Below are 54639 nucleotides of genomic sequence, written 5' to 3'. Positions count from 1 at the left end.
GAGGAGGGGGTCCCAGACGGGGCTAAAGGGTGGGGCGTAGGCCAGGTCCAAGGCCAGCAGATCCTCCACCGTGCCCCCTTGGTGCAGGAGGGCGGCCAGGGCGTCGATGCGTAAGGCCCCGTGTCCATGGGCCACCACTGCCCCGCCAAGGAGCCTTCCCGAGCCTTCCTCGTGGACGAGTTCCACCCAAAGGGGCTGGCTTCCCGGGTAGTAGTGGGCCCCGTCCCGGCTTTGGATGAAGACCTTCTTGGCCTGGAAGCCCTCCCTAAGGGCGGCCTCTTGGGAAAGCCCCGTGGTGGCCACCGCCAGGCCAAAGGCCTTGAAGATGGCGGTGCCTACCACCCCCCCGAAGCGGGCCTCCCTGCCGGCGATGACCGCCCCGGCGGTGCGCCCGTGCTTGTTGGCCACGTCCCCCAGGGGAAGCCAGTAGGGGCGCTTGAGAACCTGGTGGAAGCTTTCCGCCACATCCCCGGCGGCGTACACCCCTTCCAGGTTGGTGCGCATCCTCTCGTCGGTGGCGATGGCCCCCGTGGGGCCCAAGGCCACCCCCATGGCCTGGGCAAGAAGGGTGTTGGGCCTGACCCCCGTGGCCACCAACACCAGGTCGGCGGCCACCACCCCTTCCGAGGTTTCCACCGCCTCCACCCGGCCCTGGCCCCTCAAGGCCTCCACCTTCACCCCGGTCCATACCTCCACCCCGTGCCGCTCCAACTCCTCCTTAAGGAGGTTCCCCACCTCCTGGTCCCAGTGGGGAAGGGGCCGGTCCTTGGCCTCCAAAAGGGTGACCTCGAGGCCCCGTTTACGGAAGGCTTCGGCCACCTCGAGGCCGATGTACCCCGCCCCCAGGATGGCGGCCCTTTGGGCCCCTTCCAGGGCCTTGAGGAGCCTTTCCCCATCCTCCATGCTCCTCAGGGTGTAGACCCCTTCCTGCTCCGTTCCGGGGATGGGGGGAAGGGTGGGCTTGGCCCCGGTGGCCAGGACCAGGTAATCGTACCGGTCGTGGAAGGTGCGGCCCTGCTGGTGGTCAAAGACGGTGAGGGTTCTGAGCTCGGAATCCACGTCCACCACCTCGTGGCGGGTGTGGATCGCGATCCCTTGTTTCCGGAACTCCTCCGGGGTTCTGGCCACCAGCTTTTCCAAACGGGGGATCTCCCCAGAGAGCACGTAAGGCAGGCCGCAGGCCCCGTAGGAAACCCATCCCGACTTCTCGTAGACCACCACCTCGAGGTCTGGGTTTTCCCGCTTGGCCTTGGCGGCGGCGGAGGCCCCGCCCGCCACCCCACCGATCACCACCATCCGCTTGCCCATAGGGGGTATTGTGCCACAGGTGGGATGGGCGGGATGTCCCGGAGGGTGGTTACCGGGGAGGGCCGGGTACCTCTTGCCGTACCAGCCGCCCTCCCCGGAGGTGCAGGATGCGTTCCGCTCGGGCGGCCAGCTCCAGGTCGTGGGTGACCAGGATGAGGGTGCGCTCCCGCCCCGCCTGAAAGAGCAGGGCCGAAACCTGCTCCCTCGAGGCGGCGTCCAGGTTGCCGGTGGGCTCGTCGGCAAAGAGGATGGGGGGGTCTAGGGCCAGGGCCCGGGCCAGGGCCACCCGCTGCTGCTCCCCCCCGGAAAGGCGGCTTGGCAGGTGGTGGGCCCTTTCCAGAAGCCCCACCCTTTCTAGGAGCTCCAGGGCCCTTTCCTTGCGGGCTTTGGGGGGAAGGCCTGCGAGGAGGAGGGGGAAGGCCACGTTCTCCCAGGCGGTGAGGGTGGGGATGAGGTTCCACTGCTGGAAGACGAAGCCCATGTGCTTAAGCCGTACCTCGGCCCTTTGATCCTCGGAAAGGCGGTTTAGGGCCAGCTCCCCCAGGTACACCCCGCCTTCCGTGGGCAGGTCAAAGCCCGCAAGGAGGTTTAGCAAGGTGGTTTTGCCGCTCCCCGAGGGCCCCACCACCGCGGTGCTCCCCTGGGGAAAGGCGAAGGTAAACCCCTCCAGGGCCACCACCTCCTTATCCCCTTGCCGGTAGCGCTTACCGAGATTTTCCGCTCGCAGGAGGCTCGTCATGTCGTCTCCCATCTCCCGGCTTCTCCAGAAGGGCCTGCGGGAAGCGGGTCCACCCCCGGCCAGGCCGAGGCGGCATCAAACCCTCCCCAAGGCTTCCACCACGGGTATGCGGCTGGCGTGGTAGGCGGGAAGGAGCCCCGCGGAAAGCCCAAGCCCCAGGGCCACCAGGAGGGCGAAGAGGGAAAGCCTAAAGGTGACGGCGGAAAGGGCCAGGCCCACCTGATCCAGGGTATAGAGGTTGATGGCATGGGAAACCACGCTTCCCAAGGCCAGGCCCAGGGCTCCACCCAAGGAGGCCAGAAGAAGGGCTTCCAGCACCACCAGCCGGAAGATGAAGCCCCGCTTGGCCCCCAGGGCCCGCATGACCCCGAACTCCCGGGTGCGCTCGTACACGGACATCATCACCGTGTTGGCCACCAGAAGCCCTCCCACCACCAGGGCCACCAGGCTGATGCCGAAGCGCACCAGGTCGCTGATGCGCAAGGCCCTTTCCGCAAAACGCATCACATCCCCCGTGGTCTGGGCCTTGAGGCCTGGGAGGCGGGCCTCGAGGGCCCGGGCCACCTCCTCCGCCTTCTGCCCAGGGTTTAGCGCCACGAGGAGCGCGGTGTAGTTCCCCGTGCCCAGGACCTCCTGAAGGGGTTGTAGGGGCACGAAGATGAGGTTATCGGCAAGCCCCCCGCTTTCCTCGAGGATGCCCTCCACCCGTAGCTCCACCCGGGGGGAAAGCCGAAGGGGGTTTCCCAAGGCAAGCTGGCTTCGCTTGGCCACCTTGGCCCCCACGATGGCTCCCTTGGCCGAGGGAAGAAGCCGGCCTTCCCTAGCCCTCACCCCGGGGTAGAGGAGGTCCGGGGCCACCCCTTCGGGCAGGCCTTGGAAGAAGAAGCTGGTTTGGGGGTCAAACCCTCCCCGGGCCAGGAAGAGGGTGGGGATGATGCCCCTTACCCCCAGCTCCTTTCCCGCCTCCAGGGCCCGCCGGTACTCCTCGGGGGTGATCTCGGGGTAGCCGGAAAACCCTAGGTCCTCCACCCCCTCGGGCACCAGCTGGATGGCGGGGCCCACCCGGGATAGCTCCTGGGCCAGGGAGCGCCTCAAGCCCTCCCCGAAGGAGAGGAAGAGGACCATGCTGGTGGTGGCGATGAGCACGCCCAAGAGGGTGAGGAGGCTGCGCACGGGACGGGCCAGGAGGTTGCGAAGGACCAGGCGAAAAAGCTCCATGGGTCCAAGCTTACCCCCGGGGTAGGGGATGGGAGTGTGGAGGCGCCTACGGAAGGGATAGCCGGCGTCCTAAAGGAGCCTTTCCACAAAGCGGGTCTCCATCTCCTCCAGGAACTGGCTGGGGTCCACCCTCTGGCGTTCGGGGTGCCCGTAGTAGGCCTTTTCCGCCTCCTGAAAGTTCTCGTGGCCCACGAACCACAAAAACTCCCGCTCCCCGATCCAGTAGGCCCCCAACACCTGAAAGCCCGTAGCCTGGCGCAAGGGGACGATGACCTCCAAAAACACCTTTTGAAAGGCCTCCCTGGTGCCTTCCTTAAGCCGGTAACGGCGCATCTGGACCGTCACGATCTTAGCTTACAGCCTATAATCAAAGGCATGCGCACGGCGGAGATCCGGGAAAAGTACCTCTCCTTTTTCGAGGGAAAGGGGCACCTGCGCCTCCCCTCCTTCAGCCTCATCCCTGAGAACGACCCCTCCTTGCTCTTCACCTCCGCGGGCATGGCCCCCCTAAAGCCCTACTTCCTGGGGGCCAAGCCCATCTTCGGGGGCAAGGAGTGGCGACGGATCACCACTTGTCAGAAGTGCCTCAGGGTGGGGGACATCGAAAACGTGGGGCGCACGGGCCGGCACAACACCTTCTTTGAGATGCTGGGCAACTTCTCCTTCGGGGACTACTTCAAGAAGGAGGCCATCCTCTGGGCCTGGGAGTTCCTCACCGACCCCAAGTGGTTGGGACTGGATCCCGATCGGCTTTGGGTCACGGTCTACGAGGACGACGACGAGGCCTACGCCATCTGGCGGGACCTGGTGGGGGTCCCCGAGGAGAGGATCGGCCGCTTTGGGGAGGACGAGAACTACTGGCCGGGAGGGGCCATCACCCACGGGCCCAATGGGCCTTCTGGCCCCTGCTCGGAGATCTTCTACGACCGGGGCCCGGCCTTCGGCACCCCCGACGAAACCGGCCCCAACACGGGAAGCGGCGACCGCTTCGTGGAGATCTGGAACCTGGTCTTCACCCAATACGACCGCCAGGGCCCCATCCCCGGCCCCGGAATCCTCAAGCCCCTGCCCCAGAAGAACATCGACACCGGCATGGGCCTGTACCGGGTGGCGGCCATCCTGCAGGATGTGGAGGACTTCTACCGCACGGACACCTTCTACCCCATCATCGAGCGGGTGGCCCTGTGGAGCGGAAAGCCCTACGAGGGGAAGGCCTCGGTGAGCCACCGGGTGATCGCCGACCACGTCCGGGCGGTGGTGGCGGCCTTGGCCGATGGGGTGACCTTCTCCAACACCGGCCGGGGCTACGTGATCCGCAGGTTGCTTCGCCGGGCCCTTCGCCACGGTTACCTTTTGGGCCTAAAGGAACCCTTCCTCCACCGCCTGGCCCCGGTGGTGGCGGAGCTTCTTGGGGACTTCTACCCGGAGATGCGGGAGAACCTTCCCGCGGTGGAGAAGCAGGTCCGCCTCGAGGAGGAGCGCTTCCTGGAAACCCTGGAAGGGGGCTTGAGGCGGCTGGACACCCTGCTTTCGGGCCTTAAGCCCGGGGAGGTGCTTTCGGGAGCGGAGGCCTTCCGCCTCTACGACACATACGGTTTCCCCCTGGACCTCACGGTGGAGATCGCTGCGGAAAGGGGTTTCGGCGTGGACACCGAGGGCTTCAAAAGGGCCATGGAGGAGCAGCAGGAGCGTTCCCGGGCGGCCATGGCCTTTGAGCGGGAGATCTTCAAGAAAAGCGCCCAGGTGTTGGAGGAGCTCTATGCGGAACGGGGGGCCACGGAGTTTTTGGGCTACGGGACCCTCGAGGCGGAGGGCACCGTCTTGGCCCTTCTGGCCGGGGATCAAAGCCTAGAGGAGGTAGGTCCCGGCACCGAGGTCCAGGTGGTCTTGGACCGGACCCCCTTCTATGCGGAAGGGGGTGGCCAGATCGGGGACTTTGGCCACCTGGAGTGGCCCTCGGGCCGGGCCAGGGTGGAGACCACCCTCAAGACGGAGAAGGGGATCTTCCTGCACCGGGCCAGGGTGGAGGAGGGTACCTTGCGGGTGGGGGAGCGGGTGCGGGCGGTGGTGGACCCCGCCCGTCGGGACACGGAGCGCCACCACACCGCCACCCACCTCCTCCACGCTGCCCTTAGGGCGGTCCTGGGCCCCCATGTGCGCCAGGCAGGGAGCCTGGTGGCCCCGGATCGCCTGCGCTTTGACTTCACCCACCCCGAGCCCCTCACCCAGGAGGAGCTTGAGCGCATCGAGCTATTGGTGAACCGCTGGATCCTGGCGGACTTCCCCGTCAGCTGGCGTTACCTGCCCTTGGAGGAGGCCAAGCGGGAGGGGGCCATGGCCCTTTTCGGGGAGAAGTACGGGGAGGTGGTGCGGGTGGTGCGGGTGGAGGGAAGCCCCCTGCCCGGGGTGGAGTCCAAGGAGCTTTGCGGGGGCACCCACGTGCGGCGCACGGGGGAGATCGGGGCCTTCCTCATCCAGAGGGAGGAGGCGGTCTCCGCCGGGGTGAGGCGCCTGGAGGCGGTGGCCGGGGAGTGGGCGGTGCGCTTCGCCCGCGGGGCCTTGAACCGCATGAGGGCTTTGGCCGAGAGGCTTTCCGTGGGTGAGGCTAACCTGGAGGAGCGGCTGGAAAGGCTCCTGCAGGAGCTTAAGGCCAAGGAGAAGGAGGTGGAAAGCCTTAAGGCGCGCCTGGTGCAGGCGGAGCTTAGGAAGGAGATCGCCCTCCCGGAGAAGGGAGGCCTGCGCTACGGGGTGCTGGAGCTTTCCGGGGTGGATGTGGCCGCCTTGCGCCAGGCGGCGGACGACCTGGTGGCCAAGGGGGCGGATGTGGCCCTGGTCCTGAGCGGGGGGCAGGCGGTGCTGAAGCTTTCCCCTAGGGCCCAGGAAAGGGGCCTCGAGGCGGGGACCCTCTTCCGGGCCCTCACCGAACGGGCAGGGGGCCGGGGGGGTGGCAAGGGGTCCTTGGCCCAGGGGGCGGGCCTCTCGCCGGAGAGGGTGCGGGAGGTCCTTCCTGAGCTTCTTTCCTAAGGCGTCTGGCAGGGGGCACCCTTCCCCGGTACAATGAGCCCATGGCCATGTCCCTGAGCCTGGTGGCGGTGGCCCTATCCTGGGCCCTTTTCGGCCTCACGTTTAGGCGGTATCAAGGGCGCCCTTCCCTGCATAACGCCCTCTACTCCCTGGGCCTTTTCCTCTTTGCCCTGGCGGTTTCCGCCGAGCTTTTGGCCAAGCTCCTGGGTGCCTGGAACCCCTTCCTCTACCGGCTTTGGTACCTCGCCGGGGCCATGCACGGGGTGACCTTCTTGGGCTTGGGAAGCCTGGCCCTTCTGAACCCCAAGTTAGCCCGGGGGCTTCTTTGGGTGCTTTTACCCTTCATCCTCTACGGGCTTTTCCTGGTGGCCTCGGCACCTTTGGACTTTTCCCGGCTCCCCTTCCCCCATGCTCCTTTGGGCCAGGCCTTCCCCGAGCCCAGCCTCACCTCGCCCAGGCTTTGGACCATTCCCTTTAACCTCCTGGGCACGGTGCTAATGGCAGGGGTGGCCCTCTACACCACCCTCCTCTTTTGGCGGAGGAATCCCCTAAGGGCCCAAGGCACGGGCCTCATCTTCCTGGCGGCCATGGTGTTGGCCTCCACCAGCACCTTGAACCGCTTTGGGGTGGTGGGCCTCGAGGAGGCGGGAAGGGCTTTTGGCGTGGCCCTCCTTTACCTGGGGGTGGTTTTGGCGGATCGCAGCGTGCAGTATGCGTCTCGGCGCGCTTGACGTGGGGCAGGCCAGGATCGGCCTGGCGGTGGGGGAGGAGGGAAGCCCCTTTGCCTTCGGCCGGGGCTATCTGGTCCGGAAAAGCCTGGAGGAGGACGTGGCCGCCCTCCTGGACTTCGTGCGCCGGGAGGGATTGGGGAAGCTGGTGGTGGGCCTTCCCCTGCGCACCGATCTCAAGGAAAGTGCCCAGGCCAAGCGGGTCCTTCCCCTGGTGGAGGCCTTGAGGGCTAAGGGCGTGGAGGTGGAGCTATATGACGAGCGCTACACCACCCAGGCGGCATCCAGGTGCCTGAAACACGCCCCCAAGCGGGTTCGCCGGGAGAAGGGCCGGTTGGACGAGATGAGCGCGGTGGTCCTTTTGGAGGGCTATCTTGCGGGAAGGCTCTAGGCGCTGGCTGTGGCGGGGGGTGGTGGTCCTTTTCGTCACCTTCGCCCTTCTCCTCTTCTACGCCCTCTGGCTTTTGGGTCCCACGGGGAAGGAGGCCACGGTGCGCATTCCCCGCGGGGCCAAGGGACAGGAGGTGGCCAGGATCCTGGAGGAGGCAGGGCTTTTGCGCTCCGGGTATCTCTTTTCCGCTTACCTCCGCTTCTCCGGCCGGGCCAAGAGGCTGGTCCCCGGCGTCTACCGCCTCAAGGGGGAAGGGGCCTTCCGCTTGGCCCGGGCCCTCACGGGAGGGGAGAAGCCCCTCACGGTCACCCTCACCTTCCCGGAGGGGGAAAGGGCGGTGGACTATGCCAAAAGGCTCTCCCGGGCAGGCCTGGATGGGGAGGGTTTTCTAAGGATTGTCCAGGAACCCGGCGCCTTGCGCCCCCCCTACGTGGAGGGCAGGACCCTGGAGGGCTACCTCTTCCCCGCCACCTACACCTTTGACCTCCTGGTCACCCCCGAGGAGGTGGTGCGGGCCCTTCTCCGCCGCTTTGAGGCCGAGCTCACCCCCCTGGTGAGGCGCCTTTTGGCGGAGAGGGGGCTTTCCGTGCACGCTTGGGTTACCCTGGCCTCCATCGTCCAGGCGGAGGCGGGGAGGCCTGAGGAGATGCCCAAGATCGCCGGGGTTTTCCTGAACCGGCTGGAAAAGGGCATGCCCCTGCAGGCGGACCCCACCGTGGCCTATGCCCTGGGGAAAAGGCTTCCCGAGCTTTCCCGGAAGGCGGGGGATTTCGCCCACGACTCCCCCTACAACACCTACCGCTATGCGGGGCTTCCCCCGGGGCCCATAGGCAACCCGGGGCGGGAGGCCCTCCTTGCCGTGCTCAATCCCGTGCGAACCGACCCCAAGGGGCGCCCTTACCTTTACTTTTTCCATGCCAAGGGGGAGCTTTTCCTCAACACCACCTTTGAGGCCCACCTGGAGGACCTCCGCCTACACCGTTATTCCTCCCCGTGACGCAAAAGCCTTAGCTGGGCGTAGGCGAAAAGAAGGGTGAGGAGGAGGATGACCACGGTGACCGCGGCGGCGTACCCCAGCCGGAAGTTTTCAAACCCCGACTCGTAAAGGTAGTAGCCCAGGACCCGGGTGGCCCCGTAGGGCCCCCCGCGGGTGAGGAGGAAGACCGCCGAGTAGGACTGCAAGGAGAGGATGGTGCCCACCACCACCAAAAAGGCCACCGCGGGGCGCATGAGGGGCAGGACCACGTGGCGGAAGGCCTCCAAGGGCCCGGCCCCGTCCACGTAGGCAGCTTCCAGAAGGGACTTGGGGATGGCCTTAAGCCGGGCCGAGGCCACCAGGACGCCATACCCCAGGTGTCGCCACAGGGTGAAGAGGACCACCATGGCCAAGGCCCAAAACCCCTCCCGGTCCCAAGGGGGGATGGGCAGGAACTGGGCCAGGGCCCCGTACTCGGGGGTGAAGAGGGTGTACCAGCTTAGGGTGGCCCCGCCCAGGGTAACCAGCCCGGGCAGGAAAAGAAGGCTTTTGGCAAAGCGCTCGTAAGGGGCCCCCTCCAAGGCCACCGCCAGGGCGATGGAAAGGCCCACGAAAAGGGGCAGGGCCAGGAGCATGAACTTAAGGGTCACCCAGAGGCTTCCCCAGAAGGCGGGGTCTTGGAAAAGATCCCGGTAGTTTTTGAGCCCCACCGGCTTGGGCTCGGAAAGCCCCGACCAGTCCCAGGTGGAAAAGCGGATCACATCCAAAAAGGGGTAGAGGATGAAGACCCCCAGGGTGAGGAGGGAAGGAAGGGAGAAGAGGACAAGGGGAAGGCGCCGCACGGGTTACCAAAGATAAAGGAGGCTTAGCAGGAAGGGATACCGGTCAGAGGTGGAAACCTCCAGGGCCAGGGGTTCCAGATAGAGCCTAAACCCCGCCCCCCAGGCCAGGTGAAAGCCCCCTTGGTAGCCCAGGCTCCCATGGGCGGAGAGGGCACCCCCCGGCACCTCGAGGCTCACCACCGGCCCCAGGTGTACCCCAAAGGGGTAGCGGAGGTCCAGGCCCAGGCCCACCGAGGTGTAGAGGTCCGCCAGGACCAAGCCGGGGAAGAGGTTGGCCTTAAAAAGGGCGAAGGCCTCGGGGTTTTGCGCGAGGAGGACCTGGAGGTCCAGCCCCGTGTCGATCCCCAAGGGGCTAAAGGGCAAAAGGGCGCTTCCTTGCAGGTAGACGCCCTTGTCCGGGGCGTACCCCAGGCCCAGGGTGTTTTCCGGGTAGGCGGGGGCCTGGGCCAGGGAGAGGCCGAGGGCCAAGAGGAGAAGGGCGGTAATACGCTTCATATCTCCCCTATCTTAACAGGCGGGCGCTCCCTTTCTGGGCTTCGCCCTCTAGAAGCCGTACAATTCCTTCATGACATCGATGGTCTTCTCCCTCGAGGCCCGCCCCGGCCTAGCCCCCCTAAAGGACCAGCCCCTCCTCATCCTGGTGGGCCTCACCGGGGTGGGGAAGAGCACCCTGGTGGAGGCCCTGGGCTTTCCCCGGCTTCCTGACCGGAGGGAGCTGGTGGACCTCTACGTCCTCCCCCGTTACGGCGTAACCCCGCCCATCCCCCGGGAGGAGCGCTTCCGCCTGACCCGCCGTTTCCGGGAGGAGTTCCCGGGAGGGGTGGCGGAGGTCCTGGCCCGGGGGTTTGTGGAGCCCCTTGTCCCCCTGCTTTTTGACGGACTTCGGGGGGAGGCGGAGGTGGCCTATGCCTTGGAGCACCTTCCCAAGGCCCTCTTCGTGGTGCTCCACGCCCGGGAGGCCACCCGGCTTAAGCGCCTCCTTTCCCGCCAAGACGCCTTTGACCGGGTGAGGCTAAGCCCCGAGGAGATGGCGGAGCTAAGGGCGTGGGCGGAAGGGGTGCTTTCCCCGGAGGAGCTGGAGGAGGCCCTGGCCTTGGCTCCATGGGAGGAGGTCTTGGCCAAGCTCAAGATCGTGGCCGAGGAGAAGCGGAACTACGATCCCTTAGGCCCCTTGCGCCTCCTTCAGGGCCACCCCCGGGCCCTCATCCTGGACACGGAAAGGCTATCCCTTGAGGAGGAGGTGGGGGCGGTTAGGGGCTTCCTCAAGCGTCTTGGCCTCTAAAATGGCCTCATGGCGACCATCCGCGACCTTAGGCTGATTCCCTTCCGCATCCCCTTAAGGGCGCCTTTGCGCTGGGGCAAGGCCTCGGAGATGGTGGCCCTGGAGCATGCCCTTTTGCGGGTGGAGTTGAGTGACGGTTCCCTGGGCCAAGCGGAGGTGGCCATCCGCCCCACCATCTATGGGGAAACCTTGGGAAGCGTGCAGGGGGGGCTTGCCTACTTGAGGCCCCGGCTCTTGGGCCTCGAGGCGGACGACCAGGAGGCCATCCGTGCAGCCTTGGAGGCCTTTCCCTGCAACCTGGGCCTCAAGGGGGCCCTAGACCTGGCCCTTTGGGAGGCCTGGGCCAGGAGCGAGGGGGAGGAGCTTTACCAGGTCCTAAGGCCGGCCAAGCACCGGGTGCGGGTCTCCTACATCCTGGGCATGGCCTCGGAGGAGGAGATGCTCTCCGATGCCCGCATGGCCTACGAGGCGGGGGTGCGGGTCTTCAAGGTGAAGGTGGGCCGGGACCTGGAGGGGGATGGGCGGAAGATCGCCCGCCTCAAGGAGGCCTTCCCCGACGCCGACCTTTACGCCGACGCCAACGAAACCCTTTCTCCCCAGGAGGCGGAGCGCTACCTTCTCGCCTGGAAGGAGATGGGCCTCCTCTACGTGGAAGAACCTTTGCCCATAGAGGAGGTGGAGGCCAGGAGGAAGCTGAGGGAGAAGGGAATCCTTCCCCTCATCGCCGATGACTCCGCCATGACCCCTAAGGACCTCCGCCGGGAGCTTCTTCTGGACACCTTTGACATCCTGAACCTGAAGCCCGCCCGCACCGGGGTCACCTGGACCCTGGAGATGCTGGCCTTGGCCCGGGAAAAGGGCAAAAGGGCCATGGTGGGAAGCCAGGCGCAAAGCTCCTTTGGGGCCTACCAGTCGGCGCTTCTGGCCTTCCAGCAGGGGGTTACCGAGCCCAACGAGCTGGCCTTCCACCTGAAGGCGGAAGGGGGGTTCCTGGACTTCCCCGCCTTCCGCCAGGGGTGGCTTTACTGGGAGGACCTGGTGGAGGCCCGGTTTGAGGAGGAGGCCTTTCGGCGGTATGCCCTAGAGTAAACGGGCGGTCTGGGGCGGACCCAGACCGCTTAGCTGGCCGGGATTATTGGGCTTGCACGGAGGTGTAGTAGCGGTAAGAGTTCCCAGCGCCGTCAAAGGCCACGATGTCGATGTCGTAGCGGCCGGGGCTGGAGGGGGTGAAGCTGAAGTTGAAGCTGACCCATTGTGCAGGGAGGCTTGGCGTGATGGTGACCGGTATTTCCGCGGAGTTCACATACACCTTGAGGTCCGTAACCATGGTTTCGCCATCGCTAGCAGAGCCAGAGAAGGTGACAGGTTGCCCGACGGGCACAGTGGCTCCATAGGAGGGAGAAGGAGGGGCAAGTGAAATCCTAGGTGGATTAAAATCCAACCCAACGCCCACGCCGCTACCGGACACCACTATCCGGATAGGTGGGCTGTAGCGGACCAGGGTGGTGGGTTGGTGGTTGCTGCCGAGGCCCGAGACCGTGGCTTTGACGTAGAGGGTCGTGTCCTGCTGTACTTGGCCTGCTTTGATGCGTACCCCAGTTTTGCTTTGGGCCTCAATGGTGGCGTCGGTGCTGGGCGCAAAGTCGGAGCAGTCAGGTTGTGTGCAGGTGCCAACCTGGTAGTTGACGGTGTAGTCGTCTAAGGGGAAAGAACCATCGGAAGACCCCACAGACTGGCCGGGTTCTATCACCCATAGCCGCAGGTTCAGCTCTTCCCCAGGCGAGATTATGCCGTTGTCGTTATAGGATAGCCAGGCCTCTCCCAGGATGGCCTTGGGCTTAAGGAGAAGGCTGGTGTTTCCCGAAATGGTGTGGGTTTCACGGCCCCAAGCGACTTCGTTTTGGCGCCCGTAGTTCCAAACGGAAACCTCAAAGTCGTAGTCGCCGTTCTGCAGGATAAAAATCGCTGTGGGGTTTTGCCTGGTAAGAGTGGCGGAATCTACCAGCGCCCCTTGGCTGTCATAGACCTTCACATCGGCTTCTTCGGCACTCCAGGGCACTCCTTGGGGTGTCAATCCATTTCCCGTCGCTTGCCGCTGCGGGAAAGCCACCGAAACCGAAACTGTGGACTTGCCCGTGTCCCCGCCCGTGGTTTGGGTGCTACACGCACCCAAGACAAGCGCCAGGGCGCCGGCGACCATAAGTGCCAGACTTTTCCGCATAGGCCATACACCTCCTTGGGCTATCACCCAGCAGCCATACTACAGACCTCCTTGGCTTGGCAAGATTTATCTGCACCAGTAGGGGGGGTGCTGGGGCATAGAGTGCTATGGTTGGGCAATTTTCCGGATAATGGAAGTGTGCTATGGCAGAGACAGATCTAGGAAAGTTTCAATAAGTTTCTGAGCCCCAGCTTGCACAAGAACCTCCCCCTCGTGCCCCGTGAGCAGGGCGTAGGTGGGTATCCCCGCTCCCACGGCGCTCTTCACCCCAGAAGGGGAGTCCTCAAAGGCCAGGGCCTCATGGGGAAGGAGGCCAAGGCGCTTCAGGGCCACCCGGTAGGGCAAGGGGTCGGGTTTCCCCCGGCCCACCTCCTCCGCCAGGACGAGCAGGGGTGGGTTTAACCCCAGGGCCCCCAGCACGTGCCAGGCGTTTTCCTTGGGGGCATTGGTCACCACCCCCCAGGTGAGGCCCCTGGCTTGGGCTTCCTCCAAAAGCTCAAGGAAACCCGGCATGGGCCTTAGGTCCTGGGCCAGTTCCCGAAAGCGGGCCTCCTTGGCCCTTATGAGGCTTTGGGCTTCCTCCCCCTCCAGCCCCAACAGGTCCTTGACGATATCCGGGTTGAGCCGGCCAGAGATGCGCTTGTGGTAGAAGGCCTGGTCCACCTGGATGCCAAAGGGTGCTAAGGCCTCCCGCCAGGCCAGAAGGTGCAGGGGGTCGGTGTCCGCCAAGGTGCCATCAAGGTCGAAGAGCAAGGCTTTAAGCATGGGCCGTCCTCCGCTCAAGACCGGAGATTAGCAGGAAAAGGGTTGAGGCCAGGAGGAGAAGCCCATAAGGAATACCTTCTGTGGGCAAGAGGGCGAACAGGGCGGGGATCAGGGTGCTTCCCGTGGCCCCCGCATAGAGCAGGCCCCCCAGGGCCCGGTGGCCGAAGCGGGCCTGCACCAGGGCAAACAGGGTGGAGAAGAGGGGGCCCAGGAGGAAGCCCACCAGGGGGAAGAGGAGGGCGGTGGGAGGGAGGAGGTTGAGGATAAGGAGGATGAGGACCCCAAGGAGTAGGCCCTTTAGGGCCACCAGGGGACTCCCTGCCACCCGCCTGGCCAGGAAAAGTCGGCCCAGGGCCAAAAAGAGCCAGTACAGGGAAAGGAGCACCCCTCCCAGGGCGGTGGGATGGCCCAGGTGCTCCAAATAGACCCGGTTCCAGGCGGCTAAGGCTCCTTCCAGGCCCGTGTAGACCGCCACGGTCAGGAGGAAGGGCCAAAGCCCCCGTCCTCCCTCCTGGGGCACCTGGGTTACCCGAGGGGCCCCCCAGAGGAGAAGGGCCCCCATCCAGGCCAGGAGGCCCGCCAGAAACAGCACGGCGCCATAGGGCAAAAGGGTGAGGGCAAAGGGGGTGAAGACCGCTCCCAGGCCGAAGGCCACGTTCACCCGGTTCAGGAGCTCCACGCGTTTCCTGGGGTAAAGCTCTCCCACCAGGCTGTTGCCGTGGACGTTCATCACCCCTTCCCCAAGCCCCAGGAGGAAGGCCAGGGCCACCACCGAGGGGAAGGAGGGGGCCAGGGCCACCCCCAAGAGGGCCAGGCCCACAAGCCCCATGGCGGCGGGGAAGAGGGGGTGGCGTTTCTCCCCCTGGGCCAGGCGCACCCCCAGGAGAAGGCCCAGGAGGAGGGCGGTGAAGAACCAGGAAACCTCTTCTCCCACCCCGTAACGCCCCCGCCAGAGGGGCAGGGCTGCCCCGGGCAGGGCCACGATCACGCCCACCAGGAAAAGCGCCAGGAAGGAGCCCCAGAAGAGGCGCACGTTCGCCATTCTCCCCCTATCTGACCCTTTGGTCAATAATGGGAAGCATGGAGGAGGCCTTGGAAAAGGCTTTGGCGGGCGAGGGGTACTTTGCCTTTCCTGGCCTTTTGCTGGTGCGGGGGCCCGACGCCCTTTCCTTTCTCCAGGGCCAGTGCACCCGGGACCTGAGGCGGCTTTCCGGGCCCATGGGGGCCCTCTTCCTCAACCACCGGGGGCAGATAGAGGAGGCGGCCACGGTGTTTCCTCACCCCGAGGGCTTTCTTCTGGCTCCCTGGGGTAGCTTGGAGGGGCTAAGGGCAAGGCTTAAGCGTTACCTCGTCTTTGACCGGGTGGAGCTTCTGGAGCTTCCCCTTTACCGGCGCCTCCATGCCCATGGGCGGGAGGAGGTGGCGGAAAGCGGGGAGGGAGCCCATCCCGCTGGGGTTTACCCCCTTTATGCCCTGCTTAAAGGCCTCCCGCTCCTTTCCGACATCCGCGGGGAGCTTCCCCAGAGCGTGGGGCTTCTCCCCCTGGTGGACCCCGGCAAGGGGTGTTATCTGGGCCAGGAGATCATGGCCCGCCTCGAGGGTAAGGAGGTGCACCATCGCCTGGTGGGCCTAAGGGGGCTTTCCCCCTCCCAAGAAGCCCCCTTTGCCCTCCTGCTGGAGGGGCGCAAGGTGGGGGAGGCCAAGCGGGTGATGGAGACGCCCTTTGGGGTTTTGGGCCTTGCGGTGGTGCGCAAGGAGGTGCCCCTGGGGGAGGCGGTGGAGGGGGGCGGGGGGCGCTTCCTTGTGGAGCCTTTGCCCTTTGAGGAGGCGGCATGGAGCGGGCGGAGATCATCGGGGTAGGCACGGAGCTCATCTACGGGGAGACCCTGGACACCAACACGGCGGAGATCGCCAGGAGCCTCGAGGGCTACGCCCTCAAGGTGGAAAGGACCCTTAGGGTGGTGGACGAACCCCTCCCCCTGGCCCGGGAGGTGGGCCAGGCCTGGGAAAGGGCGAGGCTTTTGGTGCTCTCCGGGGGCCTGGGCCCCACCCCCGACGATGTGACCCGGGAGGCGGTGGCCGAGGCCTTGGGGGAGCCCTTGGAGCTGGACGAGGGGATGCTTTCAGAGATCGAGGCCCTCTTCCGGGCCCGGGGCCGGGCCATGCCCGAGGCCAACCGCAAGCAGGCCTTGAAGATCCCCTCGGCCACCTGGCTTAAAAACCCCAGGGGCACCGCCCCCGGCTGGTGGGTGCGGAAGGAGGGGAAGGACCTGATCCTCCTGCCTGGGCCCCCGCCCGAGTGGAGGCCCATGTGGGAGGAGGTGTTGCCCAAGCTTAACCTCCCCCGCCGTCCCTACGCCAAGCGGGTCCTGAAGACCTGGGGCATCGGGGAGTCAGAGATCGTGGAAAGGCTTGGGGAGCTTTTCAAGCGGGAGGCGGAGGTGGAGGTGGGCACCTACCCCAAGCTCCAGGGGGTGGAGGTGGTGGTGAGGGGCCGGGAGGATCTGGTGGCCGACCTTACGGAAAGGATCAGGAAGCGGCTTTTGAAGGAGATCTGGGGCGAGGGGGAGCTCACCCTGGCCGAGGCGGTGAAGCGTCGCCTGGAGCTGGAGGGGGCCACCCTTGCCACCATGGAAAGCCTTACCGGGGGGCTTCTGGGGGCGGAGATCACCCGGGTGCCGGGGGCGAGCCGCTTCTACCTGGGGGGCGTGGTATCCTATTCCGTAGGGGCCAAGGCCCGCTTCGGTGTGCCTGAGGAACTCCTCGCCAAGACGGTCTCCGCCGAGACGGCCAAGGCCATGGCGGAGGCTGCCCGGGCGCTTTTCGGTTCCACCTATGCCCTTTCCACCACGGGGGTGGCGGGACCGGACCCTTTGGAGGGCGAACCCGTGGGCACGGTCTTTGTGGCCCTGGCGGGGCCTAAGGGGGCGGAGGTGCGCCGCTACCGCTTCCCCGGGGACCGCGAGGTGGTGCGGCTCCGAAGCGTCTATGCCGCCTTGGCCTTGCTCCTAACATGAGGCTCTTCTACGCGATCTTTCTTCCGGAAGAGGTGAAGCGGGCCTTGGTGGAGGCACAAGAGCGGGTGGCCCGCTACAAGGGGTGGAAGGAGGTGGTGCCCCACCAGCTCCACCTTACCCTTCTTTTCCTGGGGGAAAGGCCAGAGGGGGACCTGCCGGATCTTTTGGCCCTGGGCCACCGGCTGGGTCGGCTCCATCCTCCCTTCACCGCCCGCATCCGGGGCACGGGTTACTTTCCCAACGAGGGCACCCCGAGGGTCTGGTTCGCCAAGGTGGAAGGGGAGGGGTTTGTGCCCTTGGCGGAAGGCCTTCGGGAAGGGGTGCGGGAACTCCTGGGAGAGGAGGCGCTTTGGGCAGGGGGGGATAAGCCCTTTAAGCCCCACATCACCCTAGCCCGGCGCAAGGCCCCTGCTCCCCGGGTGCCCCCGGTGGTCTTCGGCGTGGAGTGGCCGGTGACGGAGTTCGCCCTGGTGCGCTCGGAGCTTAAGCCCAAGGGGCCCGTCTATACCATTTTGGAAAAGTTTCCTTTGCGAGGTGACCATGGACGAGAACAAGAGGAAAGCGCTGGAAAACGCCCTCAAGACCATTGAGAAGGAGTTCGGCAAGGGTGCGGTCATGCGCCTGGGGGAGATGCCCAAGCTCCAGGTGGATGTGATCCCCACGGGCTCCTTGGGCCTGGACCTGGCCCTGGGGATCGGGGGCATTCCCCGGGGAAGGGTTATCGAGATCTACGGCCCTGAGTCCGGGGGGAAGACCACCTTGGCCCTCACCATCATCGCCCAGGCCCAGAAGCAGGGGGGTGTGGCGGCCTTTGTGGATGCGGAGCACGCCCTGGACCCCCTTTACGCCCAGAAACTGGGGGTCAAGGTGGAGGACCTCCTGGTTTCCCAGCCCGACACCGGGGAGCAGGCCCTGGAGATCGTGGAGCTTCTGGCCCGCTCGGGGGCGGTGGATGTCATCGTGGTGGACTCGGTGGCCGCCCTGGTGCCCAAGGCGGAGATCGAGGGGGAGATGGGGGACCAGCACGTGGGCCTGCAGGCCAGGCTCATGAGCCAGGCCCTGCGCAAGCTCACCGCGGTTCTGTCCAAGAGCAACACCGCCGCCATCTTCATCAACCAGGTGCGGGAGAAGGTGGGGGTGATGTACGGCAACCCCGAGACCACGCCTGGGGGCCGGGCGCTTAAGTTCTACTCCAGCGTGCGCCTGGACGTGCGCAAAAGTGGCCAGCCCATCAAGGTGGGGAACGAGGCGGTGGGGATCCGGGTCAAGGTGAAGGTGGTGAAGAACAAGCTGGCCCCACCCTTCCGCGAGGCGGAGCTGGAGATCTACTTCGGCAGGGGCCTTGACCCGGTCATGGACCTGGTGAACGTGGCCGTGGCGGCCAACGTCATCGAGAAGGCGGGAAGCTGGTTCTCCTACGGGGAGGTCCGCCTGGGCCAGGGGAAGGAGAAGGCGGCGGACTACCTCCGGGAGCGGCCCGAGCTTCTGGAGGAGATCCGGGCCAAGGTGCTGGAGAGGGCCCACGAGGTGGTGCTCGCGGGGAGCGAGGAAGGGGAGGAGTAGATGACCCTGAACCTTTTGGACCTGGGGCTTCTCCTCCTGGTCCTGCTCCTCTTGGGGGCCCTGTTTCTTAGGCGCAAGGGGGAGGACCGCACGGGGGAGGAGGCTAAAAGGCTCCTCGAGGCCGCCAGGGGGGAGGCCAGGGAGGCCCTCGAGGCGGCCCGGAAAGAGGCCAAGGAGATCCTGGAGGCCGCCCGGGCCGAGGCCAGGACCCTGCGCCAGGAGGCCGAGGAGCGGGCTAAGGCCTTGCGGCAGGAACTGGAGGCGGAGCTTAAGCGCCGCTCGGAGGCCCTGGAGGCCGAGGCCAAAAGGCGCTTGCAGGAGGCGGAGGAGCGCCTAAGGGGCGAGCGGGAGGAGCTTAAGGCCGAGCGGGAGAGGCTTAGGGCCTTGCAGGAGGAGCTTAAGGCGGAAAGGGAGCGGCTCAAGGGGGAGCGGGAGGAACTCCGGCGGGAGGCGGAAAGGCTCTCCAAGAGGGGCGAGGCCTTGGACGCCCGGGCCCTCAAGCTGGATGCCCTGGAGGAGGTCCTTTCCAAGCGGGAGGAGGCCCTTAAAGCCCAGGAGGCCCTTCTGCAGGAGAGGGAGCGCGAGGTGGAACGGAGGCTTTACGAGGTGGCGGGCCTCTCCCCGGAGGAGGCCCGGCGCCTCATCCTGGAGAGGCTGGACCGGGAGCTGGAGGAGGAGAAGGCCCAGAGGGTGCGGGCGGCCTTGGAAAGGGTGCGCCTCGAGGCCCGCAAGGAGGCCCAGAAGATCCTGGCCCAGGCCATGCAGCGCCAGGCCTCGGAAACCGCCGCCCAGCTGGCGGTCTCCGTGGTGCCCATCCCCTCCGATGCCATGAAGGGCCGGATCATCGGGCGGGAGGGGCGGAACATCCGCACCTTTGAGGCCTTGACGGGGGTGGACCTCATCATCGACGACACCCCGGAGGCCGTCTTGCTCTCCTCCTTCAACCCCATCCGCCGGGAGATCGCCCGCATGGCCCTGGAGGAGCTCCTTAAGGATGGGCGCATCCACCCAAGCCGGATCGAGGAGGTGGTGGAGAAGGCCAAGCAGGAGATGAAGACCTTCATCTACGAGCGGGGCGAGGAGGCGGCCCTGGAAGCGGGGGTGGTGGGGCTAAAGCCCGGCCTCATCCAGCTTCTTGGCCGGCTCCACTTCCGCTCCAGCTACGGCCAGAACGTCCTCAAGCACTCGGTGCAGGTGGCCCACCTCGCTGGGATCATGGCCGCGGAGCTGGGCCTGGATGCCGCCTTGGCCCGGCGGGCGGGGCTCCTTCACGACATCGGCAAGAGCGTGGACCGGGAGATGGAGGGAAGCCACGTGGAGATCGGCATCGCCCTGGCCCGCCGCTTCGGGGAGCCTCTGGAGGTCATCGACGGCATCGCCCACCACCACGACCCCGAGAATGCGGAGACCGTGTATGCGGTTTTGGTGGCCGCCGCCGACGCCCTTTCCGCCGCCCGGCCCGGGGCCAGACGGGAGAGCCTGGAGGAATATTTGCAGCGCCTCGAGGCCCTGGAGCGCATCGCCCTTTCCTTCCCTGGGGTAGAAACCGCCTTTGCCGTGCAGGCGGGGCGGGAGGTGAGGGTCATCGTCAAGCCCGACAAGATCACCGACGCCAAGGCCACCCTCCTGGCCCGGGAGATCGCAGGCCGCATCGAGCGGGAGATGAACTATCCGGGCCAGGTGCAGGTGACCGTGGTGCGGGAGACCCGGGCGGTGGAGTACGCTAAATAGGCTAGAATGGGGCGATTATGCTGAGGGGCGAGGACATCGGGATTGACCTGGGAACGGCCAGTGTTCTCATTTACGTGCGGGGCAAGGGGATCGTCTTGCGCGAGCCCTCCGTGATCGCGGTGGTGCAGGGGAAGCGGGAGGTGAAGGCGGTGGGGGCCGAGGCCTACCGCATGCTGGGGCGCACCCCGGGGAACATCGTGGCGGTGCGGCCCCTAAAGGATGGGGTTATCGCCGACTACGCCTTAACGGAGCGCATGCTCCTCCTCTTCCTGCAAAAGGTGCTCTCCCCCATGAGCCGCTTCTTCCGACCCCGGGTCATGGTGGGGGTGCCCTCCGGGGTCACGGACGTGGAGCGGCGGGCGGTGGTGCAGGCGGTCTCCGCCATGGCCCACAAGGTCTACCTCATTGAGGAACCCCTGGCGGCGGCCATCGGGGCGGGGATCAACGTGGCCGAGCCCACGGGCAGCATGGTGGTGGACATCGGGGGAGGCTCCACGGACATCGCCGTCATCTCCCTGGGGGGGATCGTGCGCTCGGAAAGCCTGAGGATTGCCGGAAACGAGATGGACCAGGCCATCATCCGCTACGTGCGGCAAAAGTACAACCTCCTCATCGGGGAGCGCACCGCCGAGGAGCTCAAGATCCAGCTGGGCCGGGCCAAGGTCCTTCCCGGGGAGGAGAAGGAAGTGGCCGAGGTGCGGGGCCGGGACCTCATCACCGGCCTTCCCCGCACCGCGGAGATCCCTGCCGAGGACGTGGCCGAGGCCCTGAGGGAGCCTTTGGACAAGATCTTCCAGGGGGTTAAGACCGTCTTGGAGACCACGCCCCCGGAGCTGGCCTCGGACATTTACGAGAGGGGGATTCTTCTCACCGGGGGCGGGGCCCTCCTCAAGAACCTGGACGTGGCCCTGCAGGAGGCCACGGGGGTGCCCGTGGTGGTGGCGGAAAACCCCATTGAGGCGGTGGCCTTGGGCACGGGTAAGGCCTTGGAGATGCTTCACGTGCTGGAGGACACCATCCTTTCTTCGGACGATGTCCTGAAGAGGTGAGCCGTGGAGATCGGGGAGATCCTTTCCCTCCTTCCCCACCGCTACCCCTTTTTGCTCATCGACCGGGTGCTCCACGCCGACGAGAAAACCTTCCGGGCCCTGAAGAACGTCACCTTTAACGAACCCCACTTCCAGGGGCATTTTCCCGGCTACCCCATCATGCCGGGGGTGCTGATCCTCGAGGCCATGGCCCAGGCCGCGGTGGGCGCCATCGCCCGGCAGCCGGGTTTCAAGCCCGGGGGCTTGGTCTTTCTCGTGGGGGTGGAGGAGGCCCGCTTCAAAAAGCCCGTGGTGCCAGGGGATACCCTGATCCTGGAGGGGGAGCTTCTCCTCTTCCGCCGGGGCCTGGGCAAGGTGGCGGTTAGGGCCTTGGTGGAGGGGGAAGAAAGGGCCAGCGCCCGTTTAAGCTTCGTGGTCCGGGAGGGTGCGGAGTAGGGGGCGCTGAGCTTCGGGAAGTGGTCCGCCTCGAGGCTCTTTAGGTAAAGGGGTTGGCCAAGGGTGGCCACCTGGGCTTGTGGGGGAAGAGAAGCGAGGCTTAGGTCTAACCCCCAGGCAAGGGGAAGGCTTAGCCCAAGGCAAAGGGACTTCCGTCGGATGGGGCTTTGACCCCAGGGACGGCTAGTTCCGGGTGGCGTGCCGGGGTCAAAAACCCCAGGGCCCAGGAGCTGAGAGGGTGGATGTCCAAGGGGGCCAGCTCGTCCCCCGAGAGGGAGGTGGCTTTCCCCAGCCTTTTCCTTGCCCTAGGGTATGATCTTCCCTTGTGGGGGACCTTATGGCCTATTTGAAATGGGCCCGGGGGGGACGGGTGGTGGAAACCGGCTTCCTGGGCCCGGAGGAGCAGGCCCTTTTGCAGGAGAAGGCCCGGGAGGAGGGGCTTAAGGTGGCCTTTTTCGGGGGGTTCCCCTTGGCGGAGAGGAGGCTTGCGGTGCTGTATCCCCCGGAGGTCCCCTCCGTCCACGACCCGGTGGAGGTGGTCTTCCTAGAAAAGGAACCCCCGGACTTGGGGGAGGCCATGGGGGACTGCAAGGTGGTCCCTCCGGGACTGGCCGGGGCCTTTGGGGAGGGTTACCTGGTGGCGGTGTCCGCCAAGGGGAGGAGGGCCTTGGAGGAGGCGGGCTACACCCTTTCCCCACCCCCGGAAGGGGCCTTAAGGGCCACCAGCGAACGGGTGCGGACCCTGGTGGTGCCCTCTTTGCGGGTGGATGCCGTGGGGGCCAAGGGCTTTGGGGTCTCCCGCAACTACTTCGTCCAGGGGGTGAAGGCGGGGAAGGTGCGGCTTAGGGGCAAGGTGGCCTCCCCCAAGGAGGAGATGGCCCCCGGGGACACCCTTTTGGCGGAGGGCTTGGGAAGCCTGAGGCTTTTGGAGGTGCTTGGCGAAACCCGGCGGGGAAACTATAAAATCAAGGTGGAGGTGGAACGGTAGGGGCAAAACGAGAGGGGTGTCGGGTAGGCTTGACGGCTTAAGGGACTACCCTATAAGCTAAGGTTTGTGCTCTTTGGTCGGGCCAAGGGAGCACGGTAAGAGCCAGCCGCCGCGGGGCACACGGTCCCGCGGAAGAACCCTGTTAGCTTACCTCGGGCGGCCCGCTTTCCATCCTTGAGGTGACGCATGGAGATTAAGCGGTTCGGTCGCATCCGAGAGGTTATACCCCTTCCCCCTTTAACGGAAATCCAGGTGGAGTCCTACAAAAGGGCCCTTCAGGCCGATGTTCCCCCGGATAAGCGGGAGGACGTGGGCATCCAGGCGGCCTTCAAGGAGACCTTCCCCGTGGAGGAGGGGGACAAGGGCAAGGGCGGCATGGTCCTGGACTTCCTGGAGTACCGCATCGGGGAGCCTCCCTTTTCCCAGGACGAGTGCCGGGAGAAGGACCTGACCTACCAGGCTCCCCTCTATGCCCGCCTCCAGCTCATCCACAAGGACACGGGCCTCATCAAGGAGGACGAGGTCTTCCTGGGCCACATCCCCCTCATGACCGAGGACGGCTCCTTCATCATCAACGGGGCCGACCGGGTGATCGTTTCCCAGATCCACCGCTCCCCGGGGGTCTACTTCACCCCGGACCCCGCCCGGCCCGGGCGTTACGTGGCCAGCATTATCCCCTTGCCCAAGCGGGGGCCTTGGATTGACCTGGAGGTGGAGCAAAACGGCACCGTCTCCATGAAGGTCAACAAGCGCAAGTTCCCTCTGATCCTTCTCCTCAGGGTCCTGGGCTACGACGCCGAAACCCTGAACCGGGAGCTTGGGGCCTATGGGGAGCTTTTGGGGGGCCTTCTGGATGAGGCGGTGCTGGCCATGCGCCCGGAGGAGGCCCTGGTGCGCCTCTTCACCCTGCTCCGGCCCGGCGACCCTCCCAAGAAGGACAAGGCCTTGGCCTACCTCTTTGGCCTTTTGGCTGACCCGAGGCGGTACGACCTGGGGGAGGCGGGGCGGTACAAGGCGGAGGAAAAGGTGGGGGTGCGCCTTTCCGGCCGCACCCTGGCGCGCTTTGAGGACGGGGAGTTTAAGGACGAGATCTTCCTGCCCACCCTGCGCTACCTCTTCGCCCTCATGGCCGGGGTTTCCGGGCACGAGGTGGACGACATCGACCACCTGGGCAACCGCCGCATCCGCACCGTGGGGGAGCTCATGGCCGACCAGTTCCGGGTGGGCCTAAGCCGCCTGGCCCGGGGGGTGCGGGAGAGGATGGTGATGGGCTCCGCCGATACCCTCACGCCGGCCAAGCTGGTGAACAACCGTCCCCTCGAGGCGGCCATCCGGGAGTTCTTCAGCCGTAGCCAGCTTTCCCAGTTCAAGGACGAGACCAACCCCCTTTCCTCCCTGCGCCACAAAAGGCGCATCTCCGCCTTGGGCCCTGGGGGCCTCACCCGGGAGCGGGCGGGGTTTGACGTGCGGGACGTGCACCGCACCCACTATGGCCGCATCTGCCCGGTGGAGACCCCGGAAGGCGCCAACATCGGCCTCATCACCTCCCTGGCCGCCTATGCCCGGGTGGATCACTTGGGCTTCATCCGCACCCCCTACCGCCGGGTGAGGGATGGGGTGGTCACCGACGAGGTGGTCTACATGACCGCCACCGAGGAGGACCGGTACACCATTGCCCAGGCCAACACCCCCCTCGAGGGGAACCGCATCGCCACCGACCGGGTGGTGGCCCGGCGCCGGGGCGAGCCGGTGATCGTGGGCCCGGAGGAGGTGGAGTTCATGGACGTGAGCCCCAAACAGGTCTTCTCCGTGAACACCAACCTCATCCCCTTCTTGGAGCACGACGACGCCAACCGGGCCCTCATGGGTTCCAACATGCAGACCCAGGCGGTGCCCCTCATCCGGGCCCAGGCCCCGGTGGTGATGACGGGCCTCGAGGAGCGGGTGGTGCGGGACTCCCTGGCCGCGGTCTATGCCGAGGAGGACGGGGAGGTGGTGGCGGTGGATGGCCGCCGCATCGCCGTGCGCTACGAGGATGGCCGCCTGGTGGAGTACCCCTTGCGCCGCTTTGTGCGTTCCAACCAGGGTACCGCCCTGGACCAGCGCCCCCGGGTGACCGTGGGCCAGAGGGTGAAGAGGGGGGACCTCCTGGCGGACGGCCCGGCCTCCGAGGAGGGCTTCCTGGCCCTGGGGCAGAACGTCCTGGTGGCCATCATGCCCTTTGACGGCTACAACTTTGAGGACGCCATCGTCATCAGCGAGGAACTTCTAAAGCGGGACTTCTACACCTCCATCCACATCGAGCGCTACGAGATCGAGGCCCGGGACACCAAGCTGGGCCCGGAGCGGATCACCCGGGACATCCCTCACCTCTCCGAGGCGGCCTTAAGGGACCTGGACGAGGAAGGGGTGGTGCGCATCGGGGCCGAGGTGAAGCCCGGGGATATCCTGGTGGGCCGCACCAGTTTCAAGGGGGAGCAGGAACCCTCCCCGGAGGAGAGGCTTCTGCGCTCCATCTTCGGGGATAAGGCCCGGGATGTGAAGGACACCTCCTTGAGGGTTCCCCCGGGGGAGGGGGGGATCGTGGTGGGCACCCTGCGCCTGCGCCGTGGGGACCCCGGGGTGGAGCTGAAGCCTGGGGTGCGGGAGGTGGTGCGGGTTTACGTGGCGCAAAAGCGCAAGCTCCAGGTGGGGGACAAGCTGGCCAACCGCCACGGGAACAAGGGGGTGGTGGCCAAGATCCTCCCCGTGGAGGACATGCCCCACCTGCCGGACGGCACCCCCGTGGACATCATCCTGAACCCCTTGGGCGTGCCCAGCCGTATGAACCTGGGTCAGATCCTGGAAACCCACTTGGGCCTGGCGGGCTTCTTCCTTGGCCAGCGCTACATCTCCCCCGTTTTTGACGGGGCCACGGAGCCCGAGATCAAGGCCCTTTTGGCCGAGGCCTTTGACCTTTACTTCGGCAAGCGGAAGGAGGAGGGCTTCGGGGTGGACAAGAGGGAGCTGGAGGTCCTGGCCCGGGCGGAGAAGCTGGGCCTGGTGAGCCCCGGCAAGAGCCCGGAGGAGCAGCTTAGGGAGCTTTTCATGCAGGGCAAGGTGGTTCTCTACGACGGCCGCTCCGGCGAGCCCATCGAGGGGCCCATCGTGGTGGGGCAGATGTTCATCATGAAGCTCTACCACATGGTGGAGGACAAGATGCACGCCCGCTCCACCGGCCCCTACTCCCTCATCACCCAACAGCCCTTGGGCGGTAAGGCCCAGTTCGGCGGCCAGCGCTTCGGGGAGATGGAGGTGTGGGCCCTCGAGGCCTACGGGGCCGCCCACACCCTGCAGGAGATGCTTACCCTGAAGTCCGACGACATCGAGGGCCGGAACGCCGCCTACGAGGCCATCATCAAGGGAGAGGACGTGCCCGAGCCCAGCGTGCCCGAGTCCTTCCGGGTGCTGGTAAAGGAGCTTCAGGCCTTGGCCTTGGATGTGCAGACCCTGGACGAGCGGGATAACCCCGTGGACATCTTTGAGGGCCTGGCATCCAAGCGGTAAGCCGCGCCAAAAGGGCGGGATTGCCATTGAGTGGAGGAGGAATGAAAAAGGAAGTTCGCAAGGTCCGCATCGCCCTGGCCTCTCCGGAAAAGATCCGCTCCTGGAGCTACGGGGAGGTGGAGAAGCCGGAAACCATCAACTACCGCACCCTGAAGCCCGAGCGGGATGGGCTTTTTGACGAGCGCATCTTCGGCCCCACCAAGGACTACGAGTGCGCCTGCGGCAAGTACAAGCGCCAGCGCTTTGAGGGGAAGGTGTGCGAGCGCTGCGGGGTGGAGGTCACCAAGAGCATCGTGCGCCGCTACCGCATGGGGCACATCGAGCTGGCCACCCCGGCGGCCCACATCTGGTTCGTGAAGGATGTGCCCTCCAAGATCGGCACCCTCCTGGACCTCTCGGCCACCGAGCTGGAGCAGGTCCTCTACTTCAGCAAGTACATCGTCCTGGACCCCAAGGGGGCGGTGCTGGATGGCGTGCCGGTAGGGAAGCGCCAGCTCCTCACGGACGAGGAGTACCGGGAGCTTCGCTTTGGCAAGCAGGAAACCTATCCCTTGCCCCAGGGGGTGGATGCCCTGGTCAAGGACGGCGAGGAGGTGGTGAAGGGGCAGGAGCTTTTCCCTGGGGTGGTGAGCCGCATGGATGGGGTGGCCCTTTACCGCTTCCCCCGGCGGGTGCGGATCGATTACCTGCGCAAGGAGCGGGCGGGCCTCCGCCTTCCCCTTTCCGCCTGGGTGGAGCGGGAGGGCTATAGGCCGGGAGAGGTCCTGGCGGAACTCCCCGAGCCCTACCTCTTCCGGGCGGAGGAGGAAGGGGTGGTGGAGCTTAGAGAGCTCGAGGAGGGCCACCTCCTCAGCCTGCTTAAGGACGACGAACCCGTGGCCCGCTACTTCCTGCCCGTGGGGCTTACCCCCTTGGTGGTCCAGGGGGAGGTGGTGGAAAGGGGCCAGCCCCTGGCGGAGGGGCGGGGCCTTTTGCGCATGCCCCGGCACATGAGCGCCAAGGAGGTGGAGGCGGAGGAGGAGGGGGATACCGTCTACCTCACCTTCTTCCTGGAATGGACGGAGCCCAAGGACTACGCGGTGGCCCCCCATATGAACGTGGTGGTGCCGGAAGGCGCCCACGTCCAGGCGGGGGAGAAGGTGGTGGCGGCCATCGACCCCGAGGAGGAGGTGATCGCCGAGGCCGAGGGCATCGTCCACCTGCACGAGCCCGCCAGCATCGTGGTGATGAAGGCCCGGCTCTACCCCTTTGAGGAGGACGTGGAGGTGACCACCGGGGACCGGGTGGCCCCGGGGGATGCCCTGGCCGACGGGGGTAGGGTCAAGAGCGAGATCTACGGCCGGGTGGAGGTGGACCTGGTCCGGAACGCGGTGCGGGTGGTGGAGTCCTACGACATCGACGCCCGCATGGGGGCCGAGGCCATCCAGGCCCTTTTGAAGGAGCTGGACCTGGAGAAGCTGGAGGCTGAGCTTCTGGAGGAGATGAAACACCCCTCCCGGGCCCGGCGGGCCAAGGCCAGGAAGCGCCTCGAGGTGGTCCGGGCCTTCCTGGACTCCGGCAACCGGCCGGAGTGGATGATCCTCGAGGCGGTGCCCGTGCTTCCCCCTGACCTGCGCCCCATGGTGCAGGTGGACGGGGGCCGCTTCGCCACCAGCGACCTCAACGACCTCTACCGCCGCCTCATCAACCGCAACAACCGCCTGAAGAAGCTCCTGGCCCAGGGGGCCCCGGAGATCATCATCCGCAACGAGAAGCGCATGCTCCAAGAGGCGGTGGATGCGGTCATCGACAACGGCCGCCGCGGCTCCCCCGTCACCAACCCGGGCTCCGAACGGCCCCTTAGGAGCCTCACCGACATCCTCTCCGGCAAGCAGGGCCGCTTCCGCCAGAACCTCTTGGGCAAGCGGGTGGACTACTCGGGGCGGAGCGTGATCGTGGTGGGGCCCCAGCTCAAGCTCCACCAGTGCGGCCTGCCCAAGCGCATGGCCCTGGAGCTCTTCAAGCCCTTCCTCCTCAAGAAGATGGAGGAAAAGGGCATTGCCCCCAACGTGAAAGCGGCCCGCAGGATGCTGGAGCGCCAGCGGGACATCAAGGACGAGGTGTGGGATGCCCTCGAGGAGGTGATCCACGGCAAGGTGGTCCTCCTAAACCGCGCCCCCACCCTCCACCGCCTGGGCATCCAGGCCTTCCAGCCGGTTTTGGTGGAGGGCCAGTCCATCCAGCTCCACCCCCTGGTCTGCGAGGCCTTCAACGCCGATTTCGACGGGGACCAGATGGCGGTGCACGTGCCCCTTTCCTCCTTCGCCCAGGCGGAGGCCCGCATCCAGATGCTCTCCGCCCACAACCTCCTCTCCCCCGCCTCCGGGGAACCCTTGGCCAAGCCCAGCCGGGACATCATCCTGGGGCTTTACTACATCACCCAGGTGCGCCGGGAGAAGAAGGGGGCCGGCCGGGAGTTCGCCACGGTGGAGGAGGCCTTGGCCGCCTATGAGCGGGGCGAGGTGGCCTTGAACGCCCCCATCAAGGTGGCGGGCAAGGAGACCAGCGTGGGCCGGCTGAAGTTCGTGTTCGCAAGCCCAGATGAGGCCCTTCTGGCGGTGGCCCACGGCCTTCTGGACCTGCAGGACGTGGTGACGGTGCGCTACCTGGGGAAGCGCCTGGAGACCAGCCCGGGCCGGGTTCTCTTCGCCCGCATCGTGGGCGAGGCGGTGGGGGACGAGAAGGTGGCCCAGGAGCTCCTCCAGATGGACGTGCCCCAGGAGAAGAACTCCCTCAAGGACCTGGTCTACCAGTCCTTCCTGCGCCTGGGGATTGAGAAGACCGCAAGGCTCCTGGACGCCCTCAAGTACTACGGCTTCACCCTGTCCACCACCAGCGGGATCACCATCGGCATCGACGATGCCGTGATCCCCCCGGAGAAGCAAAAGTTCTTGGAGGAAGCGGATAAGAAGCTGCGGCAGATCGAGCAGGCTTACGAGATGGGCTTCCTCACCGACCGGGAGCGCTATGACCAGGTGATCCAGCTCTGGACCGAGACCACGGAGAAGGTCACCCAGGCGGTGTTTAGGAACTTTGAGGAGAACTACCCCTTCAACCCCCTCTACGTGATGGCCCAGTCGGGGGCCCGGGGTAACCCCCAGCAGATCCGCCAGCTTTGCGGCATGCGGGGCCTCATGCAAAAGCCCTCGGGGGAGACCTTTGAGGTGCCGGTGCGCTCCTCCTTCCGGGAAGGCCTCACCGTGCTGGAGTACTTCATCTCCAGCCACGGGGCCCGGAAGGGTGGGGCGGACACCGCCCTCAGGACCGCGGACTCGGGCTACCTCACCCGGAAGCTGGTGGACGTGGCCCACGAGATCGTGGTGCGGGAGGCGGACTGCGGCACCACCAACTTCATCTCCGTCCCCCTCTTCCAGCCCGACGAGGTGACCCGCACCCTGCGCTTAAGGAAGCGCTCGGACATTGAGTCTGGCCTCTATGGCCGCGTTCTGGCCCGGGAGGTGGAGGTCCTGGGCCAACGCTTGGAGGAGGGGCGTTACCTGACCCTCGAGGACGTGGGGCTCCTCATCAAGGCGGCGGAGGCCGGGGAGATCAAGGAGGTGCCCGTGCGCAGCCCCCTCACCTGCCAGACCCGCTACGGGGTGTGCCAGAAGTGCTACGGCTACGACCTCTCCATGGCCAGGCCCGTGTCCATCGGGGAGGCGGTGGGGGTGGTGGCGGCGGAGTCCATCGGCGAGCCCGGCACCCAGCTCACCATGCGCACCTTCCACACGGGCGGCGTGGCGGTGGGCACCGACATCACCCAGGGTCTGCCCCGGGTCATCGAGCTCTTTGAGGCCCGCAGGCCCAAGGCCAAGGCGGTCATCTCCGAGATCGACGGGGTGGTGCGCATCGAGGAGACCGAGGAGAAGCTTTCCGTCTTCGTGGAGTCCGAGGGCTTCTCCAAGGAATACAAGCTTCCCAAGGATGCCCGCTTGCTGGTGAAGGACGGGGATTATGTGGAGGCAGGCCAGCCCTTGACCCGCGGGGCCGTGGATCCCCATCAGCTTCTGGAGGCTAAGGGTCCTGAGGCGGTGGAGCGCTACCTGGTGGACGAGATCCAGAAGGTCTACCGGGCCCAGGGGGTGAAGCTCCACGACAAGCACATCGAGATCGTGGTGCGGCAGATGCTCAAGTACGTGGAGGTCACCGACCCCGGGGATAGCCGCCTGCTGGAGGGCCAGGTCCTGGAGAAGTGGGACGTGGAGGCCCTGAACGAGCGGCTCATCGCCGAGGGCAAGACCCCGGTGGCCTGGAAGCCCCTCCTCATGGGGGTTACCAAGAGCGCCCTTTCCACCAAGAGCTGGCTTTCCGCCGCCAGCTTCCAGAACACCACCCATGTGCTCACCGAGGCGGCCATCGCCGGCAAGAAGGACGAGCTCATCGGTCTCAAGGAAAACGTCATCCTGGGCCGCCTGATCCCTGCGGGTACCGGGAACGACTTCGTGCGCTTTACCCAGGTGGTGGACAAAAGGACCCTCAAGGCCATCGAGGAGGCCAGGAAGGAGGCGGTGGAGGCCAAGGAGAAGGAGCCTGCCCTTCGCCGCCCTGGCCGTCGCGAACAGCCTGGGAAGCAGGCCTAAGGGCACCCCACCCTGGCCCTGCCGGGGTGGGGGTTCCTGGCCCCGCCCAAAGGGGTTTTGCGCCATAATGGGCCCATGCTGGCCCGGATCTACACCGCCTTTCGCCAGGTGGGGGAGGATCTTTTCCACCAAAGGCTCATCTCCGCCACCGCGGGCAACTTTTCCGTGCGCACCAAGGAGGGCTTTCTCATCACCAAAAGCGGGGTGCAGAAGGCGCGCCTGAGCCCGGAGGACCTGGTGGAGGTGCCCCTAGAGGGCCCCTTTCCGCAAGGGGCCAGCGTGGAGAGCGTGATCCACCGGGAGGTGTACCGGGCGACCCCGGCCCGGGCCATCGTCCATGCCCATCCCCGGGTGGCGGTGGCCCTCTCCCTGCATCTAGACAGGATCGTGCCCCAGGACCTCGAGGGCCAGTACTACCTGAAAGAGGTCCCGGTGCTTGCCCCCAGGACCACAAGCGCCACCCTCGAGGCCGCCCTGGCGGTGGCGGAGGGCCTCAAGGAGCACCGGGCCTGCCTTTTAAGGGGCCATGGGGCCTTTGCCATAGGGCTTAAGGAAAAGCCCGAGGAGGCCCTTCTGGAGGCCTATAGCCTCCTCACCACCCTGGAGGAGAGCGCGGAGATCCTCCTTTACCACCGCCTTTGGGGGAAGGGATGAGGGTGCTTTTCGTGGAGGGGAAGGAAAAGGAGGCCCTCTTGCGCTTGGCCCGGGAGCTTCCCCACCCCTTCTGGCTCCTCGAGGGGGAGGGGGTGTGGCTCCTCGAGGTCCTGGGCGCGGGGGAAGAGGCCTGGCAGAAGGCCCAGGCCCTGCCCGGGGTTAAGGTTTGGGCCTTTACCCTGCAGGATGGGGTAGTCTATAAGGGATGCGGGAAGAAATCGGCTACATCCCCGTAGGGGAAGCGGAGCTCTACGTGGAGGACGTGGGGGACGAACATGCCCCGGCCCTCCTGGTCCTCCACGGGGGGCCAGGGGGGAACGCCTACGCCTTAAGGGAGGGGCTTCAGGACTACCTGGAGAACTTCCGGGTCATCTACTTTGACCAGCGGGGTTCCGGGCGGAGCCTGGAGCTTCCCCAAGACCCCCGGCTCTTCACCCTAGATGCCTTGGTGGAGGATACCGTGGCCCTGGCCGAGGCCCTGGGGCTGGAACGGTTTCATCTTCTGGCCCATGGCTTCGGGGCCCTGGTGGCCTTGGAGGTCCTCCGCCGCTATCCGGAGGTCCCGGGGGCGGTGCTCCTTTCCCCGTGGGTGAGCTTCCCCTGGCTTTCCGAAAGGCTTGCGGAGGCCGCGGGGTTGGAGCCCTTGGCCGACCCCGAGGCGAACCTGAGGGCGGCCTTGGAGAGGGCGGAGCCCAAGCTCCTCTTTGACCGCCTCATGTTCCCCACCCCCCATGGCCGCCTGGAGTACGAGTGGGTGGCGGAGGGCTCGGGCATCCTGGGGCCGGATACCCCGGCCTTGGCCTTTTGGCAGAACGGTCTTTGGCGGCTGGACTACACTCCCTACCTCTCCCCAAGCCGCGGGCGGGTGGCTTTGGTGGTGGGGGAGATGGACGGGACCAGCTACCCCTACGCCGAGGAGGTGGCCGAGCGCCTTAGGGCCCCCATCCGGGTGATACCCGGGGCTGGGCACTATCCCTGGATCGACCAGCCGGAGGCATTTGGCGAGGCCTTCCGGGAGGTCCTCGAGGGCCTTTTGGCCCCTTGGAGGGTGTGAAGGATGCCTTTCCAGGGCCAGGAAGGGTGGTAAACTCAAGGCGTCACCGGGGGTGCCCCTCCCAGGGGGCTGAGAGATACCCTTGGAACCTGATCCGGGTAATGCCGGCGTAGGGAAGGTGACCAAGGCCCCTCCCGGTGACAAGGAGGGGTTTTATGCTAAGGATCGTTGCCCTACTGGTCCTTTTGGCCTTCGGCTTCGCCCAAGAGATCACCGTCCTCACCCACAATAGCTTTTCCTTGGATAAGGGGCTCATCGCCCGGTTTGAGCGGGAGACGGGCCTGAGGCTCCGCTTCCTGAAAGGGGGGGATGCCGGGGAGACCCTGAACCGGGCCATCCTCACCAAGGGAGCCCCCATCGCCGACGTGATCTATGGCTTTGACAACACCTTTCTCTCCCGGGCCCTGGAGGCGGACATCCTCTTGCCCTACCGCAGCCCCGAGATCCAGAACCTGAAGGCCACCCTTCTCCTGGACCCCACCTTCCGCGCCCTTCCCGTGGACTACGGTTGGGTGAGCCTGAACTACGACCGGGCCTACTTCAAGGACCGCCCCTTGCCCAAGGTTCCCGCCGACCTCACCCGGCCGGAGTACGCCAGGCTTCTGGTGGTGCAAAACCCCGCCACCAGCTCCCCGGGCCTGGCCTTCCTCATGGCCACGGTGGCCCGCTTCGGCGAGGACGGGTACCTGGACTTCTGGGCCAAGCTCAGGGATGGAGGGGTGCGGGTGGCCAAGGGGTGGAGCGAGGCCTACTACACCCACTTCACCCTTTACAAGGGGGACAGGCCCTTGGTGGTCTCCTACACCACCAGCCCCGCCGCCGAGGTCTACTACTCCGAGGGGAAGTACCAAGAGCCCCCCACGGGGAACCTCTTTCCCGAGTTGGCCTTCTTCCAGGTGGAGTTCGTGGGGATCCTAAAGGGGACCAGGAACCTCGAGGGGGCCAGGAAGGTGGTGGACTGGCTCCTTTCCAGGCCGGTTCAGGAGAACATCCCCACGGAGATGTGGATGTACCCAGCCCGCCGGGATGCCGGGCTCCCCGAGGTCTTCCGCTTCGCTCCGGAACCCCTGGGGAGCGTGCGTATGGACCCCAAGGCCATGGCCCAAAACCGGGAGCGCTGGCTCGAGGAGTGGACCAAGGTGGTCCTCCAGGGGCAGAGCCCGGAGGCGGTGCGCCGGGGCAGGCGGTAAGGCTCCCCGCGGGCGGGAAGGGGCCCTCTGTGGGGCGGATGGGGAGTTAGGCTTGAGGGGATGGCCTACGGAGGCCTTTTCGTCCTCCTCTTCCTGGGCCTAGCCCTTTTTTACCCCTTGGGGCGCATCCTGGCCCTGGGGGTGGGGGAGGGGTTTGCCCGGGCCCTGGCGAACCCCTACTACTGGGAGCGCTACCTCTGGAGCCTGGAATACGGGCTCCTTTCTGCCCTTCTAACCTTGGCTTTGGCCCTTCCCCTGGCCTTTCTCCTTCGCCGCCCCTTTCCCCTTAGGGAGGTTTTCCTGGCCCTTTCCACCTTGCCCTTCGTCCTGCCCACCCCGGTGGTGGCCCTGGGATTTCTGGCCCTTTTGGGGCCGAGGGGGGTCTTGGGGGTGGATCTTTACGGCACCAAGGCCCTCCTTTTCCTGGCCGCGGTGTTTTACAACCTGGGCCTTGCCCTAAGGATTCTCCTGCCGGTGGCCTTGAACCTGGAGGGCCCCTTGCAGGCGGCCAGGGTCCTGGGGGCCTCGAGCCTCAGGGCTTTTCTAAGGGTGGGGCTTCCCCTCCTCCTTCCCGCCTTGGGGGCAGCGGGGCTTTTGGTGTTCATCTATGCCTTTTCCGCCTTCGGGGTCCCTCTCCTCCTGGGGGGGCCCAGGTACGCCACCCTCGAGGTGGAGGTCTATACCCTCTTGGCCTACCGCCTGGCCTTCCCCGAGGCCAGCGCCCTCATGCTCCTGGAGATCCTCACCCTGGCCCTGGCGGTGGCCCTCTACCTGCGCCTTCGGCCCTACCCCCTGCCGCCAGGGGGGCTCCTTCCCGCCCGTCCTTGGGCCTACACCCTGGGCATAGGGGCCTTCTTTCTCCTGCTTTTTGCCCCCCTGTGGGGGCTTTTCCTGCGCTTAGACCTGGGGGCCTTGGCCTCTGCCTGGGCCTCCAGGGAGTTCACCCCCCTTTCCCTGGCCTTGGGGAATAGCCTCCGCTTCACCCTCTTGGCCTTGCTCCTGGCCCTGCCCTTGGGGGTGGCCTACGCGGCCTCGGCCCGGAGGGGCCCTTTCATGGACCTCCTGGGCCTTTTCCCCCTCATGGTGAGCCCAGTGGCCCTGGGCCTGGGCTACCTCTTGGCCTACCCCCACCTTCGGGGCTCCTTGCTCCTTTTGCTTTCCGCCTATGCCCTTCTGGCCTATCCCCTTTTGGCCCGGGCCCTTCTCCCCGCCCTTAGGAGCCTTCCTCCCACCCTCCTCGAGGCGGCCCGGGTTCTGGGGGCCACCCCCGTCAGGGCCTTTTTGCGGGTGGAAATCCCCTTGGTGTTTCCCGCCTTGCAATCCGGGCTGGCCCTGGCCCTGGCGGCCATCTTGGGGGAGTTTGGGGCCAGCTTGGTGCTCTGGCGGCCCGAGTGGACCACCCTGACCCTGGCCATCTACGAGCGCCTAGGCCGGCCCGGGGAGGCCCCCTTCCGGGAGGCCTTGGCCCTGGCCGCCTTCTTGGCCCTGGTTTCGGGGCTGCTCTTTTACCTCTTGGATCGGGGAAGAGGGCGGGTGGGCTAGGCTCCCTGGCACCGGGGGCAGAAGTGGGTGCCCCGTCCCCCCAGCGTCTTTCTGGCGATGGGTTCCCCGCAAACCGGGCAGGGGAGCCCCGTGCGGCCATAGACGGCGTGGCGTAGCTGGAAGCTTCCCGGAAGGCCATCGGGTTGCTGGTAGGTGCGGTCGGAAAGGGTGCTTCCCCCTAGGGCGGTGGCCTCGGCCAACACGGTGCGGATGGCGGCAAAAAGCCGTTCGGCTTCCCCTTGGCTGAGGTCCCGCCCCCGGCGAAAGGGGGAGAGGCGGGCCCTAAAAAGGGCCTCGTCGGCGTAGATGTTCCCCACCCCAGCCGCCAGGCGCTGGTCCAGGAGGAGGGCCTTAAGGGGCTTCTGGCTTCCCTTTAGCCCCAGCCAGAACTCGGGGAACCGAAAATCCTGGGAAAGGGGCTCGGGGCCCAGGCGGAGGAGAAGGGGGATCTCCCGGTAATCCCCCTTTTTCACCACCCAGATCCGGCCAAAGCGCCGGGGGTCGTGGAAGAAGACCTCCTGGTCCTCGAGGCGGAAGACCACCCGGGCGTGGGGGGTTTCCTCCAGGCGGAAGCCCCCCGTCATGCCCAGGTGGACCACCATCTCCCACCCCTCCGTGAGGCCAAAGAGGAGGAACTTACCCCGGCGGCAGAGGTCCTCCACCCGTTGGCCAAGGGCCCGCTCCGTGTTCCGGTAGCGAAGGGGATCTTGGTGCTGGATCGCAAGAAGCCTCTTCCCCAGGAAAAGGGGAAGAAGCTTCCTCCTGGTGTTTTCCACCTCGGGTAGCTCGGGCATGCCGCTCAGTCCACGGGCACGGGCTGGCCCTTCTCGTTCACGGCCACGTAGGTGAGTTCCCCCTTGGTGGCCAGCACCCGGCCGTTCTCCTGGCCGAAGCGCTCCTTGTAGACCTCCACCTCCACGGTCAAGGAGGTGCGCCCCACCCGTATCACCTTGGCCACCACCTCCAACAGGTCCCCGGTGCGGATGGGCACCTTAAACTCCACGCTGCTCACCGCCACGGTCACCACGGGTTTTCTGGCCCTCCTGGCGGCGGCGTAGGAACCCACCTTGTCCATGAGGCCCAGCACGAAGCCGCCGAAGGCGGCACCCAAGGGATTGGTGTGCTCGGGGAAGACCAGCTCTAGGGTGCGTGCTTCCATACCCTTCCTAGGCTACCCCAGGAGAAGGTCGGTGAGGCGGGCCATCTCCCGGTCCTTCTCGGTGATGCCCCCGGCGCTATGGGTCCACCACTCCACCGTCACCCGACCCCACTCCAGGGTAAGCCGGGGGTGGTGGTTTTGGGCCTCCGCCAGCTCCCCCACCCGCTGGACGAAGGCCAGGGCCTCTTGGAAGTTGGCAAAGCGGAAGGTCTTAACCAGGCGCTCAGGGTCTTGTTGGATCTCCCAGTCCATGCCCCCAGGGTAAGGGAAAGGCCCAGACCCCATGGGGTCTGGGCCCTCTTTTGGTTGCGGGGGCGGGATTTGAACCCGCGACCTTCGGGTTATGAGCCCGACGAGCTACCAGGCTGCTCCACCCCGCGTCGCCATCCTTAACTATAGCGGGAAGAAGGGGCTATGTCAAGCACCTTGCCCGGGTTCAGGAGCCCCTCGGGGTCGAGGAGGGCCTTTAGTTTTCGCATCCACTCCAGGGCAGGCCCGTGCTCTAGGGGCAGGTACTTCTTCTTCCTCAGGCCCACCCCGTGCTCCGCGGTACAGGTACCCCCAAGCTCCAAGGCCCTTCGCACCAGGGCCTCGGCGTAGGCCTCCGCCTTGGGGTAGTCCTGGGGGAGGACGGGGACTAAGGTGTGGAAGTTTCCATCCCCCACGTGGCCCAGGATGTTGCCCGTAAGGCCCATCTCCTCAAGGAGCCCTTGGGCGTAGCGCACCATCTCGGGTAGGCGGGAGAGGGGAACGGCCACATCGGTGATCACGAAGCGGTGGCCGGGGAAGAGGTGCACCAAGGCCCAGTAGGCCTGGTGGCGGGCCTCCCACTGGCGTCTGCGCTCCTCCTCGGTCTTGGCGGCCTCCACCTCCAAAGCCCCTGCCTCTCGCATGATGCTAAGGGCCAGGGCGCTTTCCGCCTCCAGGGCCTCCCGGGTGGAGGAGTGAAACTCCAGAAAGAGGGCCGGCTTCTCGGGAAAGCCCGCTTGTAGGTAGCGGTTTAGGGCCCTGAGGGCCAGCTCGTCCAGTAGCTCCAGCCGGGCCACGGGAAGCCCGCTGGCCATCACCCGGTAGCTGGCCAAGGCGGCCTCCTCCACCCCGGGGAAGAAAACCCTTAAGGTGTGGATGTGTTCGGGCAGGGGCTGGAGCCTAAGGGTGAGGCGGGTGATGATGCCCAAGGTCCCCTCCGAACCGAGGAAGAGGTCCTTTAGGTCGTAGCCAGCGCTGGCCTTACGCACCCCCCGGCCCAGTTCCAATACCTCCCCGTTGGCCAAGACCACCTGGAGGGCCAAAACATTGGCCCGCATCCCCCCGTAGCGCACCGTGGTGGTGCCGCTGGCATTGGTGGCGGCCATGCCGCCCAAGGTGGCGTCGGCCCCGGGGTCCACGGGGAAGAATAGCCCCGTGCCCTTAAGGGCCTCGTTGAGGGCCTTGCGGGTGAGGCCAGGCTCCACCACGCAAAGGAAGTCCTCGGGGCGCACCTCCAGGATGCGGTTCATGCGGCTGAAGTCTAGGCTCAAGGTTTCCTTAAGGGGGTAAAGGTGCCCCTCGAGGCTGGTCCCTGCCCCAAAGGGAATCACCGCCAGGCCCTTCTCCCTGGCAAATCTCAAGGCCTCTTGCACATCCGCCACGCTTTCCGGGTAGACCACCGCCAAGACCTCCCCCTCCTCGGGGTACCCCTCGTCCCGCCCGTGCCGGCGGCGCTCGGAGGGGGAGGTGTCCACCTTGCCCGGGAAAAGGCGCCTTAAGGCTTCCAGGGTGTCCATGGAGGCCAGTTTAGTCCGGCTTGGCGTCGGGGAGAAGGGTTTCCCCAACCTTTTTCGGCGTGAAGAAAAGAGGCCCGGGTCCCTCTCCACCTGGGCCTCGCGGCCAAGAGGGCCTTTCTACTCCTCGCCCTTAAGGATGGCCTCAATCCGCTCCAGGGCCTCCTGGGGCAGGTCCACCCCGGCGGCCCCCAGGCTTTCGCGAATCTGCTCGGGCCGGGTGGCCCCGGTGATGGCGCTCGTGATCCCGGGAAGCCTGAGCACCCAGGCCAGGGCCAGCTGGGTGCGGGTGAGGCCCAGCTCGTCCGCCACCTCCTTGAGCCTTAGCACCTTCTTCCGGTTTTCCTCCGTGAGGAAGCGCTCGGCGAACTGGGGGTAGCGGGCGAAGCGGCTTTCCGGCGGGATGCCTTGGTCGTACCGTCCGGTGAGCATGCCCATTGCCAAGGGGCTCCAGACCACCAGGCCCATGCCGAATCGCTGGGCCTCGGGGAGGATCTCCCCTTCCACCCGCTCGCGGTAGAGCATGGAGTACTGGGGTTGCTCCACCACGGGCGGGTGGAGGCCGTTTTCCCGGGCGAAGGTCACCGCCTCAGCAACCCTGGCGGCGGGCCACTCCGAGGTACCCCAGTAGAGGGCGTAGCCCCTTTCCACGATGGTGTGCATGGCGTAGACGATCTCCTCCATGGGCACCTCGGGGTCATAGCGGTGGGCGAAGAAGAGGTCCACGTACTCGGTCCTTAGGCGCTTTAAGCTTTGGGTGATGCTTTCCAGAAGGTGCTTGCGGCTTAGGCCCCGGTCGTTGGGGTCTTCCGACATGGGCCAGTAGGCCTTGGTGGAGAGGACCAGGGTGTGCCGGGGAAACTCCCTGAGCACCTCCCCCATCACCTCTTCCGCCAGGCCCCGGGCGTAGACGTCGGCGTTGTCAAAAAAGTTCACCCCGCCCTCGTAGGCGATCTTGACGATCTCCCGGATGGTTTCCTTGTCCTTCACCACATCCCCAAAGGTGACCCAGGCCCCCAGGGAGATCTCCGAGACCTTCAGGCCCCACTTGCCCAGTTTGCGATAGTGCATCTCACCCATGGCTACCGGAGTTTACCCCTCGAGGCGGAGATTGACCAGCGGGTCAGTCCCCCACCTCCAGCTCCCCTCCCGGGGCCTGGAAGCCGATCCGCTTGTGGGTGCCGTCGCAAAAGGGCTTGTTCCCCGAGCCCCCACAGCGGCAAAGGGAGACCCTTCCTTTCCGCACTTCCTCCCGCTCCCCTACGCGCACCACGATGCGCTGGCCCTCCAGGCGGATGGGCCCGTTTTCCACGAACACCAGCCTCATAACCCCCATGATAGTGGTATACTCGGTCCAACTATGAAACGCCTCTTACGGGTTTTGGCCTGGCTTTTGGGTCTGGCCATCCTGGCGGTTTTGGGGGTGGGCTTGGCCGCCTACATCACCCTGCGGGCTTCCTTGCCCCAGGTGGAAGGGAGGCTGGCTCTGAAGGGGCTTTCCGCTCCCGTGGAGGTGGGGCGGGACCCAGGGGGGGTGGTGCGGATCCGGGCCCAGACCCTAAGGGACCTCCTCTTCGCCCAAGGATTCGTTCACGCCCAGGAAAGGCTTTGGCAGATGGAGTTCCAGCGCCGGGTGGGCCAGGGAAGGCTTTCCGAGGTGCTGGGGGAGGCCACCTTGGCCCAGGACCGTTTCCTGCGTACCTTTGGCTTTTACCGGGCGGCCCAAGGGGCCTACGAGAGGCTTTACCCTGAGGAAAAAGAGGCGGTGGATGCCTACGTGGCCGGGGTGAACGCCTTCTTGCAAAGCGGGGCACCCCTGCCCCCCGAGTTCCGCCTCCTGGGCTTCCGCCCTGAGCCCTGGACGGGCCCCGACGTCTTGGTCTGGGCCAAGATGATGAGCTTTGATCTTTCCGGGAACTGGGAGGAGGAGCTTTTGCGCCACCGCCTCTTGGCCCGCGGGATAAGCCCAGAGAGGCTACTAGAGCTCATGCCCCCTTATCCCGAGGACGCCCCCACCATCCTGCAAAGCGAGGACCTGAGGCTTCCTCTAAAGCGGGAGGAAGCCCCAGTAGCCCTACTTCAGATGGCCCCGCCGCGTTTCCTCGAGGCCAGCAACAACTGGGTGGTGGCGGGAAGCCGCACGGTCACGGGGAAACCCTTCCTGGCCAATGACCCCCACCTGCGCCTTGGGGCTCCCAGCCTCTGGTTCCTCATGGCCCTGGAAGCCCCCGGCTACCGGGCCATCGGGGCCAGCCTCCCCGGGGTTCCTGGAATCGTCATTGGGCGCAACGACCGCATCGCCTGGGGGGTTACCAACGTGGGGGCGGATGTACAGGACCTCTACCTCCTGGAGGACGTGGAGGGGAAAGGATACCGCTACAAGGGGCGGGTGGTTCCCTACCGGGTGCGGGAGGAGAGGATCCCCATCAAGGGGGGAAAGGAGGAGGTCCTTCGGGTGCGGGAGACGGTCTATGGGCCGGTGATCACCGACGCCCTAGAGAACCCTCCCCGGGTTCCCATGGCCCTTCGCTGGGTGAGCCTGGATGAGGAGGACCACATCCTCATGGCCTATCTGGGGATCAACCGGGCGCAGAACTGGCAGGAGTTCGTGGCCGCCCTAAGCCCCTACTCCGCCCCCAGCCAAAACTTCGTTTATGCCGATGTGGACGGCAATATCGGCTATATCGCCCCCGGGAAGTTCCCCATCCGCAAGGAGGGGCACACGGGCATGGTGCCGGTCCCGGGAAACGGGGAATGGGACTGGCAGGGCTACCGCAAGTCGGAGGAGTGGCCCAAGGTGCTGAACCCCAAGGAGGGCTTCCTGGTCACCGCCAACAACAAGGTCACGCCCCAGGGCTTCCCCTATGCCCTCACCCACGACTGGGCCGAACCCTACCGGGCAGAGCGCATCCGGGAGCTCCTCCTGGCCAAGGAAAGGCTTGCCCTCGAGGACATGCAGGCCATGCAACAGGACCAGAAGACCCTCCTCTTCCGGGATTTCCGGCCAGTCCTGGAGCTTCTCAACCCCCTATCCGAAAGAAGCCGGGCCTTTCGGGAAAGGCTTTTGGCCTGGGATGGGGTGATGGGCCAAAACTCGGAGGAGGCCCTGGTCTTCGCCCTCTGGTACACGGAGCTCACCCGCCTGCCGAGGGGAGAGGTGGGGGAGGAGTTCTGGGACCAGCCCCGGTATCTCCTCAAAGCCTTGCGGGAGGGGGACAAAAACTGCGACCAACCGGAAACCGAGTACCGGGAATCCTGCCTGGACTTTGCCGCCTTGGCCTTGGAGAGGACCTTGGACCGGAAGGAAGGCCTGAGGGTCCGCTCCTGGGGGGCGGTTCACCAGGCCACCTTCCCCCATGCGGTCCTCACCCACACCCCCTTGAGGCGGTTTACGGACCGCAGGGTTTCCTTTGGCGGGGACCGGTACACGGTGAACGTGGGCCCCTTTGACCCGAAAACCCTCCTCATGTCCCACGGGCCCAGCTATCGGCAGATCGTGGACCTGGCCCATCCCGAGGCCTCCCTCTTCATCCATCCCATGGGCCAGACGGGGCATTTCCTTTCCCCCCATTACGCCGACCTGTTGCCCCTTTGGGCTAGGGGAGGATACCTGCCCATGGCCTTCACCGCCCCGGGCCGGGAAAGGGTGTTGCTTTTGGAGCCTGGGCGCTAGCCGAAACCGCCTTACGGGGAGGTGTTTTCCTCCCCGTTCTCCATCTTGCGGAACTCCCCCAGGACCTCCCGCACCCGGTCGTGGACCCAGTAGGCCTTGCGGCCGAAGAGAAGCTCTATGGCCTGGTCCACCTCCTCCACCGCGTAGAGGTGGAAGCGCCCCTTCTCCACCGCTTCCACCACCTCCTTCCGCAGGGTTAGGTGGGGGAGGTTGGCCTTGGGGAGCACCACCCCCTGGCTTCCCGTGAGCCCCAGGGTCTGGCAGACCCGGAAGAATCCCTCCACCTTCTCCGCCACCCGGCCCACGGCCAGGACCCTCCCTGTCTGGTCCACTGCGCCCGTGACCGCCAGGTCCTGCCTTAGGGGAAGCCCCGAGATGGCGGAAAGTACCGCCAAAAGCTCCGCAAGCCCTGCGGAATCCCCCTCTATTCCCCCGTAGCTTTGCTCAAAGACCAGGCTCACCGTGGCGGAAAGGGCCCCCAGGCTGGCGTAGGTTCCCCGCAGGTAACCCGCCAGGGTGAGGACCGCCTTGTGGAAGACCTGCCCCCCCAGGCCCACCTCCCGGTCAATGGAGAGGATGCCCTCCCGTCCGGGGCCCGCCTGGGCGGTGATGCGCACCGGCCGCCCCCGGGGCAGGGGTCCTTCCACCACCACCAGGCCGTTGATTTCGCCCACCCGCGTGCCTTGGACCTCGAGGGCCACCACCCCTTCCTCCAGGTCCTTCAGGTACAGCTCCTCCTCCAGGCCGAACCGCTCCTCCCTGGCCAGGAGGGCCTTTTCCACCGCCTCCCGGTCCAGGGGGCGCTTGAGGGCCGAGGCTTCCTGGGCCAAGTCCAAAAGGCGGTAAAGCCTGGCGTCCAGGCGTTCCTTGTGCCCGGTCCAGCGGCGGGCCTCGTCCGCCAGGGCGGAGAGGCCCTCGGGGGTCAGGGCCACCCCCTCGGCCTCCAAAAATCCCCCCAGGTAGGCCACGTTCTCCTCCGTGTAGGGGATCTCCGGGCTGAACTCCACGCGGAAGGGGAAAAGCTCCAGGAATTCCTCGTCTTCCTCCAGGAAGGCGATCACCTCCGGGGGGCCCACCAGGAAGACCTGGGCCTTGAGGGGGGCGGGTTGGAGGCGGGGGCCCTTGACCTCGGGCCGGGGGGAGAGGGGCTCCACCTCCTTTGTGGCCAAGGCCCGCTTCAGGGGGGTGTAGCTTCCCAGTTCCCAAACCCGGTGGGCCTCGAGGACCAGCACCCCTCCCGTGGCCCGGTGCAGGGCCCCGGGGCGCAAAAGCCCCAGGTGGGTGGAGAGGAGGCCCTCTTGCATCTCGTACTCCAGGTGGCCAAAAAGCCTTTCCGGGCTGGGGTTGGGCTCATAGACCACCCGTTCCCCCCCCTCAACCAGAAGCCGGGGCAGGAGCCTTTCCAACTTGAGGGCCTCCTCCAAGGCGGCGGCCCGGAGCAGGGTTTCCGTGATCCAGTCCAGGTACCGGCCCGCCTGGGGGAAGCGCCCTTTAAGCTCCTGGGCCTTGGGCAGGAGGAAGCGCTCGGCGAAGCCCCGCCTTAGGGCGGCCACCTCCGCCTCCGCCCGCTGCCGCACGTCCACATAGGCCAAAATGGTTTCCTCCAGCTTGGCGGAAAGCTCGGGAGGCATGGGGCCCCTTCCCGATAGCCTGAGGCCCTCTTCCCCCTCCAAAAGGGCAAACCCGTACCCCTCCGCCTCCTGGGCCAGGGCCTTCAGGAGGGCTTCGGCCTCCTTCTCGTGGCGGGATTCCACCAGGCTTTTGGCGTAGAGGAAGCCCTTTTCCCGGAAGAGGGCGGGGGTGAACTCGGCGAGGAGGGCCTCCACCCCCTCCACCAGGGCCCGGCCCTGCCCCTCGGGGAGGAGAAGGGGGAAGGCCTCTTCCCCCAGGGGAAGGTAGACCAGCTCCTCCTTGGGGAAGGGGCGGCCCCTCAGGTAGGCGAGGAGGCGCTTCCGTTTGCCGAGGCCGCTTGGTCCCACCAAATAGCCGTGCCCTCCCTGGCGAAAGGCGGCCTCGAGGGCCTTTAAAGCCCGCTTTTGGCCGAAGAAGGGGGGGGCGGGCTTGGGCTCGGTGGGTGGGGTGAACCAGGAGAGCGCGCTAACCCGCATCGGGCTCACTATACCCGGACCTTTGTCCTAGGGGCCTAGGGTAAACTGACCAAATAAAGGAGGGATTTCATGGTTAAGGTGGAGGTTCTGGGCATGATCCTGGCGGGGGGGCAGGGGAGCCGCCTTTACCCCCTGACCGCCAAGCGGGCCAAGCCGGCGGTGCCCTTCGGGGCCAAGTATCGGATTATTGATTTTGTCCTGAACAACTTCGTAAACTCGGGCATCTACTCCATCTACGTGCTCACCCAGTTTAAGGCCCAGTCCCTCACCGAGCACATCCAGCGCTACTGGCGCTTCGGGGCCTTCCTGGAGGACCACTTCATCCTCCTGGTGCCCGCCCAGATGTACCGCTACGAGGAGCTGGGCCCCGTGTGGTACCGGGGCACCGCCGACGCCATCTATCAGAACCTGCACCTGGTGCACAACCATGCTCCGGAGGCGGTGGCCATCTTCGGCGGCGACCACATCTTCAAGATGAACGTCCGCCACATGGTGGAGTACCATTACGAGAAGCGGGCCGACATCACCATCGCCGCTTACCCCGTACCCGTGGAGGAGGCCCGGCGCTTTGGGGTTTTGCAGGTGGACGAGGAGTGGCGCATCACCGAGTTCCAGGAAAAGCCCCAAAGCCCCAAGCCCATTCCCCGCAAGCCCCACCTGGCCTTAGCCTCCATGGGCAACTACATCTTCCGCACCGAGGCCCTCTTTGAACTCCTGGAGGCCGACGCCAAGGAGAGCGCCTCCAGCCACGACTTCGGCAAGGACGTGATCCCTAGGGCCCTCAAGGAGGGGTATCGGGTCTTCGCCTACGACTTTCACCGCAACCCCATCCCCGGCCAGGAGGGTCCCAACCTGTACTGGCGGGACGTGGGTACCCTGGACGCCTACTTTGAGGCCAGCATGGATCTGGTGAAGGTGGTCCCCGAGTTCGACCTCTTTAACCCCGAGTGGCCCTTAAGGACCGCCAACCTCTTCAGCCCCCCCGCCAAGTTCGTCCACGAGACGGGGGAACGTATAGGGCGGGCGCTGAACAGCCTTCTGGCCGGTGGGGTCATCGTGAGCGGGGGGACGGTGCGGGAGTCGGTCCTCTTCCGGCGGGTGCGGGTGAACTCCTACAGCCTGGTGGAGCGCTCCGTCCTCTTTGACGACGTGGAGGTGGGCCGCTACTGCAGGATCCGCAACGCCATCATCGATAAGGACGTGAAGATCCCCCCCCATACCGAGATCGGCTATGACCTCGAGGCCGACCGGGCCCGGGGGTTCACCGTGACCCCGGAAGGGGTGGTGGTGGTGCCCAAGGGGTACCGCTTCTAGCCATGGAGAAGCATCCGGGTAAGCTTTTCTACCGCCTTTCCCGCCTGGCCCAAGGGGAGGAGCTTCCCCTAAAGCGGAAGCCCAAGTCCAAGGTTTACGCCAACCCCCTGGAAACCCAGGCCCTGCCTACCTTCCGGGAGGAGGGAGGGCCGCCCTTGTTCCGGGTTCTTTCTCAGCTCAGGCCCTTCCTGCCCGAGGTGGGCTCGGCCCTGACCCTGAAGGACCTTTCCCAGGTCCTCTATCCCCTGGCGGAGCGCTCGGGAAGGCGGGGTTTCCCCTCGGCGGGGGAGGCCTACCCCTTGGAGGCCTACCTGGTGGTGCGCCGGGTGGAAGGGGTTTTCCCGGGGGTCTACCACTACTTCCCCAAGGAACACCAGCTCTTCCAGATCGCCGCCAGGGTGGAGGAGGCCTCCTGGTCGGAGGCGCTTTTGGGGCTTGGCCTCGAGCAGGTGGCGGCCCTTTTGGTCTTTACCCTGGTTCCGGAAAGGAGCGAGGCCCTGTTCGGCCTCAGGGGATACCGGTATGCCCTTCTGGAGGCGGGCTATGCGGCGGGCCTGGTGCTCCTTGCCGCCGTGGGCCAGGGGTTGGCCGCGTACCCCGCGGAAACCTTTTATGATGAGATGGTGGCTCACCTCCTGCGGTTGCCCGAGGGGGAGTACCCTGGGGTGGTGGTGATTCTGGGACGTTAAGCGTATTTGGGGAAGGTATTATGGCGCGGATTCTCTTGGTGGAGGATGATCCCCAGGTGGGGGAGCTGGTCAAGAGGTTTCTGGAAAAAGAGGGGCTTTTGGTGGTGTGGGCCCGCACGGGGAGGGAGGCCTTACGGCAAGCCTGGGAAGGGGCCAGGCCGGACCTGGTGGTCCTGGACCGGGGCCTTCCCGACCTGGAGGGCCTCGAGGTCCTCAAGTCCTTGCGGGACCTGGACCCAATGCTTCCGGTTTTGCTCCTAACCGGTAAGGCGGACGAGGATAGCCGGGTGGAGGGCCTTTTAGAGGGGGCGGACGATTACCTGGGCAAGCCCTTTTCCCTGAAGGAGCTTTTGGCCCGCATCAAGGCCCTCCTGCGCCGAAGCGGCAAGGAGGGAAGACGGCATTTCGGTCCTTTGGAGCTGGACCTGGAGGCCAAGAAGGCCTACCTGGAAGGAGAGCTCCTGAAGCTTTCCGCCACGGAGACCAAACTGCTTTTCGCCCTGGCCCAGGCCCCGGGAAGGGTATACACCCGAGAGGAGCTTTTGGAAAGGGTCTGGGGGCCCGAGTTTGAGGGCTCGGAGCGGGTGGTGGACGCCTATATCCGCCTCCTTCGCAAAAAGCTCAAGGACGATCCCCAAAGCCCCCGGTTCATTGAAACCGTGGTGGGGATGGGTTACCGCTTCCTGGGCCAGTGATGGAGCGGGTGTTTGTGTACGGCACCCTAAAGCGGGGGGAAAGGAACTACCCCTTGGTGGAAAGCCGGGTGGTAAAGGTCCTGCCTGGGTACGTGGAGGGGTTTCAGCTCTTTCACCTGGCCGAGGGGCCTAGCCGTCCATACCCTTATCCCGGCATGGTTCCCGGGGAGGGAAGGGTCTATGGGGAGGTCCTCTTTGTGCCAGAGGAGGTCCTCGCCCTATTGGATGAGCTGGAGGAGGAGGGGGTGGAGTACCGGCGGGTTAGGGTTCTGGTGGAAACGGGGGAGGGTCCCCTTCCCGCCTGGACCTACGTTTACCAGGGGGACCTCGAGGGGGCGGTTTGGCTGCCCCAGGGGGAGTGGCAGCCCTAGCCTTCCCCCGGTTCGGGAAGGGCGGGAAACCCCTCCCCAAGGGCCCCTCCTGCCAGGCGCGGGTCCAGGGTTACGAAGGCAAGGGGCCCCGGCCGGCCACCCAGGCCCTAGCCCGCTGAAGGGCATCTTCGGTTCGCAAGGGGTGGGCGAAGAGGAGGCGGCGCGCGGTTTTCCGCACCTCCCTTAGGGGCGGGGAGAGGTGGGCCGTGGCCTGGCTCACCGATACCCTGCGCATGGGATTATGGTCCATATACTAGGACCATGAAGGTCCTCATGGCGGCCCCTGAGGCCTATCCCCTGGTGAAGGTGGGGGGGCTTGCCGATGTGGTGGGGGCCCTGCCCAAGGCCTTAAGGCCCTTGGGGGTGGAGGCCACGGTGCTCCTCCCCTGGCACCGGGGGCTCGAGGCCCAAGGGGTGGGGGAGGTGGCCTACGCCTTTGCGGGCCGGGAGGAGAGGGCGCCTTTAGGGGAGCGGGTGGAAGGGGGGGTGCGGTTTCTCCTCCTTGCGGTGCCCGGGTTTGAACGTGACCGGGTCTACGGCTACCCCGACGACCCCGAGCGCTACCTCCGCTTTGCCGTGGCGGCGGGCCAGGCGGCCCAGGGGTTTGACCTGGTCCACGCCCACGACTGGACGGCCGCGCTCCTTGCCCTGACCGCCCCTGTGCCTGTGGTCTACACCATCCACAACCTGGCCCACCAGGGCCTTTTGGACCCGGCCCTCTTCTTCCACTGGACGGGGCTTCCTTGGAGCCTTTTCCATATGGAGGCCCTGGAGTTCCACGGCCAGGTGAACCTGATGAAGGGGGGCATCGTCTTCGCCCGGGCGGTGACCACGGTGAGCCCCTCGTATGCGGAGGAGATCCAGACCCCGGAGTTCGGCATGGGGCTGGATGGGGTGCTGAGGCGCCATAGGGGCAAGCTTTTGGGCATTCTGAACGGATTGGACCTGGAGGTCTTTGATCCCGCCCGGGACCCCCACCTTCCTGCCCCTTACTCCCGGGAGGATGTGAGGGGCAAGGCCCTGGCGCAAAAGGCCCTCTCTGAGCGCACAGGGCTAGCCCGGCCCCTTTTGGCCTATGTGGGCCGGGTGGATGGACAAAAGGGACTGGATCTGATCCTGGAGGCCATCCCACGTTTTAAGGAGCTGGGCTTTCGCCTCCTGGTCCAGGGGGTGGGGGAGGAGGGTCTGGCGCAAGCCCTGAGGCAAGCGGAGGAGGGGAATCCCGGCTTCGTACGCTTTGTGGAGGCCTACGACGAGGGCCTGGCCCGCCTGGCCTACGCGGGGGCGGACGCCCTTTTGGTGCCGAGCCGCTTTGAACCCTGCGGCCTGGTGCAGATGATCGCCCAGCGCTACGGCACCCCGCCCGTGGCCCGGGCGGTGGGGGGGCTTAAGGACACCATAGAGGATGGCCGCACGGGGGTGCTCTTCCAGAGTTACCATCCCGAAGGCCTCCTCTACGGGGTCTTGCGCCTTTTCCGCTTGGGGCCGGAGGCCTTGGGCCTAAGGGGCATGGAAAAGGACTTTTCCTGGGAAAGGTCCGCCCGGGCCTACCTGGAGGTCTACCGAAGGGCCTTGGGCTAACATGGGGGGGATGCTTCAGGACCTCGAGGCCAAGGCCCTGGCGGGGGATGCGGAGGCCCAGGCCCTGGTGCACCTTCTCCGGCTCCTAAGGCGCAAGGCCTACCAGGAGGCCAGGGCCTATGCGGAGGGGTTCCCCGGGGAGCTTAGGGAGAGGCTTTTGGCCGGGCTTAGCCTGCTGGAGGAAGCCCCTGACCGCCTGGAGGACCCCCTCTTCGCCGCGGAAAGGGAGGTGCTCTTGGGGGTAAGGGCCGTGGGGGAGGGGAGGAGGGAGGAGGCCGAGGCCCGTTTTCAAAGGGCCCTGGCCCTGGACCCCTACCACCACCGGGCCCTCACTAACCTGGGCAACCTTTACCTGGAAAGGGGGGAGGTGGAGGCGGCCTTGGACCTTTACCAGCGGGCTTTGAAACTGGCCCCGGACGACCCCTTGGTCCACGAGAACCTGGCGGCCCTTTATAAGAAGAAGGGGGATCTGGACAGGATGGTGGCCCACCTGAAGCGGGCCACCCGCCTCAAGATGGGCCCACCTGTCTCCTTAGATCCCCTGACGGGAAAACCCAAGCGGTCTTTCCGCATCCCCCTTTGGGTGTGGGTTTCCCTCCTCGCCCTCCTGGCCTACCTTTTCCTGAAGAAGCCCTAGGGCCTGGTCCAAGGCGCTCAGGGAACGCCCTTCCGCAAGGAGGCGCCGCCAGAGCCGCCCCCCGGGTTGTCCCCGGAAGAGGTTCAGCATGTGCCTCAGCACCGCCCACGGGGGGGTACCCTTTTGCGCCTCCGCTTCCAGGTAGAGCCGCATGCGCGAGGCCACCTCGTGGCGGCTTGGCCTTGCCTCCATCCCGAACACCTGCCGGTCCGCCTCCGCCAACACAAAGGGGTCCTCGTAGACCGCCCGGCCCATCATGACCCCGTCCACCTTCCCCAGGTGGGGAAGGGCTTCCTCCAGGGTTCGCACCCCCCCGTTCAGGACGAAGGTGAGGTGGGGGAAATCTCCCTTGAGCCGGTGGACCCATTCGTGGCGCAAGGGGGGAACCTCCCGGTTTTTCCAGGTGGAGAGGTTAAGGAGGGCGCTCCGGGCGTGGACGATGAAGATCCGCACCCCCGTTTCCGCATAGCTTTCCACCCAGCGGGCAAGGCGGGGGTAGCTTTCCCCTTCCACCCCCAGGCGGAGCTTTACCGTGACGGGGATTGCCACCGCCTCCACCATGGCCTTAAGGATCTCCCTCACCCTTACGGGGTCCAGGAGGAGGCAGGCGCCAAACCCCCCTTCCTGGGCCTTTTCCGAAGGGCAACCCAGGTTAAGGTTCACCTCGTCGTATCCCCAGGCCTGGCCTATCCGCGCCGCCTCCGCCAGGCTCTTGGGGTCCGAACCCGCAAGCTGTAGGGCGATGGGGTGCTCCTCGGGGTGAAAGGCAAGAAGCCTTTCCGCTTTTCCCCGAAGCACCGCCTGGTCCACGGTCATCTCCGTGTAGAGCCTGACCTTGCGGCTGATCTGGCGGACCAGGTAGCGGAAGTGCCGGTCCGTCCGGTCCACCATGGGGGCCACGGAGAGGCGGTGGTCAGACACCCTGCAAGACCTCCTCCGGGGACAGGACCCGGGGTTGGCGGAAGGCGATGTCCTCCTCTTCCCCTTCCTCGATGACCTCGAGGCCCGGATTTCTCGCCTGGAGAAGCCCCACCAGCTCCTGCACCAGGTCCTCAGGGGCGCTGGCGGCGGAGGTGATGCCTACGCTTTCGGCCCCTTCAAGCCACTCCTCCTGGAGGTCCCTGGCGCTTTCCAGGCGGTAGGCCTTGCCGGTGAGGCTTTGGGCCAGTTCCAAAAGGCGCATGCCGTTGGAGGAGTGAGGGCTGGTGAGCACCAGGAAGAGATCCACATGGGGGGCGATGCGCCTGACCGCCTCCTGGCGGTTCTGGGTGGCGTAGCAGAGGTCCTTTCGCCGGGGCACCACCAGCTTGGGGAAGCGGGCCTTGAGGATTTCCACCGTCCTTAGGGTGTCCTCCACGCTTAAGGTGGTCTGGGTGAGGACCACCACCCGCTCCGGGTCAGGAACCTCCACCGTGCGCGGATCCGCCAGGCGGGGGTCCTTGCCCACGTGGGTGTGCACCGCCACCAGGATGGTCCTCTCTGGGGCCTCCCCGTAGGTGCCCTTCACCTCCTGATGGTCGGCGGAATCCCCCACCAGGAGGATCCAGTACCCTTCCTGGGCGTAGCGCCTGGCCTCGGTGTGCACCTTGGTGACCAGGGGACAGGTGGCGTCCAGGATGTGGAAGCCCATCTCCGCCGCCTGCCTGCGCACGGCCGGGGGGTGGCCGTGGGCGGAAAAGACCAGGGTGCCCGCCAGAGGCCTTTCCCAGCGAAGCCTCTCCAGCTCGGAGAGGTCCTCCACGAAGTGCACCCCCTTGGCCTTCAGCCGCTCCACCACCGCCCGGTTGTGGACGATCTCGTGGTACACCACCAGCTCCCCCTGGGGTTTCAGGGCCTCCGCCCAGCGCTCCACCGTCTGGATGGCCATCACCACCCCGGCGCAAAAGCCCCGGGGCCGGGCCAGGTACACCCGCTTGAGCCCCATGCCCCCCATTCTAGGCCTCCCCCTCGCCTTCCTTTGTGGCTTGGGCCAGGGCCATTTGCGCCATCTCCCGGGCGAAGGCGGTCCTGGCCCGTTCCAGGGCCTTCCTGGCGGTTTCCCGCCCCTTGCCCCCGGGGCGGAACCCCTCCTGGGCCAGGGCCAAAAGGGCCAAGGCGGTGGCGGGGAAGGAAAGGCCCTCCTTTTCCAGAAGCCCTAGGCCTTCCCCGTAGCGGTGGAGGGCCTCCCGGTACGCCCCCCTTAGGAGGGCTTGGCTCCCCTCCTGGAAGGCACGGGCGGCTTTCAGGAGGCCGTGTCCTTCCACCAGGGGTTCGCCTTCCTGGGCGGAGAGGTGGGCCGCCTCGAGGAGCCTTTCCAGGGCCAGGGTTCGTTCCTCCTCAGGCCGAAGGGGAGAGTATTCCCGCTGGAAAAGGGGGGCGAACCAGGAGAGGCGGAGGGGCTTGCTCAGGCGGAAGGTTTCCCCTTGGGCCTCCACCTCTTGGCCCAAGGCTTTTAGCAGGGGAACCAGCTTGGGGAAGCGGTCCCGCACCTCCTCCCGCCGGGCTTCCCCCCTTAAGGCCAGGAAAAAGAGAAAGGCCTCTACTCCTTCCACGCCTCCACTTCCTTGTAGTGCACCAAGGCGGCGAAGAGGGGAGAGGGCCCCTCGGCCACGGAAAACTTGACCTCCACCAGGATTACGTCCTCGGGAAGCTCCTCCACGAAGCGGTTAAGCCTTTCCTGGAAGATGTCGGGGTCGTTGGCGGTGATGACCTTAAAGCGCACGCCTTGCATGGCCCCATTATGCCCTGCGTTCCACCAGGGCGGTGAGAAGGTTTTGCAGATGGGAGGCGGCTCCCCGTTCGGGTAGGGTTTCCAGGTGGGGGATGAGAGTACCGAGGCCCTCTTGGGCGAGCCGTTGGGCTTCTTCCTTAGCCCAGGCCACCGCACCCGAGGCCAGGAGCCGCTCCCAAAGCCACCTCACCTCAGCCTCGGGCTTGGCCTCGCGGGGTAGGCCCAAGAGGGCCTTGGCCCGGGTGCGCTCCTCCTCGGGGGCTTCCTGAAGGTAGCGGATCAGGATCAGGGTGCGCTTGCCCTCGTGGAGGTCCCCGGCCAGCTCCTTGCCATAAGCCTCGTCCCCTTCCAGGTTGAGGACGTCGTCCATGATCTGGAAGGCGATGCCCAGCTTTAGCCCTGCCTCCTCGTAGAGGGCAGGGGGGGTTTTCCCGGAAAGCAGGGCTCCGAGCCTTAAGGGGGCCACGGCGGTGTAGTAGGCGGCCTTGTGGGCCACCATGCGGAGGTAATCCTCCGGGGCCAGGTCCAGACGGCCGGAAAGGGTCCACAGCAGGTCCAGGTGTTGCCCGTAGGCGGTGCGGTGCACCACCTGGTGAAACTCGGCCAGCACTTCCGGACCGAAGAGGCCCGCCCTAAGGCCCCTCAGCAAAAGCCCCCACATCTCCCCGTGCAGGGCATCCCCGGCGTTCAGGGCTAAGGGCATGGGGTAGAGGTGGTGGAGGGCAGGCCTTCCCCGGCGCTCCAGGGAGCCGTCCTCGATATCGTCGTGGACCAGCACCCAGTTCTGGAAAAGTTCCAGGGCCGTTCCTGCCCAGAGGCTGGCCTCGAGGGGGGCACCGTGGGCCAGCCCCGCGTAGACGGTAAGAAGCCCCCGGAGCATCTTGCCGCCCCGGGAGGGATACTCCCTAAGGAGCCGCTGGTAATCGGGATCTGGGTGGGCCAGGTGACCCAGGAGCCTTTCGTGGAGGGCATCCTTCACTTCCTGGGGGGAGGGCACCATGCTATACACTTTAGGCCATGCGCCGCTATGCCCTGGGCCTGTTTGCCCTTAACCTCCTCACCCTTCTTTGGGGCACCACCTTTGTGGTGGTCAAGGGGGCGGTGGGGGAGATGGCCCCAAGCCTCCTGGTTTTCCTGCGCTTTTTCCTGGCCAGCCTCTTCTTCTTGCCCTGGGCTTGGCGCCTCCCCAAAGGGGTGTGGGGACCGGGGATGGAGCTGGCCTTCTGGCTTCTTCTGGGCTATGCCTCCCAGGCGGTGGGCCTCCTGTACACCTCGGCGAGCCGCAGCGCTTTCATCACCTCCTTAAACGTGGTCTTGGTCCCCTTGATCCTGGGCCTGGTGGGCCGGAGGCTTGGGAGCGTGTGGCTGGTGGCCCTTTTGGCCTTTTTGGGCGTGGGGTTTCTCTCCTATGATCCCCGGCAACCCCCCTTGAACGTGGGGGATCTCTGGACCCTTCTCACCGCGGTCACCTACGCCCTTTACATCGTGCGCCTCGAGGTGCACGCCAAGGCCTTTCCCTCCTTACCCCTCACGGCGGTACAGATCTTCGGCACGGCGCTTCTTGCCCTGCCTTGGGCCTTTTGGGAGGGGGTGAGGTGGGAAGGCATACCCTGGGGTGCCGTCCTCTACCTGGGGGTGGTGGCCACGGCCCTCACCACCTGGCTCCAAACCTGGGGGCAAAGGTACGTGCCCGCCCCTCAGGCGGCTATCCTTTACACCATGGAGCCCGTCTGGGCTACCCTCTTTGCCTTTGCCGTTTTGGGGGAAAAGCTGGGCTTACTGGGTGGGCTCGGGGCCTTTCTGGTGGTCCTGGCCACCTTCCAGGCTATCCGCCGATCCCCAGCATGACCCGTTTCCTTAGGGTGGGGAGGGTGTTGCCGAAGGCGGGCTTGCGGTTGGTGGCGATCAGGATGGCATCCACCAGGGCCTCCACCGGTTCCTCTGCGGCAAAGGCCCAGGAGATATCCATCTCCAGGTCGGTGAGGAGGCAAGGCCTGAGCTTCTTGTCCGAGGTGAGGCGAAGCCGGGAGCAGTGGGAGCAGAAGGGCTCGGTCACGGGGTTGATGAACCCCAGGGTACCCTGGGCTCCGGGAATCCTGAAGACCCGCGCGGGGGAGGTGGGGTCGTGGGGGACGGGTTCCAAGGGGCCGTAGGCCGCCTCGATTCGTGCCCGGATCTCCTTCCCGGTCACAAAGCGGCGGCGGTACTCCTCGGGGTCGGAGTTGTCCAGGTGCATGTACTCGATGTAGCGCATGTGCAAGGGGCGGTCCAGGGAAAGCCGGGCCAGGGGCACCACCTCCTCCTCGTTCATCCCTCGGATGACCACGGCGTTGAGCTTGACGGGGTGAAGCCCTAGCTCCAAGGCGGTATCTATAGCTTGTAGGACCCGCTCCACCTTTCCCCCACGGGTGATGCGGGTGAAGACCTCGGGGGTGATGGCGTCCAAGGAGATGTTCACCCGGTTCAGGCCCGCTTGCACCAGTTCCTTGGCCCTTTTGGCGAAGAGGAGGCCGTTGGTGGTGATGGCCACGTCCTCGATGCCCTCCTTGCTCCGGGCCCGTTCGATCATCTGGGGAAGCTCCTTGCGCACCAAGGGTTCCCCACCCGTGAAGCGCACGGCGGAAAGGCCAAGGAGGGAGGCGGCCTCGAGGAAATGGTCCACCTCCTCCACCGTGAGGGTTCCCGGGGGCTCGGCCATCTCCAGCCCCAAGGGATGACAGTAAAGGCAGTGCAGGTTACACCGGGGGGTCACGGAGATGCGAAGGTCTTTGATAACACGCCCGTAGTTGTCCAGTAGCTTCATGCCTTTTCCCCCTTTGGGCCACCATACTACGCCCTGGGCCAGAGGGCAAGGGATAAAAAAACAAAACCCCAGGCTTATGCCTGGGGTTTTGCTGTGGAGCGGGAGACGGGACTTGAACCCGCGACCCCGACCTTGGCAAGGTCGTGCTCTACCGACTGAGCTACTCCCGCACGCGCCACATGCGGCGCGTAGTGTAAAAATCCCCCGCACCGACCTACTCTCCCAGGACCCTGCGGTCCCAGTACCATCGGCGC

52 protein-coding genes, 2 tRNA genes and 1 riboswitch (1 of these 55 only partly in view) are annotated in these 54639 nt (G+C 65.9%); of the genes, 29 read left to right on the top strand and 25 right to left on the bottom strand.

Going from position 1 to position 54639, the window contains the following annotated elements; translation table 11 throughout:
• From L0C59_RS07380 to L0C59_RS07365, 4 genes are all read right to left on the bottom strand, one after another.
• A protein-coding gene (locus L0C59_RS07380) for an FAD-dependent oxidoreductase (protein ID WP_243090714.1) crosses the window boundary here: on the bottom strand, window positions 1-1308 show its 5' portion. It extends 24 nt beyond the left edge of the window; only the first 1308 of its 1332 coding nucleotides appear in the window; it begins with the start codon at window positions 1306-1308; its stop codon lies beyond the left edge, outside the window.
• 49 nt (window positions 1309-1357) lie between these two features.
• Window positions 1358-2047, bottom strand: a complete 690-nt coding sequence (locus L0C59_RS07375) for an ABC transporter ATP-binding protein (protein ID WP_243090734.1) — start codon at window positions 2045-2047, stop codon at window positions 1358-1360.
• 75 nt (window positions 2048-2122) lie between these two features.
• Window positions 2123-3265, bottom strand: a complete 1143-nt coding sequence (locus L0C59_RS07370) for an ABC transporter permease (RefSeq protein WP_243090713.1) — start codon at window positions 3263-3265, stop codon at window positions 2123-2125.
• A 69-nt stretch (window positions 3266-3334) separates the two neighbouring features.
• Window positions 3335-3610 carry an NIPSNAP family containing protein gene (locus L0C59_RS07365; protein ID WP_243090712.1) on the bottom strand — a complete coding sequence of 92 codons (276 nt, stop codon included), beginning with the start codon at window positions 3608-3610 and terminating at the stop codon, window positions 3335-3337.
• Between the two features lie 30 nt (window positions 3611-3640).
• Between L0C59_RS07365 and alaS the strand changes: the two genes are divergently transcribed.
• The 4 genes from alaS to mltG are packed head-to-tail and all read left to right on the top strand — an operon-like array spanning window position 3641 to window position 8405.
• The gene (gene alaS, locus L0C59_RS07360; RefSeq protein ID WP_243090711.1) at window positions 3641-6289 is read left to right on the top strand and encodes an alanine--tRNA ligase; all 2649 of its coding nucleotides are present in this window, start codon (window positions 3641-3643) and stop codon (window positions 6287-6289) included.
• A gap of 47 nt (window positions 6290-6336) precedes the next feature.
• On the top strand, window positions 6337-7020 hold the full coding sequence (locus tag L0C59_RS07355; protein WP_243090733.1) for a hypothetical protein: 684 nt from the start codon (window positions 6337-6339) through the stop codon (window positions 7018-7020).
• A complete protein-coding gene (gene ruvX / locus L0C59_RS07350; protein ID WP_243090710.1) occupies window positions 7001-7408 on the top strand; it encodes a Holliday junction resolvase RuvX in 408 nt (135 codons plus the stop codon). The genes L0C59_RS07355 and ruvX overlap by 20 nt, the downstream gene beginning before the upstream one ends.
• The gene (gene mltG / locus L0C59_RS07345) at window positions 7392-8405 is read left to right on the top strand and encodes an endolytic transglycosylase MltG (RefSeq protein WP_243090709.1); all 1014 of its coding nucleotides are present in this window, start codon (window positions 7392-7394) and stop codon (window positions 8403-8405) included. Before ruvX ends, mltG begins: the two co-directional genes overlap by 17 nt.
• On the opposite strand, the gene L0C59_RS07340 is transcribed toward mltG, so the two are convergent.
• Complete coding sequence (locus L0C59_RS07340; protein WP_243090708.1) at window positions 8390-9226, bottom strand: carbohydrate ABC transporter permease; 837 nt, start codon at window positions 9224-9226, stop codon at window positions 8390-8392. The two genes, mltG and L0C59_RS07340, sit on opposite strands and share 16 nt — an antisense overlap.
• Window positions 9227-9229: 3 nt before the next feature.
• Window positions 9230-9721 (bottom strand): bioflim formation protein, encoded by a 492-nt coding sequence (locus L0C59_RS07335; protein ID WP_243090707.1) that lies wholly within the window; start codon window positions 9719-9721, stop codon window positions 9230-9232.
• 70 nt (window positions 9722-9791) lie between these two features.
• Here L0C59_RS07335 and L0C59_RS07330 point away from each other — a divergent pair, with 70 nt between their 5' ends.
• Window positions 9792-10508 (top strand): AAA family ATPase, encoded by a 717-nt coding sequence (locus L0C59_RS07330; protein ID WP_243090706.1) that lies wholly within the window; start codon window positions 9792-9794, stop codon window positions 10506-10508.
• Window positions 10509-10517: 9 nt separating this feature from the next.
• Window positions 10518-11597, top strand: a complete 1080-nt coding sequence (locus tag L0C59_RS07325) for an enolase C-terminal domain-like protein (RefSeq protein WP_243090705.1) — start codon at window positions 10518-10520, stop codon at window positions 11595-11597.
• A 43-nt stretch (window positions 11598-11640) separates the two neighbouring features.
• Here the strand turns inward: L0C59_RS07325 and L0C59_RS07320 are convergent, their stop codons facing one another.
• From L0C59_RS07320 to L0C59_RS07310, 3 genes are all read right to left on the bottom strand, one after another.
• Window positions 11641-12729 carry an Ig-like domain-containing protein gene (locus L0C59_RS07320; RefSeq protein ID WP_243090704.1) on the bottom strand — a complete coding sequence of 363 codons (1089 nt, stop codon included), beginning with the start codon at window positions 12727-12729 and terminating at the stop codon, window positions 11641-11643.
• Window positions 12730-12870: 141 nt separating this feature from the next.
• Entirely contained in the window at window positions 12871-13494 is a 624-nt protein-coding gene (locus tag L0C59_RS07315) for an HAD family hydrolase (RefSeq protein ID WP_243090703.1), read from the bottom strand.
• Window positions 13487-14536, bottom strand: a complete 1050-nt coding sequence (locus L0C59_RS07310) for an MFS transporter (protein ID WP_243090702.1) — start codon at window positions 14534-14536, stop codon at window positions 13487-13489. Before L0C59_RS07310 ends, L0C59_RS07315 begins: the two co-directional genes overlap by 8 nt.
• 38 nt (window positions 14537-14574) lie before the next feature.
• On the opposite strand from L0C59_RS07310, the gene L0C59_RS07305 reads away from it, so the two are divergent.
• From L0C59_RS07305 to L0C59_RS07235, 15 genes are all read left to right on the top strand, one after another.
• Entirely contained in the window at window positions 14575-15354 is a 780-nt protein-coding gene (locus L0C59_RS07305) for a YgfZ family protein (protein WP_243090701.1), read from the top strand.
• Window positions 15327-16511, top strand: coding sequence for a CinA family nicotinamide mononucleotide deamidase-related protein (locus tag L0C59_RS07300; protein ID WP_243090700.1), 1185 nt, complete (start codon window positions 15327-15329; stop codon window positions 16509-16511). Before L0C59_RS07305 ends, L0C59_RS07300 begins: the two co-directional genes overlap by 28 nt.
• Entirely contained in the window at window positions 16508-17101 is a 594-nt protein-coding gene (gene thpR, locus L0C59_RS07295; protein WP_243090699.1) for an RNA 2',3'-cyclic phosphodiesterase, read from the top strand. Before L0C59_RS07300 ends, thpR begins: the two co-directional genes overlap by 4 nt.
• Entirely contained in the window at window positions 17052-18074 is a 1023-nt protein-coding gene (gene recA / locus L0C59_RS07290) for a recombinase RecA (protein ID WP_279232595.1), read from the top strand. The genes thpR and recA overlap by 50 nt, the downstream gene beginning before the upstream one ends.
• 6 nt (window positions 18075-18080) lie before the next feature.
• The gene (gene rny / locus L0C59_RS07285) at window positions 18081-19805 is read left to right on the top strand and encodes a ribonuclease Y (protein ID WP_243090732.1); all 1725 of its coding nucleotides are present in this window, start codon (window positions 18081-18083) and stop codon (window positions 19803-19805) included.
• A 17-nt stretch (window positions 19806-19822) separates the two neighbouring features.
• Window positions 19823-20854, top strand: a complete 1032-nt coding sequence (gene mreB, locus L0C59_RS07280; protein ID WP_243090697.1) for a rod shape-determining protein — start codon at window positions 19823-19825, stop codon at window positions 20852-20854.
• 3 nt (window positions 20855-20857) lie between these two features.
• Complete coding sequence (fabZ, locus tag L0C59_RS07275) at window positions 20858-21289, top strand: 3-hydroxyacyl-ACP dehydratase FabZ (protein ID WP_243090696.1); 432 nt, start codon at window positions 20858-20860, stop codon at window positions 21287-21289.
• A gap of 325 nt (window positions 21290-21614) precedes the next feature.
• Window positions 21615-22277, top strand: a complete 663-nt coding sequence (locus L0C59_RS07270) for an RNA-binding protein (RefSeq protein ID WP_243090695.1) — start codon at window positions 21615-21617, stop codon at window positions 22275-22277.
• Window positions 22278-22463: 186 nt separating this feature from the next.
• A complete protein-coding gene (rpoB, locus tag L0C59_RS07265; RefSeq protein WP_243090694.1) occupies window positions 22464-25823 on the top strand; it encodes a DNA-directed RNA polymerase subunit beta in 3360 nt (1119 codons plus the stop codon).
• A gap of 41 nt (window positions 25824-25864) precedes the next feature.
• Entirely contained in the window at window positions 25865-30442 is a 4578-nt protein-coding gene (gene rpoC, locus L0C59_RS07260) for a DNA-directed RNA polymerase subunit beta' (protein WP_243090693.1), read from the top strand.
• Window positions 30443-30517: 75 nt separating this feature from the next.
• Window positions 30518-31096: a fuculose-1-phosphate aldolase gene (locus L0C59_RS07255; protein WP_243090692.1), complete on the top strand. Its 579-nt coding sequence runs from the start codon at window positions 30518-30520 to the stop codon at window positions 31094-31096.
• Entirely contained in the window at window positions 31093-31332 is a 240-nt protein-coding gene (locus L0C59_RS07250; RefSeq protein WP_243090691.1) for a hypothetical protein, read from the top strand. The genes L0C59_RS07255 and L0C59_RS07250 overlap by 4 nt, the downstream gene beginning before the upstream one ends.
• The gene (locus L0C59_RS07245) at window positions 31302-32150 is read left to right on the top strand and encodes an alpha/beta fold hydrolase (protein WP_243090690.1); all 849 of its coding nucleotides are present in this window, start codon (window positions 31302-31304) and stop codon (window positions 32148-32150) included. The genes L0C59_RS07250 and L0C59_RS07245 overlap by 31 nt, the downstream gene beginning before the upstream one ends.
• Window positions 32151-32188: 38 nt before the next feature.
• Window positions 32189-32284: riboswitch (TPP riboswitch) on the top strand.
• 21 nt (window positions 32285-32305) lie between these two features.
• Window positions 32306-33340, top strand: coding sequence for a thiamine ABC transporter substrate-binding protein (locus L0C59_RS07240; RefSeq protein ID WP_243090689.1), 1035 nt, complete (start codon window positions 32306-32308; stop codon window positions 33338-33340).
• 60 nt (window positions 33341-33400) lie between these two features.
• Complete coding sequence (locus L0C59_RS07235; protein ID WP_243090688.1) at window positions 33401-34882, top strand: ABC transporter permease; 1482 nt, start codon at window positions 33401-33403, stop codon at window positions 34880-34882.
• On the opposite strand, the gene mutM is transcribed toward L0C59_RS07235, so the two are convergent.
• From mutM to L0C59_RS07200, 7 genes are all read right to left on the bottom strand, one after another.
• Window positions 34879-35676 (bottom strand): DNA-formamidopyrimidine glycosylase, encoded by a 798-nt coding sequence (mutM, locus tag L0C59_RS07230; RefSeq protein WP_243090687.1) that lies wholly within the window; start codon window positions 35674-35676, stop codon window positions 34879-34881. The two genes, L0C59_RS07235 and mutM, sit on opposite strands and share 4 nt — an antisense overlap.
• A gap of 5 nt (window positions 35677-35681) precedes the next feature.
• Window positions 35682-36041: an acyl-CoA thioesterase gene (locus L0C59_RS07225; RefSeq protein ID WP_243090686.1), complete on the bottom strand. Its 360-nt coding sequence runs from the start codon at window positions 36039-36041 to the stop codon at window positions 35682-35684.
• 12 nt (window positions 36042-36053) lie between these two features.
• Window positions 36054-36293 carry a 4a-hydroxytetrahydrobiopterin dehydratase gene (locus L0C59_RS07220; RefSeq protein ID WP_243090685.1) on the bottom strand — a complete coding sequence of 80 codons (240 nt, stop codon included), beginning with the start codon at window positions 36291-36293 and terminating at the stop codon, window positions 36054-36056.
• A gap of 51 nt (window positions 36294-36344) precedes the next feature.
• A tRNA-Met gene (locus L0C59_RS07215) sits at window positions 36345-36421 on the bottom strand.
• A 9-nt stretch (window positions 36422-36430) separates the two neighbouring features.
• Complete coding sequence (locus L0C59_RS07210) at window positions 36431-37807, bottom strand: FAD-binding oxidoreductase (RefSeq protein ID WP_243090684.1); 1377 nt, start codon at window positions 37805-37807, stop codon at window positions 36431-36433.
• Window positions 37808-37924: 117 nt separating this feature from the next.
• On the bottom strand, window positions 37925-38884 hold the full coding sequence (locus tag L0C59_RS07205; protein ID WP_243090683.1) for an aldo/keto reductase family protein: 960 nt from the start codon (window positions 38882-38884) through the stop codon (window positions 37925-37927).
• A 43-nt stretch (window positions 38885-38927) separates the two neighbouring features.
• Window positions 38928-39131: a CDGSH iron-sulfur domain-containing protein gene (locus tag L0C59_RS07200; RefSeq protein ID WP_243090682.1), complete on the bottom strand. Its 204-nt coding sequence runs from the start codon at window positions 39129-39131 to the stop codon at window positions 38928-38930.
• 33 nt (window positions 39132-39164) lie between these two features.
• On the opposite strand from L0C59_RS07200, the gene L0C59_RS07195 reads away from it, so the two are divergent.
• Window positions 39165-41477: a penicillin acylase family protein gene (locus L0C59_RS07195; RefSeq protein WP_243090681.1), complete on the top strand. Its 2313-nt coding sequence runs from the start codon at window positions 39165-39167 to the stop codon at window positions 41475-41477.
• Between the two features lie 11 nt (window positions 41478-41488).
• On the opposite strand, the gene L0C59_RS07190 is transcribed toward L0C59_RS07195, so the two are convergent.
• The gene (locus tag L0C59_RS07190) at window positions 41489-43585 is read right to left on the bottom strand and encodes an AAA family ATPase (protein WP_243090680.1); all 2097 of its coding nucleotides are present in this window, start codon (window positions 43583-43585) and stop codon (window positions 41489-41491) included.
• Window positions 43586-43654: 69 nt separating this feature from the next.
• On the opposite strand from L0C59_RS07190, the gene glgC reads away from it, so the two are divergent.
• Genes glgC through L0C59_RS07170 form a run of 4 tightly spaced genes read left to right on the top strand, consistent with a single transcriptional unit; the run spans window position 43655 to window position 46654 of the window.
• Window positions 43655-44899: a glucose-1-phosphate adenylyltransferase gene (gene glgC, locus L0C59_RS07185; RefSeq protein ID WP_243090679.1), complete on the top strand. Its 1245-nt coding sequence runs from the start codon at window positions 43655-43657 to the stop codon at window positions 44897-44899.
• Window positions 44900-44901: 2 nt separating this feature from the next.
• On the top strand, window positions 44902-45588 hold the full coding sequence (locus L0C59_RS07180) for a SagB/ThcOx family dehydrogenase (protein WP_243090678.1): 687 nt from the start codon (window positions 44902-44904) through the stop codon (window positions 45586-45588).
• Between the two features lie 20 nt (window positions 45589-45608).
• Window positions 45609-46283: a response regulator transcription factor gene (locus L0C59_RS07175; protein WP_243090677.1), complete on the top strand. Its 675-nt coding sequence runs from the start codon at window positions 45609-45611 to the stop codon at window positions 46281-46283.
• A complete protein-coding gene (locus tag L0C59_RS07170) occupies window positions 46283-46654 on the top strand; it encodes a gamma-glutamylcyclotransferase family protein (RefSeq protein WP_243090676.1) in 372 nt (123 codons plus the stop codon). Before L0C59_RS07175 ends, L0C59_RS07170 begins: the two co-directional genes overlap by 1 nt.
• Window positions 46655-46724: 70 nt before the next feature.
• On the opposite strand, the gene L0C59_RS07165 is transcribed toward L0C59_RS07170, so the two are convergent.
• Entirely contained in the window at window positions 46725-46889 is a 165-nt protein-coding gene (locus L0C59_RS07165) for a hypothetical protein (RefSeq protein ID WP_243090675.1), read from the bottom strand.
• Between the two features lie 26 nt (window positions 46890-46915).
• On the opposite strand from L0C59_RS07165, the gene L0C59_RS07160 reads away from it, so the two are divergent.
• Together L0C59_RS07160 and L0C59_RS07155 are read left to right on the top strand one after the other, a co-directional pair.
• On the top strand, window positions 46916-48235 hold the full coding sequence (locus L0C59_RS07160; RefSeq protein ID WP_243090674.1) for a glycogen synthase: 1320 nt from the start codon (window positions 46916-46918) through the stop codon (window positions 48233-48235).
• 10 nt (window positions 48236-48245) lie between these two features.
• A complete protein-coding gene (locus tag L0C59_RS07155) occupies window positions 48246-48872 on the top strand; it encodes a tetratricopeptide repeat protein (protein ID WP_243090673.1) in 627 nt (208 codons plus the stop codon).
• On the opposite strand, the gene dusA is transcribed toward L0C59_RS07155, so the two are convergent.
• From dusA to L0C59_RS07130, 5 genes are read right to left on the bottom strand one after another with little or no spacing between them, the layout of a single operon-like run.
• Window positions 48768-49793 (bottom strand): tRNA dihydrouridine(20/20a) synthase DusA, encoded by a 1026-nt coding sequence (gene dusA / locus L0C59_RS07150; RefSeq protein ID WP_243090672.1) that lies wholly within the window; start codon window positions 49791-49793, stop codon window positions 48768-48770. The two genes, L0C59_RS07155 and dusA, sit on opposite strands and share 105 nt — an antisense overlap.
• Window positions 49786-50805, bottom strand: coding sequence for a 4-hydroxy-3-methylbut-2-enyl diphosphate reductase (gene ispH / locus L0C59_RS07145; RefSeq protein WP_243090671.1), 1020 nt, complete (start codon window positions 50803-50805; stop codon window positions 49786-49788). Before ispH ends, dusA begins: the two co-directional genes overlap by 8 nt.
• A 1-nt stretch (window position 50806) precedes the next feature.
• On the bottom strand, window positions 50807-51403 hold the full coding sequence (locus L0C59_RS07140; RefSeq protein WP_243090670.1) for a hypothetical protein: 597 nt from the start codon (window positions 51401-51403) through the stop codon (window positions 50807-50809).
• Window positions 51391-51582 carry a hypothetical protein gene (locus L0C59_RS07135; RefSeq protein WP_243090669.1) on the bottom strand — a complete coding sequence of 64 codons (192 nt, stop codon included), beginning with the start codon at window positions 51580-51582 and terminating at the stop codon, window positions 51391-51393. The genes L0C59_RS07140 and L0C59_RS07135 overlap by 13 nt, the downstream gene beginning before the upstream one ends.
• 7 nt (window positions 51583-51589) lie before the next feature.
• Entirely contained in the window at window positions 51590-52582 is a 993-nt protein-coding gene (locus L0C59_RS07130; protein WP_243090668.1) for a polyprenyl synthetase family protein, read from the bottom strand.
• 17 nt (window positions 52583-52599) lie between these two features.
• On the opposite strand from L0C59_RS07130, the gene L0C59_RS07125 reads away from it, so the two are divergent.
• On the top strand, window positions 52600-53430 hold the full coding sequence (locus tag L0C59_RS07125; protein ID WP_243090667.1) for a DMT family transporter: 831 nt from the start codon (window positions 52600-52602) through the stop codon (window positions 53428-53430).
• Here L0C59_RS07125 and moaA read toward each other — a convergent pair.
• Together moaA and L0C59_RS07115 are read right to left on the bottom strand one after the other, a co-directional pair.
• Complete coding sequence (gene moaA, locus L0C59_RS07120) at window positions 53408-54385, bottom strand: GTP 3',8-cyclase MoaA (RefSeq protein WP_243090666.1); 978 nt, start codon at window positions 54383-54385, stop codon at window positions 53408-53410. The genes L0C59_RS07125 and moaA overlap by 23 nt on opposite strands.
• A gap of 94 nt (window positions 54386-54479) precedes the next feature.
• Window positions 54480-54555 (bottom strand) — tRNA-Gly (locus L0C59_RS07115).
• Window positions 54556-54639: the final 84 nt, after the last annotated feature.

It is taken from the genome of Thermus neutrinimicus, assembly GCF_022760955.1.
In the GTDB taxonomy this organism is placed as follows: Bacteria; Deinococcota; Deinococci; order Deinococcales; family Thermaceae; genus Thermus; species Thermus neutrinimicus.
The sequence above is the reverse complement of the archived record's forward strand: the minus strand, read 5'-3'. Positions and strand labels throughout refer to the sequence as shown.

Excerpts from the sequence above, each read along its gene's own strand:
- L0C59_RS07335 (WP_243090707.1), bottom strand. The coding sequence starts at position 9,721 with ATGAAGCGTATTACCGCCCTTCTCCTCTTGGCCCTCGGCCTCTCCCTG.
- L0C59_RS07210 (WP_243090684.1), bottom strand. The coding sequence starts at position 37,807 with ATGGACACCCTGGAAGCCTTAAGGCGCCTTTTCCCGGGCAAGGTGGAC.
- L0C59_RS07195 (WP_243090681.1), top strand. The coding sequence starts at position 39,165 with ATGAAACGCCTCTTACGGGTTTTGGCCTGGCTTTTGGGTCTGGCCATC.
- L0C59_RS07180 (WP_243090678.1), top strand. The coding sequence starts at position 44,902 with ATGGAGAAGCATCCGGGTAAGCTTTTCTACCGCCTTTCCCGCCTGGCC.
- L0C59_RS07160 (WP_243090674.1), top strand. The coding sequence starts at position 46,916 with ATGAAGGTCCTCATGGCGGCCCCTGAGGCCTATCCCCTGGTGAAGGTG.
- L0C59_RS07125 (WP_243090667.1), top strand. The coding sequence starts at position 52,600 with ATGCGCCGCTATGCCCTGGGCCTGTTTGCCCTTAACCTCCTCACCCTT.
- L0C59_RS07325 (WP_243090705.1), top strand. The coding sequence starts at position 10,518 with ATGGCGACCATCCGCGACCTTAGGCTGATTCCCTTCCGCATCCCCTTA.
- L0C59_RS07190 (WP_243090680.1), bottom strand. The coding sequence starts at position 43,585 with ATGCGGGTTAGCGCGCTCTCCTGGTTCACCCCACCCACCGAGCCCAAG.
- mutM (WP_243090687.1), bottom strand. The coding sequence starts at position 35,676 with ATGCCCGAGCTACCCGAGGTGGAAAACACCAGGAGGAAGCTTCTTCCC.
- L0C59_RS07175 (WP_243090677.1), top strand. The coding sequence starts at position 45,609 with ATGGCGCGGATTCTCTTGGTGGAGGATGATCCCCAGGTGGGGGAGCTG.
- L0C59_RS07375 (WP_243090734.1), bottom strand. The coding sequence starts at position 2,047 with ATGACGAGCCTCCTGCGAGCGGAAAATCTCGGTAAGCGCTACCGGCAA.
- L0C59_RS07200 (WP_243090682.1), bottom strand. The coding sequence starts at position 39,131 with ATGAGGCTGGTGTTCGTGGAAAACGGGCCCATCCGCCTGGAGGGCCAG.
- L0C59_RS07240 (WP_243090689.1), top strand. The coding sequence starts at position 32,306 with ATGCTAAGGATCGTTGCCCTACTGGTCCTTTTGGCCTTCGGCTTCGCC.
- L0C59_RS07310 (WP_243090702.1), bottom strand. The coding sequence starts at position 14,536 with ATGGCGAACGTGCGCCTCTTCTGGGGCTCCTTCCTGGCGCTTTTCCTG.
- L0C59_RS07370 (WP_243090713.1), bottom strand. The coding sequence starts at position 3,265 with ATGGAGCTTTTTCGCCTGGTCCTTCGCAACCTCCTGGCCCGTCCCGTG.
- rpoB (WP_243090694.1), top strand. The coding sequence starts at position 22,464 with ATGGAGATTAAGCGGTTCGGTCGCATCCGAGAGGTTATACCCCTTCCC.
- glgC (WP_243090679.1), top strand. The coding sequence starts at position 43,655 with ATGGTTAAGGTGGAGGTTCTGGGCATGATCCTGGCGGGGGGGCAGGGG.
- L0C59_RS07235 (WP_243090688.1), top strand. The coding sequence starts at position 33,401 with ATGGCCTACGGAGGCCTTTTCGTCCTCCTCTTCCTGGGCCTAGCCCTT.
- L0C59_RS07165 (WP_243090675.1), bottom strand. The coding sequence starts at position 46,889 with ATGCGCAGGGTATCGGTGAGCCAGGCCACGGCCCACCTCTCCCCGCCC.
- thpR (WP_243090699.1), top strand. The coding sequence starts at position 16,508 with ATGAGGCTCTTCTACGCGATCTTTCTTCCGGAAGAGGTGAAGCGGGCC.
- moaA (WP_243090666.1), bottom strand. The coding sequence starts at position 54,385 with ATGAAGCTACTGGACAACTACGGGCGTGTTATCAAAGACCTTCGCATC.
- ruvX (WP_243090710.1), top strand. The coding sequence starts at position 7,001 with ATGCGTCTCGGCGCGCTTGACGTGGGGCAGGCCAGGATCGGCCTGGCG.
- L0C59_RS07245 (WP_243090690.1), top strand. The coding sequence starts at position 31,302 with ATGCGGGAAGAAATCGGCTACATCCCCGTAGGGGAAGCGGAGCTCTAC.
- L0C59_RS07205 (WP_243090683.1), bottom strand. The coding sequence starts at position 38,884 with ATGGGTGAGATGCACTATCGCAAACTGGGCAAGTGGGGCCTGAAGGTC.
- L0C59_RS07315 (WP_243090703.1), bottom strand. The coding sequence starts at position 13,494 with ATGCTTAAAGCCTTGCTCTTCGACCTTGATGGCACCTTGGCGGACACC.
- recA (WP_279232595.1), top strand. The coding sequence starts at position 17,052 with ATGGACGAGAACAAGAGGAAAGCGCTGGAAAACGCCCTCAAGACCATT.
- mreB (WP_243090697.1), top strand. The coding sequence starts at position 19,823 with ATGCTGAGGGGCGAGGACATCGGGATTGACCTGGGAACGGCCAGTGTT.
- alaS (WP_243090711.1), top strand. The coding sequence starts at position 3,641 with ATGCGCACGGCGGAGATCCGGGAAAAGTACCTCTCCTTTTTCGAGGGA.
- L0C59_RS07130 (WP_243090668.1), bottom strand. The coding sequence starts at position 52,582 with ATGGTGCCCTCCCCCCAGGAAGTGAAGGATGCCCTCCACGAAAGGCTC.
- L0C59_RS07155 (WP_243090673.1), top strand. The coding sequence starts at position 48,246 with ATGCTTCAGGACCTCGAGGCCAAGGCCCTGGCGGGGGATGCGGAGGCC.
- L0C59_RS07225 (WP_243090686.1), bottom strand. The coding sequence starts at position 36,041 with ATGGAAGCACGCACCCTAGAGCTGGTCTTCCCCGAGCACACCAATCCC.
- L0C59_RS07255 (WP_243090692.1), top strand. The coding sequence starts at position 30,518 with ATGCTGGCCCGGATCTACACCGCCTTTCGCCAGGTGGGGGAGGATCTT.
- L0C59_RS07305 (WP_243090701.1), top strand. The coding sequence starts at position 14,575 with ATGGAGGAGGCCTTGGAAAAGGCTTTGGCGGGCGAGGGGTACTTTGCC.
- L0C59_RS07250 (WP_243090691.1), top strand. The coding sequence starts at position 31,093 with ATGAGGGTGCTTTTCGTGGAGGGGAAGGAAAAGGAGGCCCTCTTGCGC.
- L0C59_RS07220 (WP_243090685.1), bottom strand. The coding sequence starts at position 36,293 with ATGGACTGGGAGATCCAACAAGACCCTGAGCGCCTGGTTAAGACCTTC.
- ispH (WP_243090671.1), bottom strand. The coding sequence starts at position 50,805 with ATGGGGGGCATGGGGCTCAAGCGGGTGTACCTGGCCCGGCCCCGGGGC.
- L0C59_RS07135 (WP_243090669.1), bottom strand. The coding sequence starts at position 51,582 with ATGCAAGGCGTGCGCTTTAAGGTCATCACCGCCAACGACCCCGACATC.
- L0C59_RS07300 (WP_243090700.1), top strand. The coding sequence starts at position 15,327 with ATGGAGCGGGCGGAGATCATCGGGGTAGGCACGGAGCTCATCTACGGG.
- rpoC (WP_243090693.1), top strand. The coding sequence starts at position 25,865 with ATGAAAAAGGAAGTTCGCAAGGTCCGCATCGCCCTGGCCTCTCCGGAA.
- L0C59_RS07355 (WP_243090733.1), top strand. The coding sequence starts at position 6,337 with ATGTCCCTGAGCCTGGTGGCGGTGGCCCTATCCTGGGCCCTTTTCGGC.
- L0C59_RS07330 (WP_243090706.1), top strand. The coding sequence starts at position 9,792 with ATGACATCGATGGTCTTCTCCCTCGAGGCCCGCCCCGGCCTAGCCCCC.
- L0C59_RS07320 (WP_243090704.1), bottom strand. The coding sequence starts at position 12,729 with ATGCGGAAAAGTCTGGCACTTATGGTCGCCGGCGCCCTGGCGCTTGTC.
- L0C59_RS07170 (WP_243090676.1), top strand. The coding sequence starts at position 46,283 with ATGGAGCGGGTGTTTGTGTACGGCACCCTAAAGCGGGGGGAAAGGAAC.